The following is a 55,322-nucleotide window of genomic DNA, read 5'->3' on the forward strand; positions in this document are numbered from 1 at the left end:
GCCGCCCGAATGCGCGCCGCTGCCGATGCTGGCGCAGGACAAGGCCGCCGTAGCGGGTACCGACGATGAAAGCGGTAGCCGGCTCATCGTCACGGTCACCCGGCCGGTGCCCTCGGTGCGGGCCAGGGTCACCCAGCTCACCGACTGCCCGTCGTTCACCAGTACCGCGGGTGCAGACGCAGGCGAGGTGTCGGAGGTGACTGTCGATCTGCCGCCGGCTCCGCCGGTGGACGCCGATGACAGCTACGCGGTCGACCAGACCGTCACTGCGGAGTCGGCGGCGGATCCGCACACCAGGACGCTGACCCTGGTCGCCCTCATCGGCGACGTCCGGGTGACAGCGTCGTGGCAGCAGTCCGGGTCGTCTGACGACACACCGGATACCCAGGCGCTGGACACGCTGTTCACCGATGCGGTGCTCAAAGTGCGCCATAAGATCCCGCGGTAGCCGGTTATACCCAGTCGCGAGTTCATCCACAGCGCGATGGCCGCTGTGCGGTTGTAAGGCTTACCGGTCGGCGTGGGCGCCCATCGTCGGGACATGACGACATCGCAATCCGACTTTCAACTCAACCGACCCGGCGCGCTGATCGCGGCGCTGCCCGCCGTTCTTGGCTTCGTTCCCGAAAAGTCCCTCGTCCTGGTGACCATCGATCGAGGAGAATTGGGTTGCGTTATGCGCGTTGATCTTTCGCTCGAGCTGCTCGCCTCCGTCGGCCATCTCGCCCAGGTCGCCGCGGCGGCAAGGCCGGATGCCGCGATCGCGGTCGTTGTCGACGCGCAGGGCGCAGGCTGCCAGTTGTGCAATGACGATTACCGGGCTCTTCACACGGCCTTGGAGGACGACCTTGCCGACCATGCGATCGAGCTGCTCGACTTCCACATCGTTGACACGGTTAGCCGCGACGGGCGGTGGCACTGCCTGGACGGCAGCTGGGGCACGGTCGACGACCCGTCGGCGTCGCCGCTGGCGATGGCCGCGGTACTGGACGGCCGGCGGCTGTACACCCGCCGCGAGGAACTTCAGAAGGTCATAGCGCTCACCGATGCGGCCGCGAGCGACGCGATGGCCGACGTGATCCGCGGCCACGCCGGCGCGGAGGTCGACCCGGCGAACGCCGTCCAGGAAGCCATGACGGCGGCGGCACGGGTGGCGACGGGGCGAGAACTGCCCGAGCCCGTGACTGCCCGGCTGGCGCACGCCCTGACCGACCCACAGGTGCGCGACGTGCTCTACGCACTGGCGGTGGGGGACAAGGCCGCCCAAGCCGAGGCGCTGTGGGCCGGGCTGTCGCGCGCGCTTCCTCCGCCGTGGCGGGTCGAGGCGCTGGTGTTGTTGGCGTTCTCCGCCTACGCCCGCGGGGACGGGCCGTTGGCCGGGGTGTCGCTGGAGGCGGCGCTGCGCTGCGATGCCACGCACCGGATGGCGGGCATGCTCGACACCGCGCTCCAGTCAGGGATGCGGCCCGAGCAGATCCGCGAACTCGCAGCGACGGGCTACCAGCTCGCCAAGCGGCTCGGCCTGAAGTTGCCGAACCGAAGAGAGTTCGGACGGCGGGCGGGCTAGTTCGGTTGTGGCCGAGGCCTTTCGGGGGCCTCTAGACCTTTTCCACCTTCACAGCGTGCGCCATCTCGTGCGGCAGCTCGACCTGTTCGTGGCCAGGGATGACGATCATCACCCCGCCGTTGGGACCGGTTTCGACGGTCACCCGGGCGTTGGGAACCACACCCGCTTCCTTGAGCCGGGCGATCAAGTTGACGTCACCCTGGACGTGTTCGGTCAGCTGACGCACGACGACGGCAACCGGGAAACCGGCGGGCAGCTCGGTCAGCCGCACCAGGTTGCGGTCCTCGGAGCCGGCCCAGTTGCCGATGCCGAGTTCGGACAGGCCGGGGATGGGATTGCCGAACGGGGACACCGTCGGGTTGTCCAGCACCTGGACGAGGCGTCGTTCGACGTCCTCGCTCATCACATGCTCCCAACGGCACGCCTCGGCATGCACTTCCTCCCACGGCAGCCCGATCACGTCGACCAGCAGCCGCTCGGCCAGCCGGTGCTTACGCATCACGGCGACGGCAAGGCCGCGACCCTTGTCGGTCAGCTCCAGGTGCCGGTCGCCTGCGACGTGCAGCAGGCCGTCGCGCTCCATCCGGGAGACTGTCTGGCTGACGGTGGGTCCACTCTGCTCGAGACGCTCGGCGATGCGCGCCCGCAACGGCACTACGCCCTCTTCTTCGAGGTCGTAGATGGTCCGCAGGTACATCTCGGTGGTATCGACCAGATCGTTCATGAGCAACCCTTCGTCACACCCAGAGTCTACCGGCCTAGCTGCGCGAATAGCTGTTCTACATCGTCGGTGTGTAGCAAGATGGCCCGCCGGTTTTCACCGGCGGGCCATCTGCGAAGGGGTCGTTAGCTGGCGTAGGAGCGCAAGCGGTCGGCGCGTTCGCCGTTGCGCAGTTTGGCCATCACCTCACGCTCGATCTGGCGCACTCGTTCCCGGGACAACCCGAAGAGCTTGCCGATTTGGTCGAGGGTGCGGGGCTGGCCGTCGTCGAGGCCGAACCGCAGCCGGATCACCTGCTGCTCACGCTCGTCGAGCGTGGCCAGCACGTGCCGAATGTCGGTGTGCAGAAGTTCGGAGATCACGGCGTTTTCGGCCGACATCGCGTTCTCGTCTTCGATGAAGTCACCCAGCGGAGCTTCTTCGTCGCTGCCGACGGGCATGTCGAGGCTCACCGGGTCGCGGCTGTGCTCGAGCAGGTCGGCGATCTTCTCGGCGGGGATGCCGGATTCCTCGGCCAATTCCTCGTCGGTGGCCTCACGGCCGAGGTTCTGGTGCATCTCCCGCTTGATGCGGGCGAGCTTGTTGACCTGCTCGACGAGATGGACGGGAAGCCGGATGGTGCGGCTCTGGTCGGCCATGCCGCGGGTGATCGCCTGCCGGATCCACCACGTGGCGTACGTGGAGAACTTGAAGCCCTTGGCATAGTCGAACTTCTCCATCGCGCGGATCAAACCGAGGTTGCCTTCCTGGATCAGGTCCAGCAACGGCATGCCACGTCCGGTGTAGCGCTTCGCCAACGAGACGACCAGTCGAAGGTTGGCCTCGAGAAGATGGCTGCGGGCCGCTTCACCGTCGCGCACCACGATCGCGAGATCGCGTTTGCGGCTCTCTCCCAGTCGCTTACGGGTTGCCAGCAGATGCTGTGCATACAGGCCGGCCTCGATGCGCTTTGCGAGTTCAACCTCATCGGCGGCGTTGAGCAATGCCGTCTTGCCGATGCCGTTGAGATACACGCGCACCAGATCAGCGGCTGGACTCTGAGCGTCCAGATCGTGGTCGAAGCGGCTTAGTGTGGCATTAGCCATCGGGGCCTCCTGCTCGGCTCGGACTGTCAAGAAGTTCAACGCCTGATTGGTACGAAGAGTTCCCACGAATCGGCCGATTCACACGTGCTGATCAGCGGTTTTGCCGCGATGACCTGAGAATCGTCTGAGAATACGGCTAGATGCTGCTCAGGAAGGAACGTCGCCGTTGAGATCGCCACCGTCGGGTTGCGGCGCCGATCGTGATCGCTGCTCGATTGCGGGCCGTTCGGCGGTCGGGAACAGCGGTATGCGGCGCGCCTCGTAACGTCGTGGCTCCTCGGCGCGCCGGGGCGGGCGGTCGTTCGCGATCAGAACCGCGATCCAAGGCAGCGGTATCGACGCCACGATGATCGCCAGCGAGACAAGTCCGTTCTCCCATATGCCGTACGCCACCGCCGCCAGGATCAGCGCAGGAATGCGGAACGCCATGATGGTCAGGTACTTGCGCACACGTGCGCGGTGCTGCTCCTCGTAGGCGGGGGCGGCACGGGTGATCAGGACAGGTCGACCGTCGTCGTCGAAACCCAGCTCTTGGCCGTGTTTCATATGACCCACTGTTCCACACCTAGGGGTCGTTAAACCGATCGGTTTCTTACCGATGTATTGCCGGGCACAATGAACGCATGGAAACCCAGACCATCGAACGCACCGACACCGACGAACGCGTCGACGACGGGACTGACAGCGACACCCCGAAGTTCTTCCATTACGTCAAGAAGGAAAAGATCGCCGAAAGCGCCGTCATGGGTACCCACGTCGTCGCGCTGTGCGGCGAGGTGTTTCCGGTTACCAAGGCGGCCAAGCCCGGCTCGCCGGTGTGCCCGGACTGCAAGAGGATCTACGAGCAACTCAAGAAGTAGCGGCGTCGCCTTTGGTGGTCGCGCTCGTGGAGGGTCCTGCGGCCGGTTCCGAATTTCCGTTCAACGACTCGAGGCCCTCGGCTGCCTTCTCCTCCAACCACCCCCTGAACCGCCTGGCGTGGGTGTCGGGCGCGGGCCACTCTTCCTGGATGGCCGCGTTCAATTCGGCCCCGATCATGATCGCGAAGCCGAGGAAGAAGGCGAACAGCAGAAACGCGATCGGGGTCGCGAGCGCCCCGTAGGTGTAACCCGTGCTGGTGATGTACGTCAGGTAGATCCGTAAGCCGACCGTGGTGACCAGGAACACGGCGGTGGCCAACAAAGCACCGAGGACCAGCCGATGTGACGGCAGCGGCTTGGGCAGCGACACCCGGTAGAGGAACGTCACCGACACCACCAGCGCGAGGATGAGCGCCGGGTAGTAGCCGAAGCGCAACACGTTGTCCCAGCTTTCAGGGATGCGCGCACCGATCTTCAGCGGTCCCAGCGCGATGAGCGGAGCAGTTGCGATGGCAACGACCAGCATCACCACGTACAGACCGAGCGCGAAGAAGCGTTGCCGCACAGGATGTCTCAGCGGGGTCTGATCATGGGCCTCGGTGATGGAGTCGACGAAGGCCGAGACGGCCGACGAGCCGGCCCACAATGAGATGACGAACCCGATCGACACCACCTCGCCACGAGCGCCCCTGACGATGTCACGGACGGTCGGCTCGATGATCTCGGTCACCACGTTCTGGGAGAAGAAGTGGCTGGCCGTGTTGATCAACTGCTCCTCGATCACCGGCAGCGTCTCGGGGCCGAACAGCGGCGCGATATAGGCCAGGCTTCCGAGCATTCCCAACAGCAAGGGTGGCAGCGAAAGCGCGCACCAGAATGCCGCCTGCGCAGACTCCGAGAAGATCGAGTCATCCCAGCTCTTCGAAAGCGTCCGCTTCGTGATCTGCCAAATGTGGTGGCGCGAAACGGGGGACTGGTCGGTCATGACCAGTCCAGCATTCCTGAAGAAGTGCCGTCCTGCCCAGAGGGGCAGGCTGGTGGATTAAGCGTCGACGGGTTCGGCAGGGTTGACCTCGAGCACGGCGGCCAGCTCGATCAGCTTGGCCTCATGCTCGTTGGCGTGGTGCTGGCAGAACAACAGCTCTGCGCCCGACGGCAACTTTGCCCGTACGCGAGCAGCGGCGCCGCAGCGGTCGCAGCGATCAGCCCGAGTGAGTTCGGGGCTGGTCAGAGTTGCGTTCATGGCTCCTCCGTCTCTGCTCGTGGTGCGACCGGGTAATACCCGGTTTCACGCAAGTCCACTCTGTCAGACGCTTGGGCTTTCAGCGTTGTTCCCAAGCCGTATGCGGGTGTGTCGTTTTTCACCCTCGGCGAAGTTGCGGGGAGGCCAAGCTGGAGAGATGCTCATGCACATCTGTGCCAAGGCCGATTGGCAGCTCGCCCAGGGTCGCGGCGAGCACCGGCCGGACTCCCTCGACGCGGTCGGTTTCATCCATCTTTCGGCGCCTGAGCAGGTACATCTGCCGGCCAACCGGCTCTATGCGCGACGAATGGACCTGTTGCTTCTGCACATCGATCCCGACCGGTTGACCGCTCCGATTCGCTGGGAACCGGGCGTGCCGACGGATCCAGACTCGATGTTGTTCCCGCATCTGTACGGTCCGCTGCCGATCGGAGCTGTGACGAGTGTCACTCCGTATTCGCCGCAACCTGACGGTTCGTTCCCGCCGCTGAGCCCCTAGCGGTTTACATACACTGACCCACCGTGAGCATTCTGGTGGGCTTCGCGCCGTGGATCGTCTATTGGGTGCTGGTCGGCAATGTGCCGTTCGAGGCCGCAGTGTTGGTGGCTCTTGCCGTGGCCGTGGCGTCGTTCGTCATCGGGCGGGTGAAGGGGACGCCGGGCCGCACGCTCGAAATCGGCGCCATCGGAACCTTTGTCGTGCTGGCGATCTTGACGTTCACGCTGAGCCAGTCGTTCATGGAGCAGTGGATGCAGCCGCTGAGCAATGCCGGAATCTTTCTGGTCGCGCTCAGCAGCGTGCTGCTCGGCAGGCCGTTCGTCCGCGAGTTCGCCGAAGTCGACCAGCCAGAAGAAGTGATCAAGGGTGAAGTGTTCAAACGGATCACCACGTTGTTGACGTGGATCTGGGTCGGTGCGTTCGCCGGCATGACGGTGTCCTCGGCGATCCCGCCGATCGTGTACGGCAACGCCACGATTCTCGATACCAAGACGCCGCTGTCGTTCCTCTGCTACTGGATCATTCCGTTCGCGCTGCTTGGTCTGGCGGCGCTTGCGTCACGGGTGCTGCCCGAGAAGATGACGCCGGGCGACGACGAAGTCCGCAAGACATCCTTCGTCACGTTCGCCGAAGCGGAGATCGACCAGTTGATGTACGCCGCCCAGGAGCACGCCAACCGCGAGGTCGGCGCGGACAAGGAGGCGTTCGACGTCCGCATCGGAAGCAAGGGCATCCCGCTCTCGGGGGACGACACCCGCGAATCATGGCCTGCGACATACAAAGTCCGCGCCAGGAAGCGCTAGCAGGGAGGCGGTGGCGTGACCGCGACGTGGTTCTCGGCAGCTGACCCGCTGGCTTCGTCGCGGTCGTCGCGCGACTGCGTTTTGCAGGGTCGTGCTGGCGAAGAAATAGGGAAACACCTGATGCGCCGTTGATCCGCCGATCCGTAACGTCCACGCTAGCTCGACTGTTGGCTAGCGAAAGGTGACGTCATGTCTCACCGAGAATCTGTGAGTAGAACCTTCATGGCGGTCGCTGCAATCGCCGCCACGACCGTCGGCGGTGTCACGGTGTCCCCACCTGCGGCTCGCGCCGCTTGCCAGTACCAGTTCCCGCCGATTTTCGAGATCGAACAGAACGACCACTGGCATGTGACGTTCCCTGTCTCGGGGGATCCGCGGCGCATCACGGGGCCGGGGCAGGCCAAGTACTGGATGAGCGGCCATCTCGATCCGTCGTTCGGTGATCCCGTCGGCGGAATGAACGAGAACGGTGGCATCGAGATCACGGTGCCGTGGAGCAACAAATCCGTCGGAAAGTTCGTCGGGAACGTGCGACCTGACGGAATGGCCGAAGGTAGGTCGTGGGACGAGACCAATCAGAGGCACCAATTCACATGGATGTCTGTCGAGCCGATGCCGTGCTGGAGCCCACCCGCTGCTCAGGAGGAGCTCAAGAATCAACAGCAACAGATGCAGGACCAGATGCAGAACGAGGCCGAGGTGCAGACCGCGAAGCCATAGCAAAACATGTAGGGGTCTGGCGGTGGAGGGGTAGGGAAACACCTGATGCGCGGTTGATCTCCCGATCCGTAACGTCCGTGGTAGCTGACTGCCTTCGCAGCGACCGAAAGGTGACGGTGATGTGCCACAGAATCTGGATCCGGGCGTCGCGGCTGGCTGCCACAGCCGTGGCGGTCGCCGCGGCCTGCGCTGTCGTACCGTCGCCGGCGGCGCGCGCCGCATGCATGTATCAGTTCCCGCCGGTATTCGAAATCATTCAGAAGGATGGCTGGCACGTGACGTTCCCCGTATCGGGTGACCCGCGGCGGCACGCCGGCCCTGACAACGCCAAGTATTGGATGGATTTCAAACCCGATCCGTCTTACGGTCCGCCCGCCGGCGGGCTCGAGGGCAATGGCCACATTCTGATCACCGTCCCGTGGAGCAACATGTCCGTAGGCCGATTCGAGGGAGACGTCCGTCCCGACGGATTCGCCGAAGGCACCTCATTCGAGGTGAAGCAACACAAGCTGTACACCACATGGACGTCCGCTCAACCCCTGGAATGTGTCAACAGCGCGCCTCCGCCGTCCAACTCCGGCGGGTCCCCGGGACAAGACGTTCTCGATGAGATGATCGAGACGATGCCGAAGCCATAGTGGCCTAGCCCGAAGGAGTTAGCTGGGATAATCGACAACCTCGTAAATTGTTGACGAAGCGGTTCGCTGGTAGTTGGCTGGCTGCATTGTCGGCAAACGGGAGGACGACGATGTCCCATCGCTTTATGGTCCGCTGGGTTTGGCCCGCGCTGCTGTCGGCGGCGATTCTCTCTTCGACGGCGGTGACTGTCAGTCCGTCCGCCGCCGCCAAATGGGCGGGCGCCGAGCCGTGCGTCACGTCGAACGGTTCGACGCTGAAGCAGCAGTACGGATACTCGGTGGCAGTCGTCACCTCCAACTGCACCGAGGTGCCTGCCGGTCAGAGGTGGGCCGCGTCCGTGCCGTGGACCATGAACAGCCGATTCGACGAGAAGCCCTCGGGGTTCGCGACCGACTTCGCCACACCGGTCGACGACTTCCGCGCCAAGATTCAAAGCATCGAGTACGTCGTCGACGCGGGGTCGGCCTACCAGACCAACCGTTCGTTCCCGGGCGACAACAAGATCTGGGCGGGTCAACACCCGAGCGGACCTGACTTGCCCACGGTCAACACCGTTGGTCTCGGTTCGCTGGATCCCCTGCCGGTCGGCACCCACACAGTCGACGTGTCGTGGAACTTGTCCGCGCCGCATTGCGACGGGTTCACAGCCGATCAAGGCACGAGTTGCCTGCCTCAAGGCGAGACGCTGGTGAAGCGGATCACCTTCAAAGTCGTGGACCCGAACTCGGATGAGAGCGCCGAAAGCTAGGGAATCACCCGATATCTTCGCGCTTCCCATGTGGTTACTGTCGCAACATGTTGATGTCGAATAGCAGGAAACTCGTGGGCGGTGCCGCGACATTGGCCGCGATCGGGTTTCTGGTCAGCCCGGCGGCGCCGGCTCAGGCGGATTACGACTGCTACCAACAGGGCGGCTATCAGTTCCCCGGCGGAGAAGTGGTCATCCATTACCCCGAGACCGACGCCGAGACGCGGTTCAGGGTCGTCAAGGGCGAAACGCACGTCAACACCGCTGCGGAGACCTTCTACCAAAACGGCACCAGCTTGCCGGGGCGGATCACCGGAGACATGACCAAGGGGGGAAACGTCATCCACCTCGAGGTGACCAGGGGATCCAAGTATCCGCCGTTGATCCTCGACGGCTCCATCGGACCCGACGGCACGCCCCTGGGGTCCTTCGTGACCGGGAGCCTCGACAGGCAGAATTGGGACTCGCCCACTCAGTTCGCCTGCATACCCGGCTCGCCGCCGCCCATCCCCGACGAATTCCAACGGAAGCAGTCCGCGACGGTGGCCGGCGGCCCTGCGGACGTCTTCAACATCGCGCACAACGATGTTCCCGACCCCGTGAACGGCATCCAGGGCGCCAAGATCGCCACCCTGGCGGATGGCACCCAGGTCAGCCTGGAAGGCCAATGCAAGGACGGCTGGTGCCGAGTCAACGAGGCATCCATCCCACAGGGCTTCGGCTTTGTCGAGCAGGGGCGCCTGACGTTCTGAAGGCTATGTACTAGTCGAGGTAGTCGCGCAGCACCTGAGAACGGCTGGGGTGACGCAACTTCGACATCGTCTTGGACTCGATCTGGCGGATCCGCTCGCGGGTGACGCCGTAGACCTGACCGATCTCGTCGAGTGTGCGCGGCTGCCCGTCGGTCAGGCCGAACCGCAGCCGGACCACGCCTGCCTCACGCTCGGACAGGGTCTCCAGGACCGACTGCAGCTGGTCCTGTAGCAGCGTGAACGACACCGCGTCGACGGCGACGACGGCCTCGCTGTCCTCGATGAAATCGCCCAGCTGCGAATCGCCTTCGTCGCCGATGGTCTGGTCGAGCGAGATCGGCTCACGCGCGTACTGCTGGATCTCAAGCACCTTTTCGGGCGTGATGTCCATTTCCTTGGCCAGCTCTTCCGGTGTGGGCTCGCGACCCAGATCCTGCAAGAGCTCGCGCTGGATGCGGCCGAGCTTGTTGATCACCTCGACCATGTGCACCGGGATACGGATGGTGCGGGCCTGGTCGGCCATCGCGCGGGTGATCGCCTGCCGGATCCACCAGGTGGCATACGTGGAGAACTTGTAACCCTTTGTGTAGTCGAACTTCTCGACCGCACGGATCAGGCCGAGGTTGCCCTCCTGAATGAGATCGAGGAAGGCCATACCGCGACCGGTGTAGCGCTTGGCCAGCGACACCACGAGTCGCAGGTTCGCTTCCAGCAGATGGTTTTTCGCGCGATCGCCGTCGCGGCAGATCCACGCCATGTCGCGCCGCTGAGCGGCGGGCAGCTTCTCGCCCTTGTCGGCGATCTCGGTCATCAGCTGGGTGGCGTAGAGGCCCGCCTCGATCCGCTTGGCCAGCTCGACCTCTTCTTCGGCGTTGAGCAGCGCGACCTTGCCGATCTGCTTGAGGTAGGCGCGTACCGAGTCCGCCGATGCGGTGAGCTCGGCGTCCTTGCGGGCCTGCCTCAGCGCCTCGGATTCCTCCTCGTCCCAGACGAAGTCTCCCGATGCCTTGTCCTTCTCGGTTGGCTCGGTGATCTCATCGTCCTCGGCGGGCGCTGCGTCGGCGACGGCGGGGGCCTTGGCGTCGCCGACGGCCGCCTTGGTGCCTGCGTCGTCTCCGTCGGCAGCATCATCGCCCGCTTCGTCGTCCTCGAGATCGTCGAGCTCCAGATCCTCCTCGACGAGTTCGTCGGGCTCACCGTCGAGTTCGTCGGTGGTCTCGAGCTCGTCCTCGGTACCGTCGGCCGCGGTGGTCGTCGGGTCCGGGGAGGTCGCCTTCTTGGCGCGCCCGCGCGGGGCGGCGTCGGCCTTGGCCTTCGCGGCGGGGGCCTTGGTTGCCGCGGCCTTGGTTGCCGTGCGCGTCTTGGCGACGGGCTGGTCCGTCTTCGTGGCTCGCTTGGCAGCAGCGGACCCGTTCGTGGTCTTGGCTGCCGTCGCCTTCTTCGCGGGAGTCTTGGTAGCGGTGCGCTTCACCGGCTTTGTGGCTGCCGGGCTTGCCTTTGTCGCTGCCACGTCACCCTTTCGGTCATGAGGATTTCGATGATCTGGGGGCATGCACCATCGAAAAGCGTCTGTTATGTCGAATGCGGCGTTGATTATCTGCTGGGATTCTCGCCGCTTTCTCGTTGCGGCCGCCGTTGACCATTGTAACGACAGTGTTGGGGAACGCCGCGCCGAGCGGCAAATTTGACACGCTCGGGCGTGGCTACTTGGCAGTAGCGGTGACGTCGATTTCCGAGGCCATCGCCGCTCCGACGATTCCGGCCGTGTTCAGCAGGGTCGCCGCGACGACCGGGGTGCGGTTCTTCAGCAGCGGAATCCACTTGTCGGCCTTGCGGCTGATGCCGCCGCCCGCGATGAACAGGTCCGGCCAGATCGCGTTCTCGATCGCGACGAGGACGCTGGTGACTTCCTTGGTCCAGCGCTCGTAGCTCCAGCCCTTGTTCTCCTTGACCGATGACGCTGCCCGGTGTTCGGCTTCCTTGCCGCCGACCTCGAGGTGGCCGAACTCGGTGTTGGGCAGGAGTACGCCGTTGTGGATCACGGCCGACCCGATGCCGGTACCGAACGTCAGCAACACGATGACCCCGCTGTTGTCGCGGCCGGCGCCGAACTTCTCCTCGGCAAGGCCTGCGGCGTCGGCGTCGTTGAGCACAGTCACCTGCTGGCCGTCGAGCTCCTTGCCGAAGAACTCGCTGGCGTTGCACCCGATCCAGCCCTTGTCGACGTTGGCGGCTGTGCGCACGATGCCGTCCACCACCACGCCCGGATAGGTCACACCGACCCGCTCGGTCCAGCCAAACTCGCGCACGACGGCGGCGACGGTCTTGCTGACGGCCTCAGGGGTGGCGGGCTGTGGGGTGGCGATCTTGAAGCGCTCACCGATCAGCAGGCCGGTGTCGAGATCGACGATGCCGCCCTTGACGCCACTTCCGCCGACGTCGACGCCGAACCCTTTGCGGTGCGAACCTCCGTTGGTACTGGGATCGGCTGCGGGTGAATCAGCGGCGGTCATGTGCGCCCACATTAGTAGTTCCGCGGTGCTTGCGTAGGAGTGCCGGGCAACCGGTTGGAGACAATTTGTGCTGCGATAAGTCGGTGGACGGACTAGCGCTCGATCCGGCAGAACTCCGTGCGGTTGCCGAGCGGTTGGCGGCCGAGGCGGCGGACTTCGTGCGGCGCCGCCGCGAGGAAGTCTTCAGCGGTGCACCTCAAGGCGATTCGGCCGGTCCGGCGGTGCGCGCCAAGAGCACCCCGACCGATCCCGTGACCATCGTCGACACCGAAACCGAACAGCTGCTTCGTGACCGGCTGGCAGAACTACGCCCCGGCGAGCAGGTGCTCGGCGAGGAGGGTGGCGGCAGGTCGGACGACGCCGCCGGCCGTCCGACCTGGGTCGTCGACCCGATCGACGGCACGGTGAACTTCGTCTACGGGCTACCCGCCTATGTGGTTTCGGTGGCTGTCCAGGTCGACGGGCGGTCGGTGGCAGGTGCGGTCGCCAACGTCGTCGACGGTGCGCTGTACTCCGCAGCGCGCGGCCACGGCGCGCATGTGCGGCGCGGCGCGACCACGTCGCCGCTGCGGTGCAGCCAGGTCGACGACCTGTCAATGTCGTTGGTGGGCACCGGATTCAGCTACGACCCCCAATTGCGTCAACAGCAGGCATCGGTCCTGGCGACGCTGCTTCCGCAGATCCGCGACATCCGGCGGCTCGGTTCGGCGGCCCTCGATCTGTGTCTGGTCGCCGCGGGCCACCTCGACGCGTTCTACGAGGAAAACCTGAACGTGTGGGATTGGGCGGCAGGCGCCCTGGTCGCCGCCGAGGCCGGCGCGATCGTGCGGGTGCCGCCGGTGAGCGGGCCGACGGCCGGCAGCGGTCTGCTCGTCGCGGCCGCGCCGGGCGTGGACGAGGCGTTTACCGACGCGCTGCGGAGGTCGGGCAATCGCTGGCTCGCGAAATAGGATTGGCTGCAAGCGATTTCGGTCAGCACGCCCCGCTGTGGATCTTCGAGATCAATGTCGGATCGGCTGGCGCGGTGGCCTCCGGTCGCAGGCTGGACAACACCGCTTCGACGTCGTCGCTGCGCGCAAGCTCGGTGAAGTCGGTGCCGATCGCGAGGTCCACGGTGTTGTCGGCCCGCTGATCTTGATACAACTCGACGCACGGGGCGACGAGCCAGACCGCCGCCGCGGCCGCGCGGCCACCGGGGCCGAACCGGATCTGGCCCTGGCACGCCAACCGGTTGTTCCCGTAGAGGGGGTCGTTCTCGGCCGTCGGATCGGCGAATCCGAGGTCGCGCAGTTGCCCGGCCACCTCGGCGGCCTGGCCGCCCTGGCCGCTGGCGTTGAGCACCCTGATCTTGGTGTCGGCGAGGTTGGCGGGGCCGACCTCGGTCATCGAGGCACGGGTCACCTGCTCGCCCAGCTTGGACTGGGTGGGGTCGCTTGAGGTGTTGTCCACAGGCGGGTTGCACGCCGCGGCCTCTGTCACGTCGGGCGGGCGATTGAGGGCGACCACCCAGATGATCATGGTCACCACGGCCAGCACGGCGAACATCAGGATCGCGGGCATGAAATTGCGCCGGCGGAATGGCCGCCCGTGCTTGTCGAAGGCCGTGCCCTCGGTGATTTGACTGACCACAAGTGCACTCTAGAACCCGCGCTGCCACCCGCTGGACCGGGACAACGACCTACTGTGATGTAAATCACAGTAGTTGATCGGTGAATCTGGGCACGAATTATTTGGCGGATGCGTTCGACGCTGGTACAAAGCTCTGTCGCATGGTTCACGGAGGGGACACGAGATGGCTACTGACTACGACGCCCCACGGCGCACCGAGACCGATGATGTCTCCGAGGATTCACTGGAGGAACTCAAGGCTCGGCGTAATGAAGCTCAGTCTGCCGTAGTGGACGTTGACGAATCAGATTCCGCCGAAAACTTCGAACTGCCCGGCGCCGACCTATCCGGCGAAGAGCTGTCTGTGCGGGTGATCCCGAAGCAGGCAGACGAGTTCACGTGCTCGAGTTGCTTCCTGGTGCATCACCGCAGCCGGCTGGCCAGCGAGAAGAACGGCGTGATGATCTGCTCCGACTGCGCGGCCTGAGACCGGAGACCGGTCAACTGCGCAGCGCGGACAGCACCCGATCCGGGTGACGACAGCTCACCAGCCAGTACGGCGTCGGGTCATCGGGGTCGTCGAGCACCACCAGCACCATCGGGCCGACCCAGGCCCTGTGCAGGACATACGCTGCCGGATCCAGCTGTCGTCCCAGCGCAGCCGACTTGGCCGACCGGGGCACCTCCGCCGACCGGGAGATGACGCTGACGGGCAGGTGTGCGTCGCCGACCCATAGCTCGGTCTCCCCGGCGGGGTGGCCCGTGCCAGGGCTGATCACCCGCACCTCGGTCTTGCTCAGCCAGATCAGGACCGCCGCTGCGACGGGCAGCAGCACGGCGAACGGCACCCAGTTGGGCAGGGCGCGCACACCCTGATTGACTTCGAGCGCGATCAGAGCCGCGACTGCCAGGCCGGGCGGCCACCACCACCACGGCACCCACAGCCGTTCGGAATAGCGCACGACTTGTGGTGCTGCGCGCGTGTCGGACACGCCGCCAAGGGTAATCTCATGCGTCGTGTCCACCCCTTTGGCAGTCGTCCGCCTAGACCGCGACCTGCCGATGCCCAGCCGGGCTCACGACGGCGATGCTGGCATCGATCTGTTCAGCGCGGTCGACGTCGAGCTGCCGCCCGGCCATCGCGCCCTCGTGCCGACGGGTATTGCGGTGGCCGTTCCGTACGGAATGGTCGGGTTGGTACACCCACGGTCGGGTTTGGCTGCGCGCGTAGGACTTTCGATCGTCAACAGCCCCGGCACGATCGACGCGGGTTACCGCGGCGAGGTCAAGGTGGCGCTGATAAACCTTGACCCCGCCGCGCCGATCGTCGTGCATCGTGGTGATCGGATCGCCCAGCTGCTGGTGCAGCGGGTGGAGTTACCCGAGCTGGTCGAGGTGACCTCGTTCGATGAGGCCGGTTTGGCCGACACTTCCCGTGGCGACGGCGGCCACGGTTCCTCCGGCGGACATGCGAGTTTGTGATGGCTTTTGGTAGACACGCCAGACCCGAAGATGACGGTTTCGACGACGCGACGGTCGGAACGGATTCGGGCGTAGGTGACGACGAGCTGGACGGCCCGTTCGATATCGACGACTTCGACGACCCGGCCGCCGCGGCGCAGGCCCGGCTGGATCTGGGCTCGGTGCTCATCCCGATGCCCGAGGCCGGGCAGGTGCAGGTGGAGCTGACCGAGGGAGGCGTCCCGAGCGCGGTGTGGGTGGTGACGGCCAACGGCCGGTTCACCGTCGCGGCATATGCAGCGCCGAAGAGTTCGGCGCTGTGGCGTGAGGTCGCCTCGGAGCTGTCGGACTCGCTGCGCAAGGACGCCTCGGAGGTGCGGATCGAAGACGGGCCATGGGGTCGGGAAGTGGTCGGCGCGGCGCCTGCAGGTGTCGTCCGGTTTATCGGTGTCGACGGTTACCGGTGGATGATCCGCTGCGTCGTGAACGGGCCGCAGCAGACCATCGACGCGCTGAGCGATGAGGCGCGGCAAGCCTTGGCGGACACCGTCGTTCGTCGCGGCGACACGCCATTGCCGGTGCGCACGCCACTTCCGGTCCAGTTGCCCGAGCCGATGGCCGAGCAGCTCCGGGTCGCCGCCGAGCAACAGGCGGCTGCCGCCCAACAGGCCGCGCAGCAGCAACCGCAGACACCCGAGACGCAGCCCGTGGCACGTCGCAGTGAGCACGGGTCGGCGATGCAACAGCTGCGCACGATCACCGGCGGCTAGCTGGCGTCGAGCAGGGCGGCAAGGCACGCGGCGCCGAGCACCGAAGGGTCGACGCCCATGTCGTCCAGCGTGACGGTGCGCAGGGCCGCGCGAGGAGCAGCGGCAACCCATTCCAACCCGACCTCCAGCGGATGCACGGGGTCGTCGGTGGCCGCGGCGACGCCCATCGGCACCGCCAGCCTCTCCAGCTCTGCGCAGGTCGGTGAGACATATCGGGACGCCGCCTCCATCGCATCGGGCAGCGATGGCCATTGGCCGACCCAGGACCGGGTCAACTCGTCGGCGAGCCACGCCGGGCTCGATGCGCGCATCTGTGCGGTCGCTGACACCAATCCGTCCCTGCGCAGCAGGTCGGCCGAATGCTTGGCGGCCTGCGCGGCGGGTGCGGTCTGCGGCGAGCCCGTCCACGGCGGTAGCGCGGCAAGCACCGCGAGGGCGCGGGCCGGGTGGGCCAACGCCCAATTCACAGCCACCGCGGCGCCGATGGACACCCCGCCCACCGCGATCGCGCCCAGCCGCGCGGCGTTGTCGAGGTCGGCGACATAGCTGTCGATCAGCCTGTCTGGTTGCGGCGGGGGCGTCACGACGACGGCGCCTGCGTCGTGCAGGGCGGCCGCGAACGCCCGGTAGACGTAGTCGTCGTCGGATCCGGTACCCGGCAGCAGAACCGCCGTCACACCGCGTAAATCGACCGCCATGATTCGATCGTGCCGTGTGGCGTAAATCACCGGCGTGGCGGGTATCCCCCAGCGTGGCGCTACGGAACTAACAGGTCTACCGTGGCGTTGGTTGGGGATCCACGGTGGATTCACAGGATGGCAGGAGACGCCATGGCTACGGCCGAAGGGTATCTGCGCCGGCTCACCCGCCGGCTGACGGAGGACCCGGAGCAACTCGATGTCGAAGAGTTGAACGAAGAAGCCGCAAGCACCGGCGCCCAGAAGGCGGTCGATTGCCAGCGCGGCCAGGAAGTGACAATGGTCGGCACCTTGCGCAGCGTCGAGGCGAACGCCAAGGGTTGCGCGGGTGGCATCAAGGCAGAGATGTTCGACGGCACCGAGGCGGTGATGCTGGTGTGGCTTGGACAGCGCCGCATTCCCGGCATCGAATCCGGCCGGACTCTGCGGGTGCACGGCCGGATGGGCAAGCTCGAGAACGGCACGAAGGCGATCTACAACCCGCACTACGAAATTCAGAAGTAGTCGCGGGCACGTACCGTTTAACTCGTGTCCGAAAAGCAAACCGGCGCTCAAGCCATCCTTGAGCAGATGGGCGGCATCAGCGGCCTGATCTATTCGTCGCTGCCCGTTCTGGTGTTCGTCCCCGTCTCCTCGCTATTCGGGCTCGTACCCGCGATCGTCGCGGCGCTGGCTGTCGCCGCCCTCATCCTGATCTGGCGGCTGGCCCGCAAGGAATCCGTGCAGCCGGCGATATCGGGGTTCGTGGGCGTCGGGATCTGCGCGCTGATCGCCTACATCGTCGGCGAGTCCAAGGGCTACTTCCTGTACGGCATCTGGATGTCGCTCTTCTGGGCGGTGGTTTTCCTGGTCTCGGTGCTGATCCGCAGGCCCGTGGTCGGCTACATCTGGAGCTGGGTCAACGGACACGACCGCGCCTGGCGCAATGTGCGCAAGGCGGTCCTGGTATTCGACATGGCGACGATCACCTGGGTGCTGGTGTTCGCGTCGCGGTTCGTCGTCCAGCGCCACCTCTACGACGCTGACGAGACGGGCTGGCTGGCCACGGCGCGCATCGCGATGGGCTGGCCGCTGACCGCGGTGGCGGCCTTGGCCACATATCTGGCGATCCGGTCGGCTCAGCGAGCCCTGCACGCGCACGCCCCGGCCGCCGACCCCGAAGGTGTCGGTTCGGACGCCACCGAGGCCGAGGACGCGGTCCGGGAAACCTAATTGGCACAACCGGGCGAGCGAAGCGATCGACGGCTCGTCGCCGTCGCCATCCTGGCCTCGTTCGTGGCGTTCCTCGACGGCTCGGTGGTCAACCTCGCGCTGCCCGCGATAAGCCGTGACCTCGGCGGCGGGCTGGCGTTGCAGCAGTGGGTGATCGACGGCTATCTGCTCACCCTTGGCGCGCTGATTCTCATCGCAGGCGCGATCTCCGATGCTTTCGGGCGGCTGGCCGTGCTGAGGACGGGGCTGCTCATCTTCGCGGGGTCGTCGCTGCTGTGTGCGGTCGCACCGAGCGGCTGGGTGCTGGTGGCCGCCCGCTGCCTGCAGGGTGTCGGCGCAGCCTTCCTGGTGCCGAGTTCATTGGCCATGATCAACGCCCGGTTCTCGGGTGCCAAGCAGGCCGGCGCGATCGGCACCTGGACCGCTTGGACCGGAACGGCTTTCGTCATCGGCCCGCTGCTCGGCGGCGTCCTCGTCGACGCGCTGAGCTGGCGGTGGATCTTCGGGGTCAACATCGTGCCGTTGGTCGTCACGCTGTATCTGACCACCAAGCTCTCGCAGGAAGAGTTCCGCCCCGACCGGCAGACCAGGGTCGATGTCGTCGGCGCGGTGCTCACCGCCGTCGGCCTGGCGGGGGCGGTGTACGCCCTCATCGAGCAGCAGCGCCTGGGCCTGTCCCATCCCGCGGTGCTCACCAGCCTGGTGGTCGGGGTCGCCTGCCTGATCGCGATCCCATGGTGGGAACGCAGGGCGCCGAACCCGATGATGCCGCCGCAGATCTTCTCGGCGCGCAACTTCGCCGTCGGCAACCTCGCCACAGTGTTCCTCTATGCCGCGGTATCGCTGGGGATGCTGCTGGTGGCCTTGTTCCTGCAGGAGACCGCGGGCTTGTCGGCCACCGAGGCCGGCCTGGCCACGCTCCCGATCCCGGTGTTGTCGTTCTTCCTCGCGCGGCGATTCGGCACCCTGGCGGGCAGGCACGGGCCGCGGCTCTACATGGCTCTTGGCCCACTGGTTGCGGCCGCAGGCTATCTGCTGATGACACGCGTGGCTGAGCCGTTCGACATCTGGACGCAGCTGCTGCCCGGCCTGGTGATGTTCGGGCTTGGGCTGTCGATGACGGTATCGCCGTTGACGTCGGCCATCCTGGCGGCGGTGGTTCCGGCGCAGAGTGGGATCGGCTCGGCGATCAACAACGCGATCTCCCGCATCGCCGGGCTGATCGCGATCGCGTTGGCGGGTGTGATCATCGGCAACTCAATGGATTTCGAGGGATTTCGGCACGGCATGTACACCGCTGCCGTGCTTTTCGCGGTGGCGGGCCTGATCTCGTGGGCGGGCATCCGCAACGACGAAGGCGACTACAGCCGGGTCTCTGCGGAGGCCGCGGCGGGATGCCACGACCGGGCGACGCCGCCGCCTGTGTACTGACGAGGGTGGTCAGCGGTTCTGCGGATGCAGCAGCAGCTCGCGCAGCTCGTCCTCGACCTCGGTGACGGCAACGAAGAGCAGTTCGTCGCCGCCCTCGAGCGGTTCGTCGCCCTCGGGCACGATGACCCGTGAGCCGCGCAGGATCGTCACCAGGGCCGCATCGCGGGGGAGCGCCAGCTTGCGCAGCGGCTTACCGCCCCATGGCGTATCCGCAGGCAGGGTGATCTCGATCAGGTTGGCCTGGCCCGTTCGGAACGCCATCAGGTGCACCAGATCGCCGACCGCGACGGCCTCCTCGACCAGTGAGGCCAGCATCCGCGGGGTGGACACTGCGACGTCGACGCCCCACGCCTCGTCGAAGAGCCACTCGTTGCGGGGATCGTTGGCGCGGGCGACCACGCGCGGCACCGCGAATTCCGTCTTGGCGAGCAGGCTGACCACGACGTTGACCTTGTCGTCACCTGTCGCGGCGATCACGACGTCGAAGTCCTCCAGATGAATGGATTCGAGCAGGGTGAGCTCGCAAGCGTCGCCGAGGCGCCACTGTGCGGCAGGGATGGCGTCGACGTCGATGTGGCCGGGGTTACGTTCGAGCAGCGTGACCTCGTGCCCGTTCTCGATGAGCTCCCGTGCGATGGATCGGCCGACGGCGCCCGCGCCTGCGATCGCGACCTTCATCTACGCGCCCTCGCTGTCTTCGGTCGGCGGCAGGGCGGCGATGGCTAGCGCCTCGGCGATATGGCCTGCGATGGCGGCGACGTACACCTGGTCGCTGGCCTGGATCACCGTCTTCGCATCGGGTAGCAGTCCGGTGCCGAACCGGATGATGAACGCCGCCCGGCCCCCGGTGGCGGCCTCCAGCTCGGTCACCCTGCGGCCCACCCAGCCTTCATGGAGGGCAAGCTCGGCGACGCCGACGTTGCCCGACGGGTCGCGCCACTTGGTGGTCTCGGTCTCCCGGGTGAGCACGTTGAGTAGCCGGTCGGTGGTCCACGGCACGGTGGCCACCGTCGGGATGCCGAGCCGTTCGTAGACCTTGGCGCGTTTGGCGTCGTAGATGCGGGCGACGACCCGTTCGACGCCGAACGTCTCGCGGGCCACCCGCGCCGAGATGATGTTCGAGTTGTCCCCGGAAGACACGGCGGCGAACGCGGAGGCTTCCTCGATGCCCGCCCGCAGCAGCACGTCTCGGTCGAATCCCATCCCCAGCACGCGTTCGCCGGGGAACTCGGGACTGAGCCGGTTGAACGCCGTGCTGTCACGGTCGATGACCGCGACGTCATGCCCGATCCGGGCCAGGCCGTCGGCCAGCGATGCGCCCACCCGGCCGCACCCCATCACCACTACTCGCACTTTTGCGGTCCTTTCGGCTGCTGCCTGAAATTGCCGTCTTCGAATCTGCGCACTCGGAACGCTACCGCCAAACCCGTCTGGGCTTACTCTTGGCACTCGTGTCCAAGCTTTCGACCGCCGCGCGCCGGTTGGTCCTCGGCAGGCCGTTCCGCAGCGACAGGCTCGCCCACACGCTGTTACCCAAGCGGATCGCCCTGCCGGTCTTCGCATCCGACGCGCTGTCGTCGGTCGCCTATGCACCAGAGGAAATCTTTCTGGTGTTGTCGGTGGCCGGCTTGTCCGCGTACTCGATGGCGCCGTGGATCGGGGTCGCCGTCGGGGCGGTGATGCTGATCGTCATCGCCAGCTATCGGCAGAACGTGCACGCGTATCCGTCCGGCGGCGGTGACTACGAGGTGGTGACCACCAACCTCGGCCCAACGGCCGGGCTCACCGTGGCCAGCGCCCTGCTGGTGGACTACGTGCTCACCGTTGCGGTGTCGATGGCGTCGGCGATGTCCAACATCGGGTCGGCGGTGCCGTTCATCAACGAGCACAAGGTGTTAATCGCTGTCCTGGCGATCCTGCTCCTGGCCTCGGCGAACCTGCGGGGCCTTCGCGAGTCCGGCACCGCGTTCGCCATCCCGACCTATGCCTTCATGGTCGGCATGTACATCATGCTGGGCTGGGGCCTGTTTCAGATCTACGTGCTCGGCACGCCGCTGCGCGCCGAGTCGGCGGGCTTCGAGTTGCACTCCGAGCACGGCGATGTCCTGGGCTTCGCCATGGTGTTCCTCGTGGCACGCGCGTTCTCGTCGGGCTGTGCGGCGCTCACGGGCGTTGAGGCGATCAGCAACGGGGTGCCCGCATTCCGGAAACCCAAGTCCCGCAATGCCGCATCGACACTGCTGCTGCTGGGCGGCATCGCGGTAAGCTTGTTCCTGGGCATCATCCTGCTGGCCAAGGAGACCGGCGTGAAGATGGCCGAGCGGCCGCACGAACAGTTGGTCGGCGCGCCTGCCGACTACCAACAGAAGACGATGATCGCGCAGCTCGCCGACGCGGTCTTCCACGATTTTCCGATCGGGCTGTACCTGATTGCCGGTGTCACCGCCCTCATCCTGGTGCTCGCGGCAAACACCGCGTTCAACGGCTTCCCTGTGTTGGGCTCGATTCTCGCCCAAGATCGCTACCTGCCCCGTCAGCTGCACACCCGGGGCGACCGGCTGGCCTTCTCGAACGGCATCCTGTTCCTCGCCTTCGCGGCTATCGCGTTCATCGTCGCGTTCCAGGCTCAGGTCACGGCGCTGATCCAGCTCTACATCGTCGGCGTGTTCGTGTCGTTCACGCTCAGCCAGATCGGCATGGTGCGGCACTGGACACGGTTGCTGACGGTGGAGAACAATCCCGACGCGCGCGCGAAGATGAAACGCTCGCGCGTGATCAACACGATCGGATTCATCTGCACCGGCACCGTGTTGATCATCGTCGTGGTGACGAAGTTCATGGCGGGGGCGTGGATCGCGATCCTGGCGATGGGTGGCCTGTTCATGCTGATGAAGGCGATCCGCAAGCACTACGACACTGTCGCGCGCGAACTGGAGGAGCAGCAGGCCGCCGAGGAGGGCGGGATCGTGCTGCCCAGCCGCAATCACGCCATCGTGCTGGTGTCCAAGCTGCATCTGCCGACGATGCGCGCCCTGGCCTACGCGCGCGCGACCCGGCCCGACGAACTGGAAGCCATCACCGTCAGCGTCGACGACAGCGAGACCCGGCAGCTGGTGCACAAATGGGAAGACAGCGATATCTCGGTGCCGCTCAAGGTGATCGCCTCGCCCTACCGGGAGATCACCCGCCCGGTGCTGGAATACGTCAGACGGATCAGCAAGGAGTCACCGCGCACCGTCGTCACGGTCTTCATCCCCGAATACGTCGTCGGCCACTGGTGGGAGCAGGTGCTGCACAACCAGAGCGCACTGCGGCTCAAGGGCCGGCTGCTTTTCATGCCGAATGTGATGGTGACTTCCGTTCCCTGGCAGCTGAATTCGTCGGAACGGCTCAAGAAGCTGCAACCGCATGTGGCGCCAGGTGACGCCCGTCGAGGCTTCCTGGATTGATCGACGAACTCACGCTGGCCACCGGACCGCCGGCAAACGGGGGGAGTTGCGTCGCGCGGCACGAAGGCCGGGTGGTGTTCGTCCGCTATGCGCTGCCGGGGGAGCAGGTCCGTGTCCGGGTGGTGGCCGATCACGGATCCTATTGGCACGCAGACGTTGTCGAGGTGCTCGAAGCCTCGCCCGATCGGATCGACTCGTTGTGCCCGATTGCGGGTGTGGACGGGGCCGGCTGCTGTGATCTGGCATTCGCCGCGCCAGAGGCGGCCCGCAGGCTGAAAGGCGCGGTGGTGGCCAACCAGCTGGCCAAGCTGGGCGGGTATCACTGGTGCGAGGAGGCGGATGCGTCCGCCGAACCGGTCGGTGCCGGCGAAGCAACGGGCTGGCGCACCAGGGTTCGGCTGGACGTCTCCGATGGCGGACGCGCAGGCTTTCACCGCTACCACAGCGCGGAGCTGGTCTCCGACCTGCGGTGCGGGCAGTTGCCGCAGGCGGCGCTCGACGGCATCGGTGATCGCGCCTGGCCTGCTGGCGCACACGTGCACGTCGCCCTGGATGACGACGGTGCGCGCCACGTCGTGCAGTCCGGCCCGCGTATCGGCAGGCGCACCGCCACCCGTGTCGTAGAGGGCGGCTACGAGGCGACCCAACGAGTCGGTGACCGGGTGTGGCGGGTGCCGGTGACAGCGTTCTGGCAGGCCCACCGTGACGCCGCGCGGGTGTACAGCGAGCTGGTTGGCGGATGGGCACAGCTGGGCGACGGAATGGTGGCGTGGGACCTCTACGGCGGTGCGGGGATCTTCGCCGCGGTGCTCGGTGAGGCCGTCGGCGACGCCGGGCACGTGCTGACGGTAGACACGTCGCGCGGCGCCTCGCGTGCGGCGCGGGCCGCACTGGCCGATCTGGGCAGTGTCTCGGTGGTGACCGACTCCGTGCGTCGCGCGATTTCGGCACAGTCGCGACGTGCCGACGTGGCGGTTCTCGATCCGCCTCGGTCGGGTGCGGGGCGTGAGGTGATCGACCTGCTCGCGGCGGCTGCCGTGCCGCGGATCGTTCACATCGGTTGTGAGGCAGCGTCATTCGCCCGCGACATCGGTTTGTATCTGGGACACGGCTACCGGGTGGAGGATCTGCGGGTGTTCGACTCGTTCCCGTTGACCCACCACATCGAGAGTGTCGCGGTGCTGACGCGATAGGTGGGCAATCAGCGAAGATGCCGATTCTGCGGGACGAAGTGGCGATGATGAACAATGTGATGTCGAGGCGTCGGGTGATCGCCATTGCCGTCGCGCTGGCGACGCCGGTGGCCGGGTTTGCGCTGCTGCTGTCCCGACCGTCGATCGATGGGCACTGGAACCACCATCCGTCGCATTTCTGGGTCGTGCTGGGCGCGGCCATCATCGCTGCCCCTCTCGGCTGGTCGATCGGAACGTCGGCGAAGCGACGAGCCGACGCTCGCCTTGCGCTGGTTTCCCTGTCGTTCCTGGCATCCGCGGCATTTCTCGGACTGCACGCGCTCGCCACGCCCCGCGTGGTGATCTCACATGCCAACGCCGGCTTCCTCGTCGCTGTCCCAATCGGCCTCGCGGTGGCCGCCGTATTCGCCCTCTGGTCGGCCATCCCGCTGGAGGGCGCACGAGCCCAGTGGGTCGCGGGCCACTTCGACACCATGCGATTCGGCCTGATGGCGACCGTGGCGGCGTGGGCGGCGTTGTCGATCCTCGAAACACCACCGCTGGACGATCCGATGCCGGTCGAGTCAGGCTCGGCGTTCATGATCATGCTGGGCGTCCCGACCGCTGTGGCATTCGCTGTGGCCGCCACGCGCTACCTCGTCATTGCACGCAACCGCGGCGCCGGTCTGCTGGCGGCCATATCGGCTGCCTGGGTGTTGCTGGGTGAGACGGCGCTAGCGGTCTCGATCACCCAAAGCTGGCGCGCTTCCTGGTGGCTGTGGCACGTGTTGATGATCGCGGCGTTCGCCGCGATTGCGACAGCGTCGGCGCGGATGCCGTCTGACGAACGCTTCAGCGACCTGTACCTCGATGACGTGGCCGCAGGAACCCGTGATGTCACAGTGTTGTTCGCCGATCTCAAGGGCTTCAGTAAGTTCTCCGAAGAGAATCCGCCAGACGTCGTGCACACGATGCTGAACACCTATTTCGAGGCTGTCCTGCCAGGGATACGGGCAGCAGGTGGACGCGTGGACCAGTTCATCGGCGACGCGGTGATGGTGACCTTCAACGTCTCCGTCGACCAGCCCGACCACGTCGCGAGAGCCGCGCGGGCCGCCGTGGACTTTCAGGCCGCAGCGCAGCGCGTCGCCGAACAGCATTTGGGATGGCCGAGGTTCCGAGCCGGGATCAATACCGGTTCCGCCAGTGTCGGCGTGGTCGGCGACGGCAGGCAGCGGGCCTACACGGTGCTAGGGGACACTGTGAACATCGCTGCCCACATCGAAGCGGCGGCACCCGTGGGGGCGATTGCGATCAGCGATGCGACCTATCGGCAGCTGACCGACGCCAATGTCACATCGCTCGGCGCGGTCACCATGAAGACGCGGACCGAACCGGTACAGATCTGGCGGCTTGACGGCCTGAGCTAGCTAGTGTGCTGAGTCGTTAATTATGCTGCAGCACACAGTCATCGGTGACCTGCGTCGCGAGTTCTGCATAGTGGTCGCGATCTTGAGCGGTGCCAGTGCCCTGGTGCAGAAATCGGTGAACCACCATGTCCTGTGACCAGTCGGGAGTCGCTCCCGACAACGTCTGAACCTGCGACTCAGGACACCAGAGAGTGTCGCGGTGCTGACGCGTTAGCGCTCGCACCGCGACACCCCCCTTCTCAGTGTGTGGTCGCCGCCTCCGCGGTGTGCGGCCCGATTTCGTTGGCGATGACGGTGACGCTGTTGGCCGGAAATCCGCCGCGGCGGGCGTGCTCGCGGATGGCGTCCTCGTCGTCCGCCTCGTGCACGCAGTAGATCTTGTCGCCCGCGACGTAGCTGGTGATCCAGCGGTACGGCACGCCGAGCGATTCGACGACATCGTTGGATTTGCCTGCGATTGCCGCCAACTCGTCATGGCCGAGGTCACTTGCACCGGGGATCTCCCGTTCGATGACATAGCGCTTCATGGCTTTTTGCTCCTGTGTGTTGTCTGCCGCGACCGTGTGTCGGGCATGACCAACATTCGGCGATCAGGACGTCGAGCACATGGGGAGAACCTCCCCATATTCGATGTCGGCTCTATTTCTGCTGCTCGCAGCGGTGCACGCCACTATCATCAGGCTTCGTGAAGCTCGCTGACAGGGACGACGAGCTCGGCGAGATCATCGCCAGGGCAGATGACGCGCGGGCGGGCCGCGGCGGAATGGTGTTTGTCTCGGGGGAGTCTGGCGCGGGCAAAACATCGTTCGTCGAGACGTTCGTGGACCGATGGGTCTCTGGCGAGCGGTTGCTATGGGGTGCGTGCGACCCGCTGCCAACACCGCGACCGTTGGGGCCCGTTCACGACGTCGCCCACCGGCTCGCACCCGCTACGCAGACGTCGTTGGCCGAAAGTGGGCAGCCCTATGACATCTTCGAAGCCGTCTACGAAGACTTGAAGACGGCGCCGTCGGTGCTCGTCCTCGACGATCTGCACTGGGCCGACCAAGGCACCATCGACCTCTTGAGGTTCGTGTTGCGCCGGATCGCGCAGACGCGGTCGCTGGCCGTCGGCATCATGCGAGACGACGAGGTCGGTGTGCGGCATCCCCTGCGCGCGTTGCTCGGTGATGTGGCACGCTCGCCGCGCGCCAGCTCGCTGCCGCTGCCGCCGCTGAGCCTGAACGCCGTCGAGGCGCTTACCGGTGAGAGTCCGGTCGATGCGGCCTGGCTGCACCGCATCACCGGGGGCAACGCGTTCTTCGTATGCGAGATGCTCGAGCATCAACGCGACTCCGACGTCGACCTCCCGACGACGGTTCGGGACGCGGTGCTGGCGCGCACGTCCGATCTCGACTCGTCCGCCTGGGATGCGCTCAACCTTTTGAGCTGCTCACCCGGGGCTGTCCCGGACCGCCTGCTGACGGACCTCGGGGTGACGCTGCCCGCACTGCGGGCGCTTTCCGACGCGGGACTCATCCGCAGGAGCCCGCGCGGTGTCGCGTTCCGGCACGACCTGTGCCGGATGGCGATCAGCAGCGTCATCCCGCCGGGTGCGGGCGCCGGCCTGCACCGACGGCTGCTCGACGCATATGAGGCGACGTCGGATGTCGATCCTGCGGTGCTGACTCACCACGCGATCGGCGCCCAAGACGTCGAACGGATCCGGCGAGCCGCCTACGACGCGGGCGTCGCGGCCGCCCGGTCTGGCGCTCACACCCAGGCCGCCGAGTTCTTCACGATCGCGCTCGATCACGGCGGCGGGTCGGAACCGCACGACGAGGCGGAGCTGCTCGAGCTGCTGGCGTGGGAGTTCTACCTGATCGACAAGCTGCCCGATGCGATCACCGCGTGCCGACACGCGATGCGCATCAGGCAGGAGCTCGGTGAGTCGACGGCCGTCAGCGCAAACCATCATTCGTTGTCGGTGTATCAGTGGTACAGCGCGAACCGGGACCTCGCCGAGGGGCATGCGGTGGAGGCGATGGACGTGCTCGATGTCGACACCGACGACGCGGATCAACTCGTGCAGCTCGGTCAGGCGTTCGCCATGCAGGCATATCTCGCCGTGCAGGCCAGTGATCTCGACCGGGCTGCGACGCTGATCGGTAGGGCTCGCGAAATCGCCGACGAGACAGGCGATTCGGCGTTGACCATCAGGGTGAGGCTGATCGAGAGCTACGGAGCCGTGCTCAACGGCGACGAGTCGGGGCGAGACGAGATTCTCGCCATCCTGAACTCGGGGCCGAGGCACATCGACGAGCTGTACTCGGGCGGATGGAGCAACATCACGTACTTCGACGTGGAGCAGCGCCGGTTGGATGTGGCGGCCGAGCTGCTCGACGTCAGCATTCCGCTCATGCTGGAACACGATCTGCCGATCTGCCGGGTGTGGCAGATCGGTTCGCGGGCAAGGCTCGAGCTGATGGTCGGCGAGTGGGACGACGCGACAGCGGATGCCGATCGGGTGCTCGACGGGCCAAGCGCGCCGTTGGCCCGAACCTGGCCCTCCCTCATTCGTGCTCTGGTGGCGCTGCGTCGGCGCGGCGCCGGGGTTGACTCGCTCGATGACGCCTGGCGACTCGCGTGCCGGTTCGGCGAACCGATCCGCATGTTGCCCGTCGCAGCCGCAATCGCCGAATTTGCTTGGCTGACAGGCACATCTGACGAACGACTGAACCGGTGTCGCGAACTGCTGAAAGACGGCCCGACCGAAGGGTTGGAATGGTCGCGGGGTGAGTTGGCCGCCTGGCTTCGCCGACTCGGCGACACCGTCGGCACGGCGGGTGTCGCCGAGCCCTACCGCCTGCTTCTCGACGGCGCATTTGAGGCGGCGGCCGACGAGTTCCATCGGCTGTCAATGCCCTATGACGGTGCGCTCGCGCTGGTCGACTCCGGCGAGCCTGCGCTCTCGGCGCGTGCGCTCGACATCCTCGACCGGCTGGGTGCCGACGCCGTCGCCGCGAAGGTGCGACGAGATCTGCGCTCACAAGGGATGGCGGTGGTGCCTGCGCGCAGACGCGCGGCGACCCTGGCGAACCCGGCGGGACTGACGGCTCGTCAGGTGGAGGTGCTACGCCTGCTGGACGACGGCCTCACCAACGCCGAACTCGCCGAGCGGTTGTACCTGTCGGTAAAGACGGTCGATCATCACGTGTCGGCGATCCTGGCCAAGCTCGACGTGAACAAGCGACGCGATGCGGTCCGAAAGGCAAGGGAGCTGGGACTTCTGGCGGATTCAGCGTCCGCCGAAGTGGCGCCGTAGCCGTCGCTGCCGGTGGGCGAACAGCGCACCGATGCCCGCCGCGACGATCGGTGTCAGCGCCCGCAATGGCGCCCGCAGCTCGAAGGTGAGGCGATCGCGGACGACGGTTCTCGCGTCGCCGTCGGGTTCAAGGGTGCGCTCGTGGCGCCAGAGCCGCATGGACAGCATCGTCGACTCTTCGTGGAAGCCGCGGCCAGGCCACAGTTGGGCGATCGTCAAGTCGTCGTAGTCGAAGGGCAGGACGCCGAACAGCCGCATCCAACAGCGGCCAACAGGAGTGCCGACCGCAACGTTGTCGACGGTCAACGACTCCTTGCCGCGCGGCATCGACATCGTCATCCACGGCCGCAGTTCGTCGTTGATGCCCTCGGGCGTCACGACGCGCGCCCACACCCGCTCCGGTGGGGCGTCGACGATGTTCTGCCGTTCGACGATCATTGCTTGAACTTAATCGGGTGAGCCGTCGGTTGGAGCCCTACGTCTCACCGTCGGAGCGCTGACGCCACCGGTCGAGCAGCGGGGGGATCTCGCCCAGCAGAAAGTCGTAGAAGTCGTTCATCTGCGTGAGACGGCGTCGCGCCAGGCTCTTGCGCTCAGTCGCCGCGATCCCCGCCTGGGCCGCCTTCTTCATTGCCGCGAGTACTTCGTTCTGATTGGTGTAGAGGACCGCCCAGGCGTCGTCTCGGAGCCGGAAGTGGTCTCGTCGGCTGGCGGGCGCAGGCACCCGCTCGACAAGGCCGACCGAGGTCAGCATTTTGACTGCTCCTGAAACCGAACCCGCACTGGCGTGCAGCCGGTCGGCGAGCTCTCCCGCGGTAATCGTCTGCTGCTCGGTGAACAGCAGAGTGGCCAGTACCCGAGCTGTCATGCGCTGAAGCCCATGGTTGGTCAGGACGAGCGCGAGCTGCTCGGCCGCGTGCTGGTGATTTGCGTCGGCCACAGGAGTCCTTCTCGGCTCTTCAGTAATCTCTGAAATTTCAGTATAGTCGGTGCTGGTGCTCCGGGAAGTCTGGTCGGAACTCGAGATCCGTTTGTCGGAAGGAGTCCACCGGCTATGTCTACCGCCGCGACCGAGGTAATTCGGGTGAGCGGACTCACCTTCACCTACCCGAAGGCAGCCGAGCCGGCCGTGCGCGGCATGGATTTTTCGGTCAGCAGTGGTGAGATCTTCGGCTTTCTCGGGCCCAGCGGAGCCGGAAAGTCAACGACCCAGAAACTCCTGATCGGCCTGCTGCGCGGTCATGGCGGGGAGGTCGCGGTATGGGGAAGGAGTCCGCTGGCCTGGGGATCGGACTACTACCAGCGGATTGGTGTCTCGTTCGAGTTGCCCAACCACTACCAAAAGCTCACTGGCCTGGAGAATCTGCAGTTCTTCGCGTCGCTCTACTCGGGCGAGACAGCGGACCCGCTGGCGCTGCTTGAGGCGGTCGGCCTGACCGACGACGCCGACACGCGAGTCGGCAAGTATTCCAAGGGCATGCAGATGCGGTTGACCTTCGCGCGGTCCCTGATCAACAACCCAGAGCTGCTGTTCCTCGACGAACCGACCTCGGGCCTGGATCCGGTCAATGCCCGCAAGGTCAAAGACATTATCTTGAGTCTGAAAGCACGTGGCAGCACAATCTTTCTAACGACCCACGACATGGCCACCGCCGACGAACTGTGCGATCGGGTGGCGTTCGTGATCGACGGGCGTATTGAGGCGATGGACAGTCCCGCCGAGTTGAAGGTCGCGCGCGGCCAGCGGCTAGTGCGCGTCGAATATCGCGGTGAGAAGCCCGGTTTCGAGACCGCCGAGTTCGACATGGACAGTCTGGCCGACGACAGCGCATTTCATACGCTGCTGCGCACCCACCACGTGGAGACAATCCACAGCCGGGAAGCCAGCCTCGATGATGTGTTCGTCGAGATCACCGGTCGGCGGTTGCGATGACGCGGTTTGCGAACGCGCTTCGGTTGGAGTTCACGCTCCAGATTCGGCAGGGCTTTCTCTATGCGGCAATATTCTCCGGACTGATTTGGCTGTCGGTGCTGCTGCCGATGTCGGGTCGCCTGCGCGCGATCGCCGAGCCGTACATCCTTTTGGGCGACACGTGCATCATCGGGTTTTTCTTCGTCGCGGGCACGGTTTTCTTCGAGAAGCAGGAGCGCACCCTGAGCGCAGTCATCTCCACCCCTCTGCGGTTCTGGGAATACCTGGGCGCGAAGCTGACGCTGCTTGTATTGGTCTCCCTACTGGTGGCGCTCACGGTTCCGACGATGAGTCACGGATTCAATTACCGCCCATTACCTTTGGTAGTTGCGGTCGTGCTGGGGACGCTACTGATGCTGCTCGTCGGATTCACCACGTCACTGCCGTTCGCCTCGATCAGCGACTGGTTCCTGGCGGCGACGATCCCTCTCGCCGTGATGACGGTCCCACCCGTCCTGTACTACTCCGGGCTGTGGCCGAGTCCGCTGGCATACCTGATCCCCACCACCGGGCCGCTGCTGCTATTCGGAGTGGCCTTCGACCAGATCAGCCTCGCGCCGTGGCAGGCCGGGTATGCGCTGGCGTACCCGATGCTGTGCATCGCAGGTATGTGGTGGATGGCGAAAGTCCTTTTTGTGCGCCACGTCGTCACACGATCAGGAGGGCAGTGATGAGTGGCGCGAGAGCACTGGTTGCGTTTGGCCGCAACGATATTCGCGGCACCTACCGTGACCCCTTACTTGTCATGATCGTGCTTGCTCCCGTCATCTGGACCACCGGGGTGGCATTCCTCACCCCGCTGTTCACCGAGATGCTGGCGAGGCGCTACGACTTCGACCTCGTTCCCTACTACCCCCTGGTACTCACCGCGTTCTTGCTCCTCACCAGCATCATCATAGTCGGCGGGTTAGGTGCCTTCCTTGTCCTCGACGAGGTCGACGCCGGCACGCTGACGGCGCTGCGGGTCACCCCGCTCCCGCTGCGCGATTTCCTGGGCTATCGGGCAACCACGGTCATCGTGGTGACCACGGTATATGTGATCGCGACGACCTCCCTGAGCGGGATTCTGGCGCCCGGCATGCTTCCGGCGCTGATCCCGATCGGGTTGCTTTCGGGCTTGTCTGCGGTCGTGTGCCTGCTGCTGATCGTCGCGGTGGCGAGCAACAAGATCCAGGGTCTGGCAATGGTGCGGGCACTGGGGATGCTGATCGCAGGACTGCCCTGCCTGCCGTGGTTCATCGGTTCGGCGTGGCACCTCGCGTTCGGTGTGTTGCCGCCGTATTGGGCGGCCAAGGCGTTCTGGGTCGCAAGCGACCACGGCACCTGGTGGCCGTATGTGGTTGCGGGCGGCGTCTATAACGTGGCGATCGGTTGGTTCCTGCTGCGGCGCTTCCTGGCCAAGAACAACTGAGGCGGAAACTAATCGACGAGCGCGACGATGAGCTCGTAGAGAGCCCAGCCGAAAAGGGCGGTCATCAGAACGATCTCGCGCCATGCCAGCGCGGGACGTGCCTGGATCGCGTAGGACATGACCTTCCGCGGCGCCGCGTCGGCTTCGGGCGCCTGTCCTTCGGTGAGCGGTTCGTCGAACCGGTGGAAGAAGATCTGGATGATGAGCATCCCGGCGACCAGGCCGGTGATGAAGCTGACCGGTTGCATTTCAGTGAGGAACAGAAGTGCCACCAACGCCACGATGATGATCAGCGTGACGCTGTCGTAGATGCTGATGATTCGACCGTCGCGGCGATAGTACGCCGCGATCCGGCCGATCCGCGTGCGGTACGGCACCGCGAAGCCGACGGCAAACTTGACCAGCCCCTGTAAGCAGAACGCGATCAAGAGAATGGTCAGGGCGATCAGCATGGAATCTCAGCCCCAAACGAAGTAGCGCAACCACAAGTAAATCGCCGAGAGGGCTATCGACATCACCGTCACCACAAAACCCTTGCGGGTGAACTCCCAAAATGAGATCGGATGCTCGGCGCGGCGGGCGATTCCGAGCATTACGACGTTCGCGCTGGCTCCCACGGCAGTCAGGTTGCCGCCGAAGTCGGCGCCCAATGCGAGCGCCCACCACAGGGCATCGGGGTGGGCGAAATCCGGCATGCTGTTCGCCAGTTCGGCGACGATCGGCGTCATGGTCGCGGTGTAGGGGATGTTGTCGATGATTCCCGACACGGGCGCAGAGACGCCGAGGATCAACATGACGGTGAGCAAGGCGTTCCCGTTGGTGAATTCGATGGCTGACCGGGCCAACGTCTCCACCACGCCGGTCTTCACCAGCGCCCCCACCATGATGAACAGCCCGGCGAAGAACAACAGCGTGTCCCATTCGACACTGGCGAGATAGTCGCGTTGCTCCAGCCGGGCGATCAGGATCAAGACTCCGCCCCCGACCAGCGCGACGACGGAGGGATCGATGTGCAGAATCGAATGCAGAATGAACGCGGCGAACACCGCGACGAGCACGATCGCACACTTGACCAGAAGCGCCGGATCGCGAATCGCCTCGCGCTCGTTCAGTGACATCACATCGGCAACGCGCTCGGGATCGACATCGAATGACCCACGGAACAACAACGGCACCATCGCGATGAAAACGATCATGACGATGATGACGATCGGCATCATGTGAATGAGGAAGTCATTGAAGCTCAGGCCCGCCCGGCTGGCGATGATGATGTTGGGTGGGTCGCCAACCAACGTTGATGCACCGCCGACGTTCGAGGCGAACACCTCGGCGATGAGAAACGGCACCGGGTTGATCTGGAGCCGTTCGCACACCAGCAACGTCACCGGCGCGATAAGCAGCACCGTAGTGACGTTGTCCAGCATCGCCGAGGCTACCGCCGTCACGAGGACCAGCAAGATCATGATCCGCAGCGGAGAACCGTTGGCGCGCTTGGCCGACCAGATCGCGATGTACTCGAAGACGCCGGTCTGTCGCAGCACACCGACGATGATCATCATCCCGAACAGCAGGAAGATGACGTTCCAATCGATGCCGGTTTCCTGGGAGAAGAACGCGTCGTCTGCCCCCACGACTCCAACGACAAGCACGATCCCGCCGCCACACAGGGCGACAAGAGTCTTGCTGATGCGATCGCTTGCGATGAGGACGTAGGCGATCACGAAAACGGTGATCGCGATTGTGGCTGCCAACTGATTAATGCCTCAACGCAGCCTCGAGCAACCGCGAAGCGGTAATCACACCGTGCAATTTCCCGTCCTTCATCACGGCGATCAGCGGGGTTCGGTAGCGTGCCATCAATGCCGCCACTTCGATGATGGTGTCATCCGCGTTGGCTGGCGGCACGTCGGTGAGGTGTTCCGGCAGCACCTGACGGACCGTCTTGTTGCCGAGTTTGTCCGCCGCGTGATCGGCCATCGACTCGTTCAGGACGCCGGCGAGAGAGGGATCATCCTGGACGTAGGTGGGCACGATGAACCGCACCACCTGAGAAGCCGGCAAGACCGCGAACGGTTTGCCGTCCTCATCGGTCACCAGGACGCCGGGCAGTCGGTGCTCGGCAAGCGTTCGCGCGGCGTCCAGCGCATTGGAGTCCACGGTGATCACGGGAAATTCCTCAGCCATCTCTTCGGCGTGCATGTCAGCACCCTACGACCGTGCGGACCATCGTCTGCTCCCTTCATGTGGTCAGATCGCGATGTGAGTAGCCGGCGACGCCGACCGCCACCGCGATCGCGCCGATCGTCATGAACGCTGCGATACCCGCCCGGTCCGGTGGCGCATTGGGCACGGCACCGAGGTGGGCGAACGGCGACAGCGTCATCACCCACTCCGGCGCGTGAACGCTCTGGCTGACAACGTTTATCAGGAACCCGCCAGCCACCGGCAATGCGCCGATCGCGACGACACCTGACGGCAACCACCCGATTGCGAGCGCGGCGGACCCGACCGCAAGCCAGGCGATCGGCGCCGAATTCAGGGCCCCGCCCAGCGCCGCACCGAGAGTGAACGGGGCATCTGTGATCATCGCGCCGACCCAGATGGCCAACCCGGCGACCACATGCAACGCAACGACGCCCGTTGTGACCACCGCGACTTCTGTGCCCGCCAGACGTACGCGCGAAGCGGGACAGGACAAGAGCTGTGTCCACCGACGGGCCCGTTCGTCGGCGACCATGGCGGCGAGCCGAGTAGCCGCGTACAAGCCCGTGGGGATGGCCAGCAAGCTGAAAAGCGCGGCAGCGAATCCATTCGCCGAATTGAGGCCGCCGAAACCGGCGGAAGAGGCGAGATCGGCGAAGCGCTGGTTGCCGTCGAAGAACTCGAGAATCGACGCGATGAGAGCTCCGAGGAGCAGGTAGTACGCCCCGATGCCGACCACCCATCCGACCGTCGGCCGGATTGCGCGGCGAATCGCGAAGCCCTCAACGGACTTCAACAGCTCGGTCCGTGGCGAACGCCGAGTCGGCATCGCGACCAGTCCGGCGCCCACGTCACGCCGGCCGGCCGCAATCAAGGCGGCCGCTGCCAACCCGACAGCCAGACCGGTCAGAACGAGGAGCGGGGCGACCCGGTTGTCGGCGTAGGGCGCGGCCAATGCGGCGAGCCCGAACGGGGTTGTCCACGCCAACCATGCAAGTTGCGCAACGCCATCCGCGAGCATCCGCACCGCGAGGCAGGCGCCGAGCAAGCCGACGGTGATGCCGACCGCGGCCGATCTCGTCGGCATCACCTGCGCGGCGAATATGGCAGCTGTCGCAAAGGTGGAAGTGACGCCCACAATCGCACCGGCATAGACCACCGCGCCGGTGGTTTCGGTCCCCGCGGCGGCCAACGCTGCGCCCACGGCAATCCCGATGAGAACCGAAGCCATGACAACCGCTGCCATCGCAGGCAGCACAATGTCGGCGACGCGTAGCCGTCCGGCAAGCACCAGATCGGCTCGGCCGGCGTCCTCTTCGCCGCGGGTGATGCGAGTGGCCGCAAGCAACACCCAGACACTGCAAAGTAAAAGCACGGGTAGCCCGGTGCGCCACACGGTGAATCCGCCTGGGTCATCGAGCGCCAAAGGCTGACCGAAAAGGATTCTTACAGCTGGATTTTCGGCCAGCGATCGCAATCCAGCCGCGTCGATGGAGCCTTCAAACGTCGTCTGAAACTGATAGGCGACCAATGCAGACATAATGGCGCACACGGTGGTGACGATCAGCGCGCCGCGGTGGACCTGCCGTACTGCCAGCCAAGCAACTGTCCGAACCGGCGCTGTTGCGGAAGTCATGGCGCTGTCACGCCGTAATAGTCGAGGAAAATCTCCTCAAGCGTCGGTTCGTGTACCGCGAGCGCGGTCACATCTGCCGCCGCCAGCGCCCGCAGCGCCGGCGCGACAGGTCCGGAAAGGTTGAACTGCAACCGATCACCATCTAGGTACTCGATATCCGTCAATCCAACGATGTTGTCCAGCAGAGGCTTTGCACCGACAAAGCTGACTTCGACTAGAGTGCGGCGGAGCCGACGCAGATTGGCGACGGTGGCTATTTCGACCAGCCGACCGGCCCTCAGGATTGCCACCTTGTCACAAACCGCTTCGACCTCTGACAGCTGGTGGCTGCTGAGGAAGACGGTCTGGCCGCGTTCGCGGGCCTGCGCGACGCAGCGGCGAAATTCCCTTTCCATCAAGGGGTCTAGGCCGCTGGTCGGCTCGTCGAGAACCAGTACGGGCGCGCGGGTGGCGAAGGCGGCGACTATCGAGACTTTCTGCCGGTTTCCCGTGGAGTATGTCTTTCCGGGTCTGTCCAAGTCGAGCTCGAAGCGGTCGACGAGCTCGGTGCGGTAATCGGTGTCGACGCCCGGTCCTAAGTTCCCGAGCAGTTCCAGGATTTCGGCACCGGTCAACGTCGGCCACAGCGCGACGTCGGCGGGCACGTAGGCCAGGTGGCGATGAGCCTGCCGGACGTGACCGGCCGGGATGCCGAAGACTTCTGCGCCCCCCGCGCTCGGACGCAGGAGACCGAGTAGGACCCGAATCGTTGTCGATTTGCCGGCTCCATTGGGGCCGAGAAAGCCGAATACCTCACCCGAGTCGACCCTCAGGCTCAGCTCGTCGACGGCGACGATATCGCCGAAACGTTTGGTCATTCCGCTGATGCGGATTGCGGGGTGCTGATTGGTGCGGCCACGCACCGCCGATTGAGCGTGCACCGAAGGCCTTTCACGGGTCGGGTCAGTTACTGCCGACCCGACTTCCCGGCGCACCATGTTGGAATCTACGCTCACAGGCCAATTCCCACCAGTGCTTTAAGATCGGGCCGATGCCAACGGGTTTGCGACTGCTCACGCGCGGCTCGTGGCCGGAGTCGCAGCGCTTCGCCGAGATTCTCCGCAGGGAGACGGTTGGTGGTGTGCTGCTGTTGATCACCGCAGGGGCGGCTCTGATTTGGGCGAATTCGCCGTGGTCGGCCGCCTATCGGGCGGTTTCTGATTTCGCCGTCGGTCCCGAGTCGCTGCACTTGAACCTGACGGTGTCGGCGTGGGCTGCCGACGGACTGCTGGCGATCTTCTTCTTCGTCGTCGGCTTGGAGCTCAAGCGCGAGTTCGTCGCAGGCGACCTTCGCGACCCCGCGCGCGCCGCGCTGCCCATCGCCGCGGCGATCGGGGGGATGATCGTTCCGGCTGCTGTCTACATTGCGATCAACTTGGCCGCCGGGCACCCCGAGCACCTCGACGGCTGGGCCGTACCGATCGCAACCGACATCGCGTTCGCTCTGGCGGTGCTCGCAGTCTTGTCCACGCACCTGCCGACGGCCTTGCGCACCTTCCTGCTGACCCTGGCCGTGGTCGACGACTTGATCGCGATCACAGTGATCGCCGTCTTCTTCACCGACCACTTGTCCCTTGGGCCGCTGGCGCTGTCGCTGATCCCGATCGGGTTGTTCGCAGCGGTGGTTCAGCGCGGCTGGCATCACTGGTGGTTGTTGACTCCGCTTGCCGTGATCGCCTGGGCGCTCGTGCACGCCAGTGGCGTGCACGCCACGGTGGCAGGCGTTGTCCTTGGATTCGCGGTGCCGGTGCTCGGCAGGCACGGTAAGCCAACCGCAGAGCTTTTCGAGCACACGATGCGGCCGTTGTCGGCGGGCTTCGCGGTACCGGTTTTCGCCTTCTTCGCCGCAGGCGTGACGGTGGGCGGGTGGTCTGGACTAGGCGCCTCCTTGCTGCACCCGGTCACCGACGGGGTGATCGCCGGACTCGTCATCGGCAAACCCTTGGGAGTCTTCGCGACAGCGTTTCTGCTCGCCAGGTTCACTCACGCCAGCCTCGACGACGACCTCGCATGGCGCGACGTATTCGGTGTCTCATTGCTGGCTGGGATCGGGTTCACAGTTTCGTTATTGATCGGCGAGCTGGCCTTCAGTCACGGCACCGACGCGGGCGCCGACGTCAAGATCGGTGTGCTGGTCGGCTCTGTTGTCGCAGCTCTGCTGGCCGCAGTCGTTTTGCTGAGTCGCAACGCCGCCTACCGCCGCATTCACGTCATCGAGACGACCGACGCCGACCACGACGGTGTGCCCGACGTCTACGACACTCGGCAGGACTGACGCAGGCATCGGTGCGTAGACTGACGTGATGCTTGAACAGATCCGCGGTCCCGCTGATCTGCAGCACCTGACCCAGCCTCAGCTAACTGATCTCGCAGACGAGATCCGACAGTTCCTGATCCATAAGGTCGCTGCAACCGGCGGACATCTCGGCCCCAACCTCGGTGTCGTCGAGCTGACGCTTGCGCTGCACCGGGTGTTCGACTCGCCGCACGACCCGATCATCTTCGACACCGGTCATCAGGCCTACGTGCACAAGATGCTGACCGGTCGGTGCCTCGAGTTCGACACGCTGCGCAAGAAGGACGGCCTTTCGGGCTACCCGTCGCGCGCCGAGAGCGACCATGACTGGGTCGAGTCCAGCCACGCCAGCTCCGCGTTGTCCTACGCCGACGGGCTCGCCAAGGCGTTCGAGTTGACCGGTCACCGCAACCGGCACGTGGTCGCGGTCGTCGGAGACGGTGCGCTCACCGGTGGCATGTGCTGGGAGGCGCTGAACAACATCGCCGCGGCCCGCCGCCCCGTCGTGATCGTCGTCAACGACAACGGTCGCAGCTACGCTCCCACCATCGGCGGGTTCGCCGATCACCTCGCGACGCTGCGTCTGCAGCCCGGCTACGAGAAGCTGTTGGAGAAGGGGCGCAGCGCGGTGCGTGGCATGCCGGTCATCGGCGAGCTCTGCTACCAGTGCATGCACAGTGTGAAGGCCGGCCTGAAGGACGCGCTTTCCCCGCAGGTGATGTTCACCGATCTGGGGCTGAAGTATGTCGGGCCGATCGACGGGCACGACGAGCACGCCGTCGAGGTGGCGCTGCGCAACGCGCGCGGCTACAACGCGCCGGTGATCGTGCACGTCGTCACGCGCAAGGGCATGGGCTACGGGCCCGCCGAGAACGACGAGGCCGAGCAGATGCACTCCACGGGCGTCATCGACCCGCATACCGGGCTGGCCACCAACGTGCCGGGACCGGGCTGGACGTCGACGTTCTCCGAGGCGCTGATCTCCTACGCCGCCAAACGCCGCGACATCGTTGCCATCACCGCCGCCATGCCCGGCCCGACGGGCTTGACCGCATTCGGCGACAAGTTCCCCGATCGGTTGTTCGACGTCGGCATCGCCGAGCAGCACGCGATGACGTCGGCCGCCGGCCTGGCGATGGGCGGCCTGCATCCGGTGGTCGCGATCTATTCGACGTTCCTGAACCGGGCGTTCGACCAGATCATGATGGACGTCGCTCTTCACAAGCTGCCGGTGACGCTGGTGCTCGACCGGTCCGGCGTTACCGGGCCCGACGGTGCCAGCCACAACGGCATGTGGGACCTTTCGATGCTCAACATCGTGCCAGGCATGCGGGTGGCCGCACCGCGTGACGCCGCTCGGCTGTATGAGGTACTCGGCGAGGCGTTGGAGGTCGCAGACGGGCCGACCGCATTGCGCTTCCCCAAAGGCGATGTCGGCGAAGACATTCCGGCCCTCGAACGGCGAGACGGCATCGACCTGATCGCCGTCCCGGCCGACGGCTTTTCCGATGATGTGCTGCTGATCGCGGTCGGACCGTTCGCGTCGATGGCGAAATCGGTCGCCGAACGGCTGCGTAACCAGGGCATCGGCGTGACGGTGATCGACCCGCGCTGGGTGCTGCCCGTGCCCGAGGCGATTGGCGGGCTCGCGAAGGCGCACAAGCTGGTGGTCACGTTGGAGGACAACGGCGTTCGCGGTGGCGTCGGCTCGGCCGTTTCGGCCGCGCTGCGGCGTGCCGAAATCGATGTGCCGTGCCGCGACGTCGGGCTGCCGCAGGAATTCTTCGCACACGCATCCCGCGGTGAGCTGCTCGCCGACGTCGGCCTGACTGACCAGGTCATCGCACGCCAGGTGACGGGCTGGGTGGCCGCGCTGGGCAGCCCGGTCTCCGAGCATGAGGTCAGCCAGCAGTTCGACTGAGCGAAACCCGGCCCGCCTCCTGCAGCGTCGTCGATTTGTGCGGCTGCTCGAAGAACACCTCCGCGCTGCGGTGGTTGATCTCGACGGTGGCGATCGTGTTCCCGAACAGCGGACCGCAGACGTCGGTCCAGGTCATCGGCGGCGACAGCACTCCGCTGCGGCGCACCCACCAGCGGATGACGGCGGCCGCAGGTCTCGTCCATCCGAGCCTAAACGCCGGCTTGACGAACATCGGAACGTAGTTGTGCACCGGCGAGCACACCAGCTGATGCACGGCGGCCCCATCGGCTGACACGCCGTCGAAGTCCGCGCGGGCGGCGTAACTATGGTGCACGTCGCCGGACAGCACGTTGATCGTCGACGGGCCGTCGGGGTGGTTCGCGATTCGCGCGATCATCTCGCCGAGCCGTACGAAGGATTTGTAGAACGCCGGCCAGTGTTCGAAATCGCCTGCCTGCCGGACCTTTTCGCCGAGCGCGCCGCGCCAGCCGGGGCGGTCGGCGGCCCGTTCGTTCAGCGCCTCCAAATCACCGATGGCGGGCGGCATCAACCACGGCACCGATGAGGCGAGCAGCAGGTGGTCAAGCGTCTCCGGCTGCTCCTCGGCCTTGGACTCCAGCCAGCGGAACTCATTCTCGCCGATCATCATCCGCTCGCCGGACTCCAGGATCCGACCGTTGCGGGAGTCGACCATGATCAGCCGGCTGCGCCCGAGATCCCACCGGTAGCTGAACCGGATGCCCTTGCCGCAGTCGACCTCGCGGTCGGCGCGATCGGCCAGCTCGGCGAGATACGGCCAGGCGTCACCCTCGGTGGCGACGAGACGCTGATAGTCCGCGTTGTCGGCCAACTCGGCCGGGCTCAGGTTTCCCAGGTGCTGATACACCCAGTAGGACGCCAGGCCGGCGCGGATCCGGTCGCGCCACCACGGGGTTTTCGCCATCTCCGACCGCCAGGACGCCGAGGTGTTCCAGTCGTCGCGGATGTCGTGGTCGTCGAAGATCATCGCCGTCGGGACGGTGGACATCAGCCACCGGATCTCGGGATCGCCCCAGGAATGCCGGTAGAGCCGTTCGTATTCTGCGAAGCTGACGACCTCGTCGGGTGGGCGGTCGCCGTGCCTGTTGTGCCGTCGCCTGCTCACTCGGCGCTGCTCGTCGGGTGGCAGCTCGTCGGCGTAGAGCTGGTCGCCGAGCAGGATGAGCGCATCGGGCCAGTCGTCGATCGGGCGGCCGGCCATCCTGGTCGCATACGAGTCCAGCGCGTCGTGCTTGAGCTTCTTCTCGATCTTGCGGACTTCGGTCTTCGGGTAGCGGCACGACCCGAAGATGGCGCGCAGTCGGTGCGCGCTCGCGGGGCCCCTGGTGCGGATCACGCTGGGCGGGAACTTGGCGAACGCCTCGTCGTCGATGGGCCACTGCGTCGCGCCGTCAATGCCGACCTGGTACTCGGTCACGCTGTCGGGCATCAGCCCGGTCACCAGGACGAGGGCGAAATGGTAGCCCTGCACCTCGAAGGTGCGTGCCGAGCACCCGAGAATCTCGACGGTGCAGGCATTTTCGGTTTGCACCCACACCAGCGCGGTGGTGTCGGAGACGTGCCGCAGCGCCGGGCCGAGGAGCAATCCCATCGAATTGAGCCTAGGGGAGGGCTGACCCGTCGTGGAAGAGTGCCCATATCGACCGTGTCATGGCGCAGGGGTAGCAGCCAGCGCCGCGGCGAGAACCGGTACGACGAGTTCGCGTTGCCACTGACGGGCCTGCGCATCGCGCAGAAAGTCCTCGACCGCGGCTTCGGTGTCGTCGGCAGGCTGCCAGTCCCAGCACAGCCGGCGCACCACCTCGGGTGTGAGCAGGTTCTCGGTGGGCACCAACACCCGCTGCGACAGTTCGATGAGGCCGGCGCGGGCCGCTTCCAGCCGTGCGGCCGCCTCGGGTTTGCGACGCGCCCATCGCGACGCAGGCGGCGGACCGCTCTGCGGTTCCGACACCTCAGGCTGCTCGTCGCTGTCGCGGGCGCGGCTCAGCGCGTCCAGCCAGACCTGCGCGGAGCGCCGCTGTTTGGATCCGCCGAACACGGGCAGCGCAATGAGGTCCTCGAGGGTTTTCGGGTCGGCGGTGGCGGCGCTGATGATCGCGGCGTCGGGCAGGATGCGCCCAGGCGCGATGTCACGCCTGCGGGCGATGTGGTCGCGGGTCGTCCACAGCTCGCGCACGGCGGCCATGGTGCGGCGGTCACGCACCTTGTGGATGCCCGATGTGCGACGCCACCTGTCCCGTCGCGTCGGTGCGCCTTCGAAGGTGCGCAGATACTCGAACTCCTGGGCGGCCCAATCGGACTTCCCCTGTTCGGCGAGCACCGCAGCGATGGCGTTCCGCAGTTCGACCAGCACTTCCACGTCAAGGGCGGCGTAGTTCAGCCACTCGGGCGGCAGGGGGCGCTTGGACCAGTCGGCGGCACCGTGGCCCTTCTTCAGGCCGAGGCCAAGCAGCCGCTGCACCATCGTCGCCAGGTTCACCCGGTCGTAGCCGGCGAGTCGGCCAGCCAACTCGGTGTCATAGAGCGTCGTCGGTGTCATGCCGATTTCGCCGAGGCACGGCAGGTCCTGGTCGGCGGCGTGCAGTACCCACTCATCGGTGCGCAGCACCTCGGCGACCGGCGCGAGTGTGGTGAGCGTGTCGGCGCCGTGGTTGACCGGATCGATCAGCACGGTGCCCGCGCCCGCGCGCCGGATCTGCACCAGGTACGCCCGGTTCGAATAGCGAAAGCCCGATGCTCGTTCGGCATCGACCGCGAACGGGCCGTGTCCGGCCGCTAAAAGTGTTGCGGCATCGCCAATTTCGTATTTTGTGACGGCCAGCGGCGGCACACCGTCGGCAGGCGCCAGTAGTGGCGTGGCTTCGGGTTCTGCGGTGTCCGCTGGCTCGGCTCCGCCGGAGTCGGCGTCGGTCATCTCAAGCGCGGGTGCGTGACTTCAGATCGGTCACCCCGGCGGGCGGCAGGCCCGCGGCGTGCTCGAGCACTGAGCAGAATGCAGCCACGTGCGGGCCCAGTTCCAGCGTCGTCGCGGTCCAGGATGCGCGCAGCTCCAGCTGATGGGCCCGCGGCGGCCCGGAGATGTCGCCGTAGCGCACGGACGTGGTGGCGGTGACGGTTCCGCCGAGGGCGGTGACGTGCTCGGTGTTCGCCTCCAACGCGTCGACCAGCCAGCTCCAGGCCACTTCGGGCAGCAGCGGATCGACGGCCTCGCTGGAGTCGAGATCGGCCTGCACGTAGGCGACCAGGCGCATTGTGCCGTCCCATGCCTCTGCGCCCTCGGGGTCGTGCAGCAGGATCAATCGACCGAACGCATCGCCATCGGACTGCTCGGGCACGATGGCGGACTCGGGATGGCGCACTTCGGCGCCGAGGGCGTAGCTGAACGGCGCCAGGCGTTGCGGCGGCCGGATCGGGCCGAGCTCGATCTCCGGTCGCACGGTGGTGGCATTCATCGCAGCGACCGCTTCCCGGAACTGAGCCGGTTCGGCGGTGGTCACCGCCCTGACGGTAGACCATCTGGCCAGGTCTGTGCGCAGGCGCGCCGTATCTGTCGCAGGTGGACGCCAAAGCACCCACGGTCGGCGGCCATGGCAGCATTGATGCCGATGAATACGCGTCGTGAGCTGCCGGAGTCGCCGTATCTGGCCGCCGCAGGAGGCCGGAAGCCGAGCCGGGTCCCTGTCTGGTTCATGCGGCAGGCGGGGCGTTCGCTGCCCGAGTACCGGGCGCTGCGCGCGAAGAACACGATGATGCAGGCCTGCTTCGACGCCGACCTGATCACCGAGATCACGCTGCAGCCGGTGCGCAGGCACGGCGTCGACGCCGCCATCCTGTTCTCCGACATCGTCGTGCCGCTGCGGGCGTCGGGCATCGACCTGGACATCGTGCCCGACGTCGGGCCGGTGATCGAGCACCCGATCCGCACTGCCGCAGATGTCGCCGAGATGAAACCCCTTGAGCCCGAGGGTGTTGCGCCCGTCGCCGAGGCCGTTTCGCACCTCGTAGCCGCGCTGGGCGACGTTCCCCTCATCGGGTTCGCCGGCGCCCCGTTCACGCTGGCGTCCTACCTGATCGAGGGCGGACCGAGCCGCAACCACGAGCGCACCAAGGCGATGATGCTCGGTGAGACCGGCACCTGGCACGCGCTGATGACGGCCCTGTCCGATATCACCACCGCGTTCCTGAAAGTTCAGGTCGACGCCGGTGTCGATGCTATCCAGATGTTCGATTCGTGGGCAGGCACGCTGTCGCTGGCCGACTACAGCACCTACGTGCTACCGCACAGCACGCGGGTGTTCGAGGCGTTGGCCGCCGACGGGGTGCCGATGACGCACTTCGGTGTCGGCACCGCGGAGTTGCTCGGCGCGATGTCAGATGCGGTGGCGGCCGCGGCCCACCCCGTCGTCGGCGTGGACTGGCGCACGTCGCTGACCGACGCCGCGGCCAGGGTGACGCCCGGCACCGCACTGCAGGGCAACCTCGACCCGGTGGTGCTGCTGGCAGGCCTGCCGGTGGCCGAGCGTGCGGCCCGTGCGGTGGTCGAGGACGGGCGTCGCGCGGTCGACGCGGGCGCGGCCGGCCACGTTTTCAACCTGGGACACGGCGTGCTGCCACCGACCGATCCCGGCGTCATCACAGAGGTGGTCGCACTGGTGCATTCGCTGTGACCCCGTCCTATTGTGTTGTCGGAGGGGGTATTGCGGGCCTCGTCGCCGCATACCGGCTTCGGGTCACGCTCGGGGACGACGCCCATATCACCCTGTTCGATCCGGCTGACCGGCTTGGCGGTGCGCTTCGCACCGAACAGCTCGGCGGTCAGCCGATCGATATCGGCGCCGAGGCGTTCGTCGCACGGCGCCCCGAAGTGCCTACGCTGCTGGCCGAGCTGGGGCTTGCCGACAGGCAGATCGGTACGACGGGCGTGCGGCCGCTGATCTACAGCCAGGGACGGCTGCACGAGCTGCCGCGCGACACGCTCAACGGCATCCCGACCGACCCGTCATCGATGACCGGTCTCGTCGACGACGCCACGATCCGGCGGATGTTGTCTGAACCCGCCCGCCCGTTGACCTGGCGGCCCGGTGCAGATCCCGCGGTCGCAGAGCTGGTCGGCGATCGGTTCGGCGACCAGGTGGTGACGCGATCCGTCGACCCGCTTCTGGCGGGCGTGTACGCGGGCTCGGCCGCCACGATCGGGCTGCGGTCGGCCGTTCCGACGTTGGCCGCGGTGCTCGATCGCGGCGCACGCAACCTCACCGAGGCGGTGCGCGCGGCCTTGCCGCCTGCCACGGGCGGATCGGTGTTCGGGGCGATCGACGGCGGCTACGCGGTATTGCTTGACGAACTGATCCGGCGTGCTGACTTCCACTGGGCTCAGGTGGGCGTCGAGCGGCTGGTGCGCCACGGCGGTGGATGGCAACTAGTCGACGACGAGGGCGGTGACTGGCGCGCCGATGGAGTCCTGCTCGCCGTGCCTGCTCCTCGGTTGGCCACGATCGTCGCGGGCGTGGCACCGTCGGCTGCAGCCGCCGCGCGACAGATCAAGGTGGCGTCGACGGCGTTGGTTGCGTTGGCGATGCCGGGCGGGACTCCGGTGCCCGATCGTTCGGGCGTGCTGGTGGCGGCCTCGGAACGCTTGCACGCCAAGGCGATCACGCTTTCGTCGCGCAAATGGGGGTCGCGTGGAAATGTGGAGCTGGTTCGGCTGTCGTTCGGCCGGTATGGCGACGACCTTGCACACCGCGTCGGCGACGACGACCTGCTGTCCTGGGCGGCAGAGGACCTCGCGGCGGTTTTCGGCGTCACCGACGAACCGTTCGACTGCCTGGTGCACCGGTGGATCGACGCCATGCCGCAGTACGGGCCCGGGCACGGCGGCCTGATCGCCGAACTGCGTGCCAGCCTTCCGCCGTCGCTCGCGGTGGCGGGCGCCTACCTGGACGGCATCGGGGTGCCCGCCTGCATCGCGGCGGCCACCAGGGCGGCGGCGTCGCTGGTCACACCGCGCGTGGCACGATAGGACACATGTCTCGGCTGGATTATGACGCCCTCAATTCGACGGTGCGCTACCTGATGTTCTCGGTCTTCGCGGTGCGCCAGGGCGCTCTGGGCGACGAGCGGGAGTCGATCCTCGACGACACCGCGACGTTCCTCAAGCAGCAGGAAGACAACGGCGTCGTGGTCCGCGGCCTCTACGACGTCGCGGGGTTGCGCGCGGACGCCGATTTCATGATCTGGACCCACGCCGAGCGGGTGGAGGCGCTGCAGGCCACCTACTCCGACTTCCGCAGGACCACGACGCTTGGCCGGGCCAGCACCCCGGTGTGGAGCGTGGTTGCGCTGCACCGGCCCGCGGAGTTCAACAAGAGCCACATCCCGGCCTTTCTTGCGGGTGAAGAGCCCGGCGCCTACATCTGCGTGTACCCGTTCGTCCGATCCCTTGACTGGTATCTGCTTCCCGACGATGAGCGACGCCGCATGCTCGCCGAACACGGTATGGCGGCGCGTGGATACAAGGACGTCCGGGCCAATACCGTGCCCGCGTTCGCCCTGGGGGACTACGAGTGGATCCTGGCGTTCGAGGCGCCCGAACTGCACCGCATCGTCGACCTGATGCGTGACTTGCGCGCCACCGACGCCCGCAGGCACGTCCGCGAGGAGACGCCGTTCTTCACCGGCCCCCGCGTCGGTGTTGAGGAACTGATCGCCAAGCTCCCCTGATCGACTCCAGATTGCGTTTGCTGGCGTGGGTCGGAGAGGTTTGAATCCGAAACATCCGTCGATGTCGGTAACAGCCTTGCCGGTGCACGGCGTGTTCACGGCCGTACAAAGGCCGCAACAACAGCCAGTCGGCAAATACCCCTGATTGTTTGCTGTACAGCTTTCGCCTGTGCCAATTTATTGCTAGCGTGGGACCTATGTCCAGAACAGCGTGGGTGGGGGTTGGCGCTGTCACCGCATGCGTTGCCTTCGCTGGGACCCTGATCGGGCAGTGGGGCGGCTATCCCTTCGCCAAAGCCGTTGCCGATTACGGCCTGTTTGCGTTCGCTGTTTTCGCGGCAGGGTGCAGCGCGCTGGCTGCCTCGTCGGTCGACGGGCGGCAGCGGCGCGCATGGATCTGCCTGACGGTCGGCCTGTCTGGTTGGGCCGGGGGCGAGGCGCTCTGGATCCTCTACGAGCAGGTGCTGCATCGGTCTCCGTTCCCGTCGCTTGCCGATGCCGGCTATCTGCTGTTCCCCATCGGCGCAGGCGTCGCGATCGCGCTTTTCCCCGCTGGGTACTCGGGGCACTCACGGGTCCGTCTCATGTTCGACGGGGCCATCGTCGCGATCGCGCTGTTCGAGATCTCGTGGGTGCTCGTGATGCGCGGGGTCTACGACGCAGGCCATGCGAGCACACTCGCGTTGGGGCTTTCACTGACCTACCCGGTCGCCGATATCGCGATCCTGACCGTCGCATTCCTGGTGCTCGCGCGAGCCCGTACGGGCCGGCGCATGGCGCTGGCGATGCTCGCCGCCGGTGTCCTAGGGATGGCGTTGTCGGACAGCGCATTCGCCTATCTCACCGCCCACGGTCAGTACTACAGCGGCCACGTCATCGACATCGGCTGGGCGGCGGCACTTCTCACCTTCGGCATGGCGGCGCTGGTCAGTCGCCGTGTTCGCGAGCCCGAGGTGGTCGTGTCGCAGGTGACATCCGATATCTCGATGTGGCTGCCGTACATACCGGTCGCGTTCGCGGCCCTGGTGTGCATCCCCGCCTACTTCCCGGCGCCCGGCCTCGGCCCGATCCTCGTCTCGTCGACACTGCTGATGGGGGCGGTGATGGCGAGGCAGTACGTGGTGGTGCGGCAAAACCGGCGACTGCTGAAGTTGGTGGCCGACCAGGCATTGCGCGACACGCTCACCGGGCTGGCCAACCGCGACCTGTTCAACGACCGGCTGATGCACGCGGTGCAGTTGCACGAGAACGACAGCCAGTCGGTGGCCGTGCTGTCGATGGACCTCGATGATTTCAAGCTGGTCAACGACAGCCTGGGGCATCCCGCGGGCGACGCCCTGCTGATGCAGGCCGCGGAGAGACTGCTCGGCTGCGTGCGGACCTCCGACACCGTGGCACGGGTGGGCGGCGACGAGTTCGCGGTGTTGATGGAAGGTCTGCCAGAGCTGTCGCGGCTGGTCGCACATCGCGTGGTCGGCGCGTTCGAGGAACCCTTCGTCATCGACGGGCAACAGCTGCTGATGCGGCCAAGCGTCGGGCTCGCGGTGGCGTCGTCGGCCAACCCCGATCTGTCGGCGGACATGCTGCTCAAGCAGGCGGACGTGGCGATGTATTCGGCCAAGCGCTCGAAGTCCGGCGGTCTGCACACCTTCACGCCGGATATGGCGCTGGCCGATCTCAACGAGGTCGAGCTGCCGACCGACGTCAGCGAGACCACGGAACGCGGTGCGGCAGTGCGGCTTCTCGGCGAGCTCCGGCACGCGATCGACCACGGCGACCTGACCGTGTTCTACCAACCGAAGTTCGACCTGCGCACCGGTGATGTCGTCGGCGTCGAAGCCCTCGTTCGGTGGCCGCACCCGAAGCGCGGGCTGCTCGGCCCTGCCCATTTTCTGCCGCTGGTTCGCAAACGCGGCCTGATGCGGGCGGTCACCGACATCGTGCTCAACCAGGCCCTCGACGATGCCGCCGAATGGCAAGCGCTGGGCATCGGCGTACCGATTGCGGTGAACGTGTTCGCCCCGTCCCTCGGTGATCTCGATCTGCCCACCCACATCGCCTCCGCGCTCGCCATCCGCAACCTGAACCCGAAAGACTTGACGATCGAGATCACCGAAGACTTCCTTCTTGACAACATCGAACGGACGCGCTCGGTGCTGGAACGGTTGCGGCAGCGGGGAATTCGCATCGCCATTGATGATTTCGGCAGTGGTTATTCGGCCCTGTGGTATCTGCGGGAACTGGCCATTGACGAAGTGAAACTCGACAGGCATTTCATCGCACCCATCCGCGTCGACGCGCGGGCTGCCGCAGTCGTGCGCGGTGTCGTCGACCTCGCGCACGTCCTCGGCGTCACGACCGTCGCCGAGGGGGTGGAAAACGCCGAGACCGCAGAGCGGCTGCGGGAGTTCGGTTGCGAGGTGGCGCAGGGGTACTACTACAGCCCGCCGGTGAGCGCCGCAGCGATGATGAACTTGCTTGCCGCCGGCCAGCCGAAGGGCGTGGCACGGGCCGAGTTCGAGAAGCTGGGAGCTACGAGCCTGCCGGGACCAGCCGCAACGAAATCGAGTTGATGCAGTACCGCTGATCGGTTGGCGTCGGGTAGCCCTCGCCCTCGAACACATGGCCGAGATGGCTGTGGCAGTTGGCGCACACCACCTCGATGCGGGTCATGCCCATCGAGTCGTCGCGTCGCAGGATGACCGCGTCAGAATTCGCCGGGTCGAAGAACGACGGCCAGCCGCAATGCGATTCGAACTTCTCGGTGCTGCGAAAAAGTTCGGCTCCGCAGGCCCGGCACTCATACACACCTTCGGTCTCTGTGTCGGTGTATTCGCCGACGAAGGGCCGCTCGGTGCCTGCTTCGCGCAGCACTGCGAATTCGGCCGGGGTCAGCTTCTGACGCCACTCGTCGTCGGTGAGTTCCACCTTGGGCCGTGGGGAGGTCATACGTCGACGCTAGCGCGGCTCTTCTTGGCCATCCAGAGCGGGTCGATGCCGTCGTCGAGCCTGCCGTCGTCCTTGGCGTCGAGATAGCGGAAGTAGAGGACGCAGAACACCACGATCAGCATCAGGGACCAGCCGTAGGTCACGCGCAGGTACTCCAGCGCGCGGCCCGTCGTCGGCCAGTGACCGAGTAGCCACCGATCGGCGCTCATGAACCCGTAGACGGCTAGCCAGGCGACCCAGTTGCGGATCACCGAGTTGGGCAGCACGACCGTCATCAGGAACGGGAACAACATCATCGAGTAGTAGCCCTGGCCGAGCGACAGCACAAGCCAGGACGCGATCAACAGCACCCCCGATGTCGTGGCCATCCAGAACAGCGGATCGCGCTTGCGGTAGTACTTGTACAACAGCCACACGCTCACCGCGGCGAGCAACGCAAAGCTGATGCGCAGCAACCAGATCAGCCACATGGGCAGGCCGTAGTAGACGCCGTTGCCCTGGATCGAGCTGTTGAAGTAGTCACGGATCGAGAAGATGTAGGGCAGGGTGCGGGTGAAGAAGTTCATCGGGTCCTGCACCTGGAACCGGGTGATCGGGCTGAAGACGGCCGCGACGTTGAACACGATCGGTACGGCGAACGCCGTGACCAGCGCGCGCCACTGCCGGTTGAGCAGCGGCAGCAGCAACAACGGGGCCAGAAGCGGTTTCACCACAAGCGTCAGCCCGATCGCGACGCCTGCCCACCACTGATGGCCCACCTTGCCGTCCAGCAGCCATCGGAAGAACAGCAGCTCGAGCAGCAGGATGCAGCCGTTGATGTTGCCGAAAACCAGTGTGTTGATCACGCTTTCGGTGCAGAACATCGCGACCAGCAGGGCGGGGAACGCAACCGATGTTGCGGTGTAGTCGAACAGCCGCACCAGTAGGTACGCCGCGATGATGATCGCTATCGCGTTGATCGTGATGAACCAGTACCGCGACGCGTCGACCGGCAGGTAGCCGAACGGTGCCATCAGCAGGGTGCCGCCGGGTGGATACAGATAGTGCGGATCGACGTAGTTGAAGTGCTCGTTGTAGATGTCCCAGCCCATCTTCAAGTTCACGACGGCTCGATACACCGGGCCGTAGTCGTCGGTGATGTAGCCGTTGGTGGCCAGGACGTAGCTGCGATGGATGATCATCAGGATCGCCAGCGGCCACAGGATCGACCGCAGCACCGTCGCCACTCCGGGCGGGGACGTGGGGGGCCGGAAGAGGTTCAGCAGGGTGGAGGGCTGAAGCCAAGCGACCCGGGAATGTGCAGGGGTACGGATGGAGTCTGGTGCCGCCACCAGCGAACCGTACTACGACGGCAGTGCCTGCAGGACTAGGCGGGGCAGTAAGTGTCGGTCGGCGGCAGGTCGCCGCTGTCCAGGTAGCCGGTGACCGGTGCCAGCGCGCATTCGGAGTAGATGCTCGCGCCGTGCCCGATGCCCTGCCAGATCACCCGCTTGCTTGAAGCGCCCGCGTTGATGATGGTGGCGGCGACCTGGGCGACGCCGTCGTTGCCGACGATCGGGTCGTTCTGCACGCCCAGCAACAGCACCGGGATTTTGAGGTTTTTCGGGTCCTCCGGCGCCGATCCGCTCGGCCAGTTCAGGCACTTGACCATGCTGAGCGCGCCGACGGCGCCGAACTGCGGATAGAGCTTGGGCCAGGCGACGACGAGTTCGCGGACGCGATCCGGGGTCGGCCGGTTCAAGGCGTCGCTGCACGAGTTGACGAATTGGCCGTCGGTTTGGCGGAGGCTGTCGGCCTGGTTGATCAGGTTGTTCATCTGGTTCGCATCGCCGGAACGTGCCGTTGCCACCGCCGAGGCCAGGCTGTTGGTCGCCGTCGTGCGATCACCGCGCGGGTAGGCCAATGCGGTGCTGATCGCGTCGGCGACCATGGAGACCGACGCGCCGTTGGGTCCGTCGCCTGCACGCGCCGCCGCGAACAGCGAGTCGACGGCGTCCTTGGGATCCGGGCCCAGCGGGCAGTTGGTGGCCGCGCATTGCGTGGCGAACGCGTCCAGCGCGGTCTGCTCACCCTTGACACGCTGTTCGGTCGCGGCCTCGGCGGCGATTCCGAGCGGCAGCGGCGAGTCGAGCACCAGCCGCGCCACCTTGCCCGGATGCGAGCCGGCATAGGCCAGCGCCACCTGGGCACCGTTTCCGATTCCCAGCAGCGCGATCGACGGCACGTCCCACGTGCTGCGCAACCGTTCGATGTCCTCCGCGGCGTGCGCGTTGTCGTAGGCCGAGTCGCCGGGGGCGATGGTATCGGTGCAGCTGGTGGTGGCGGTCATGGTGATCGCGCCGAGGTTGGCGACGGGGTCGTCGCCGGACTGGAACTGCGCCTGGTCGATCATCTCCTGGCGGTCGAACAGGTCACGGCAGTCGATGGCGCTCGACATGCCCATGCCGCGCCGGTCGACCGCAACGATCGGATGGGTCTTGAGCACATCGGTGCCTGCGCGTGACAGCCAGACCGGCAGCTGCACTGAGGTCGGCAGGTCCGAGCCGGTCGTCATGACGAGCGGTCCGGCGTCGTCCGGGGTCTGTACGGAACGGGCGCGCACCACGCCGATGCTCACCGAACCGGTGGCGCCGTTGATCGAGTCGAGGTCGGCGTCGTAGCTCGCGCAGTCCAGGGTGACACCGGGCAGCGGCTGGATCGCGGAGTCGCTGAACACCTGCGAGGTGCAGTTGTGCCAGGACAGGTCGTTCTTGGGTGCCTCGATTGCGGGTGGGCCGCCGGCCTTCTTCTGTGTGGGCGGCTGCCCCTGAGGGCGCGCCCCGGAGTCGGTGGCGTAGCGCGGATCGGCGGCCAGCACGGGCGCACATCCGGCCAGCAAAGCCGACACAACGACGGTCGATGTGCTCAGGGCACGGACCAGGCGACGCCGACGCATGGAAACTACATTACTGATCAGGGCAGCGAGGCCTCTCTGATGTAGCGCGCGTAGAGATAGCCCGCGTCGTCGGCGAGCAGGTGGCTGCGCCGAAGCGGGGTGTGCACCTGGCCGGGTCCGCCTGCGATGCGTGGGGCGGCGCCGCCGACCAGTAGCGGCGCGATCGTCAGGCACAGCTCGTCGAGCAGATCGTGTTCCATCAGCGTGCCGAGGATCTGCGGGCCGCCCTCGGCGAGCACCCGGAACAGTCCGCGGCCGGCCAGGATCCCCAGGACCGCGGCGGTATCGACCCGGTCGGGGTTAGGGCCGGACGCGTCGATGACCTCGGCCACCGATCCGAGCCTGTCGCCGGTGTCGGCCACCGCGTTGGCCGAGGTGAGGATCAGCGGCGGCACCTCCGTGCTGGTGAAGATCTTGGCGTCGCGGTCGAGCGTGCCGCGATTCGTCACGACGGCGACGGGCGGCACCTCGGCCTGGCCGCGGCGCCGGCGGGCCTGCCGCTGCGCGGGGCGCGACTGGGCGCCGGAGTAGTTCTCGGCCCGGACGGTGCCCGCACCGACCAGGATGACGTCGGCGAGTTGGCGCACCTGCGTGAAGATCGCGCGATCGCCGGGCCCGCCAAGGCTGCCCGACGTACCGCCGTCGGTCGCGCCACCGTCGACGCTGGCGATCATGTTGCCGCGCACCCAGCATGCCCGCAGATCGTCGGGATAGGCGTAGAAGTCCGCCAGCCGGTTCTCGTCGGGTGACTCTGGGCTGTTTGAGGGATCCAGCACCGTGAATCGCACGGCTGCACTGTCGTCGGACATGGGGACGATTGCAGCACGCCGTTACAGTTCGTGCATGCAGTCCGCCGCGCACGGGAGCAGCAGTCCTGCCCATGTCGGCCACCTCGTCGATCGGCACCCGAGCGTCACCCCGGAGCGGTTGATCGCCCAGCTTCACCCGCCCCCGACGTTCGCCGATGTCAGCTTCGAGAGCTATCAGCCGGATCCAGCCGAGCCGTCACAGTCCGCTGCCGTGCAGTCCTGCCAGCGGTTCTGCGATGACGCGGCGGCGCGGCGGGTGGGCAAAAAGAAGCTGTTCGGCAAGCGGGAGTCGCTGCCGGGCGTCGGGATCTATCTCGACGGCGGCTTCGGTGTGGGCAAGACGCACCTGCTTGCGTCGAGTTACTACCGGATCTCGGCGTCGTCACCGGCACCGACGGCGTTCGCGACGTTCGGTGAACTGACGCAGCTCGCTAGCGTTTTCGGGTTCGTCGAGTGCATCGACCTGTTGGCCGACTATGCGGTGGTGTGCATCGACGAGTTCGAACTCGACGACCCGGGCAACACCACGTTGATCTCGCGGCTGCTTTCGCAACTGGTCGAACGCGGTGTTTCAATCGCAGCCACGTCGAATACGTTGCCCGAACAGTTGGGGGAGGGCCGGTTCGCAGCGCAGGACTTCCTACGCGAAATCCACACGCTCGCAGCCATTTTCGACACGGTGCGAATCGAGGGGCCGGACTACCGTCACCGTGACCTGCCGCCCGCCCCGGAACCGTTGTCCGACAAGGAAGTCAGCGCGCGTGCCTCGGGGGTGCCGGGTGCCACGCTCGACGACTTCGACGCCCTGTGCGCCCACCTGGCGACGATGCACCCGTCGCGCTACCTGACCCTGATCGAGGATGTCTCGGCGGTGTTCATCACCGGCGTGCATCCGATCGAGGACCAGAACGTCGCGCTGCGGCTGGTCTCGCTCACCGACCGCCTGTACGACGCGGGTGTTCCGGTGGTGGCGTCGGGATCCAAGCTCGACACCGTTTTCAGCGAGGAGATGCTGGCAGGCGGGTTCCGCAAGAAGTATCTGCGCGCCACCTCGCGGCTGCTGGCGTTGACGACTGCCGGTCAGACCGGCCGCACCATCACGTAGTCGTTTTCAATGCGGGTGCCGAGCCGAAATGTCTTGGTCCCGTTGACGGTGAAGCCGTGCTTGGCGTAAAAGTGTTGCGCCCGTTCATTGTGCTGGTTCACTCCGAGCCATACGCATTGGGCGTCGAGTTCCTTCGCATGTTTGAGCGCCTCGGTCATCAGCGCCGCGGAACCACCCGCTCCATGGCTGTCGGGCAGCACGTACATCTTGGAGAGCTCGACCGCTGGGCGCACGGAAACCGCTCTTTGGACGTCGTCGTCGTCGGGAACCCCGCGAATCAACATGGCGTAACCGATCATTCGATCGTCCTGCCGGGCGACGAGGACCAGTCGGCCGGGATCGTCCAGATAGCTGGCGAAATGGGACTGTGTCAGGTTCTCGTCGATGAACGCCGCCACGTTCTCCTGCGACACCGACGGAGGGCACGCCAGCGGAAAGGTTTCAGCGGCGACGTCGGCGAGCTCTGCCAGATCTGCAAGGGTGGCGGTGGTGACCGCTGGAGTCACACGTTCCACTGCGCGAGGTGGAAGCCGGTCTTCTTGTCGACCAGCACCACGTTGGACACCAGGTCGCGGTAGCAGTCCCACCACACGCCGCCATTGG

The 55,322-nt window shown here is 66.0% G+C and carries 59 protein-coding genes (2 of these 59 running past the window's edge); 30 read left to right on the forward strand and 29 right to left on the reverse strand.

All coding sequences use genetic code 11. The annotated features are described in order from the left end of the window. Positions 1 to 448, forward strand: the 3' portion of a protein-coding gene (locus D6M19_RS15990; RefSeq protein ID WP_234834883.1) for a DUF5642 family protein. Its footprint begins 287 nt before the window's first position; the window shows 448 of its 735 coding nt (coding positions 288–735); its start codon lies off the left edge, out of view; its stop codon occupies positions 446 to 448. Positions 449 to 541: 93 nt separating this feature from the next. Beyond that, entirely contained in the window at positions 542 to 1,567 is a 1,026-nt protein-coding gene (locus D6M19_RS15995; protein WP_123026211.1) for a DUF4192 domain-containing protein, read from the forward strand. A 31-nt stretch (positions 1,568 to 1,598) separates the two neighbouring features. Here D6M19_RS15995 and D6M19_RS16000 read toward each other — a convergent pair whose 3' ends face one another. The 3 genes from D6M19_RS16000 to D6M19_RS16010 form a co-directional block, all read right to left on the reverse strand. Beyond that, positions 1,599 to 2,291, reverse strand: a complete 693-nt coding sequence (locus tag D6M19_RS16000) for an iron-dependent transcriptional repressor DtxR (protein ID WP_123026212.1) — start codon at positions 2,289 to 2,291, stop codon at positions 1,599 to 1,601. Between the two features lie 122 nt (positions 2,292 to 2,413). After that, positions 2,414 to 3,403, reverse strand: coding sequence for a sigma-70 family RNA polymerase sigma factor (locus tag D6M19_RS16005; RefSeq protein ID WP_268812318.1), 990 nt, complete (start codon positions 3,401 to 3,403; stop codon positions 2,414 to 2,416). A gap of 117 nt (positions 3,404 to 3,520) precedes the next feature. Further along, the gene (locus D6M19_RS16010) at positions 3,521 to 3,919 is read right to left on the reverse strand and encodes a DUF3099 domain-containing protein (protein WP_123026213.1); all 399 of its coding nucleotides are present in this window, start codon (positions 3,917 to 3,919) and stop codon (positions 3,521 to 3,523) included. 77 nt (positions 3,920 to 3,996) lie between these two features. Between D6M19_RS16010 and D6M19_RS16015 the strand changes: the two genes are divergently transcribed. After that, positions 3,997 to 4,233 carry a DUF3039 domain-containing protein gene (locus D6M19_RS16015; protein ID WP_123026214.1) on the forward strand — a complete coding sequence of 79 codons (237 nt, stop codon included), beginning with the start codon at positions 3,997 to 3,999 and terminating at the stop codon, positions 4,231 to 4,233. Here D6M19_RS16015 and D6M19_RS16020 read toward each other — a convergent pair. Together D6M19_RS16020 and D6M19_RS16025 are read right to left on the reverse strand one after the other, a co-directional pair. Beyond that, positions 4,223 to 5,218: a YihY/virulence factor BrkB family protein gene (locus tag D6M19_RS16020; protein ID WP_123026215.1), complete on the reverse strand. Its 996-nt coding sequence runs from the start codon at positions 5,216 to 5,218 to the stop codon at positions 4,223 to 4,225. The genes D6M19_RS16015 and D6M19_RS16020 overlap by 11 nt on opposite strands. A 57-nt stretch (positions 5,219 to 5,275) precedes the next feature. Next, on the reverse strand, positions 5,276 to 5,476 hold the full coding sequence (locus tag D6M19_RS16025) for a DUF7455 domain-containing protein (protein WP_123026216.1): 201 nt from the start codon (positions 5,474 to 5,476) through the stop codon (positions 5,276 to 5,278). Between the two features lie 157 nt (positions 5,477 to 5,633). On the opposite strand from D6M19_RS16025, the gene D6M19_RS16030 reads away from it, so the two are divergent. The 6 genes from D6M19_RS16030 to D6M19_RS16055 all read left to right on the forward strand — a co-directional run bounded on the left by D6M19_RS16030 (position 5,634) and on the right by D6M19_RS16055 (position 9,637). Next, entirely contained in the window at positions 5,634 to 5,975 is a 342-nt protein-coding gene (locus tag D6M19_RS16030; protein ID WP_123026217.1) for a DUF952 domain-containing protein, read from the forward strand. Positions 5,976 to 5,998: 23 nt separating this feature from the next. Next, positions 5,999 to 6,778 (forward strand): hypothetical protein, encoded by a 780-nt coding sequence (locus D6M19_RS16035; protein ID WP_123026218.1) that lies wholly within the window; start codon positions 5,999 to 6,001, stop codon positions 6,776 to 6,778. Between the two features lie 222 nt (positions 6,779 to 7,000). Beyond that, positions 7,001 to 7,498 carry a hypothetical protein gene (locus tag D6M19_RS16040; RefSeq protein ID WP_123026219.1) on the forward strand — a complete coding sequence of 166 codons (498 nt, stop codon included), beginning with the start codon at positions 7,001 to 7,003 and terminating at the stop codon, positions 7,496 to 7,498. A gap of 119 nt (positions 7,499 to 7,617) precedes the next feature. Continuing rightward, positions 7,618 to 8,136 carry a hypothetical protein gene (locus D6M19_RS16045; RefSeq protein ID WP_164478512.1) on the forward strand — a complete coding sequence of 173 codons (519 nt, stop codon included), beginning with the start codon at positions 7,618 to 7,620 and terminating at the stop codon, positions 8,134 to 8,136. A 110-nt stretch (positions 8,137 to 8,246) separates the two neighbouring features. Continuing rightward, entirely contained in the window at positions 8,247 to 8,885 is a 639-nt protein-coding gene (locus D6M19_RS16050) for a hypothetical protein (RefSeq protein ID WP_164478513.1), read from the forward strand. A 47-nt stretch (positions 8,886 to 8,932) separates the two neighbouring features. Further along, entirely contained in the window at positions 8,933 to 9,637 is a 705-nt protein-coding gene (locus D6M19_RS16055; RefSeq protein WP_164478514.1) for an SH3 domain-containing protein, read from the forward strand. A 10-nt stretch (positions 9,638 to 9,647) separates the two neighbouring features. Here the strand turns inward: D6M19_RS16055 and D6M19_RS16060 are convergent, their stop codons facing one another. Together D6M19_RS16060 and ppgK are read right to left on the reverse strand one after the other, a co-directional pair. Then, the gene (locus D6M19_RS16060) at positions 9,648 to 11,147 is read right to left on the reverse strand and encodes an RNA polymerase sigma factor (RefSeq protein ID WP_206428538.1); all 1,500 of its coding nucleotides are present in this window, start codon (positions 11,145 to 11,147) and stop codon (positions 9,648 to 9,650) included. 193 nt (positions 11,148 to 11,340) lie between these two features. Next, positions 11,341 to 12,150: a polyphosphate--glucose phosphotransferase gene (gene ppgK / locus D6M19_RS16065; protein WP_123026295.1), complete on the reverse strand. Its 810-nt coding sequence runs from the start codon at positions 12,148 to 12,150 to the stop codon at positions 11,341 to 11,343. Positions 12,151 to 12,233: 83 nt separating this feature from the next. Here ppgK and D6M19_RS16070 point away from each other — a divergent pair, with 83 nt between their 5' ends. Then, positions 12,234 to 13,100, forward strand: a complete 867-nt coding sequence (locus D6M19_RS16070) for an inositol monophosphatase family protein (protein WP_123026224.1) — start codon at positions 12,234 to 12,236, stop codon at positions 13,098 to 13,100. A 22-nt stretch (positions 13,101 to 13,122) separates the two neighbouring features. Here D6M19_RS16070 and cei read toward each other — a convergent pair whose 3' ends face one another. Next, positions 13,123 to 13,779, reverse strand: a complete 657-nt coding sequence (cei, locus tag D6M19_RS16075; protein ID WP_123026225.1) for an envelope integrity protein Cei — start codon at positions 13,777 to 13,779, stop codon at positions 13,123 to 13,125. 163 nt (positions 13,780 to 13,942) lie between these two features. On the opposite strand from cei, the gene D6M19_RS16080 reads away from it, so the two are divergent. After that, positions 13,943 to 14,245, forward strand: coding sequence for a DUF4193 domain-containing protein (locus D6M19_RS16080; RefSeq protein ID WP_114739827.1), 303 nt, complete (start codon positions 13,943 to 13,945; stop codon positions 14,243 to 14,245). Between the two features lie 13 nt (positions 14,246 to 14,258). On the opposite strand, the gene D6M19_RS16085 is transcribed toward D6M19_RS16080, so the two are convergent. Next, the gene (locus D6M19_RS16085; RefSeq protein WP_123026226.1) at positions 14,259 to 14,750 is read right to left on the reverse strand and encodes a DUF3093 domain-containing protein; all 492 of its coding nucleotides are present in this window, start codon (positions 14,748 to 14,750) and stop codon (positions 14,259 to 14,261) included. A 25-nt stretch (positions 14,751 to 14,775) separates the two neighbouring features. Between D6M19_RS16085 and dut the strand changes: the two genes are divergently transcribed. Both dut and D6M19_RS16095 read left to right on the forward strand, forming a co-directional pair. Continuing rightward, positions 14,776 to 15,240: a dUTP diphosphatase gene (gene dut / locus D6M19_RS16090; RefSeq protein ID WP_123026227.1), complete on the forward strand. Its 465-nt coding sequence runs from the start codon at positions 14,776 to 14,778 to the stop codon at positions 15,238 to 15,240. Continuing rightward, positions 15,240 to 15,989 carry a DUF3710 domain-containing protein gene (locus tag D6M19_RS16095; protein ID WP_123026228.1) on the forward strand — a complete coding sequence of 250 codons (750 nt, stop codon included), beginning with the start codon at positions 15,240 to 15,242 and terminating at the stop codon, positions 15,987 to 15,989. The genes dut and D6M19_RS16095 overlap by 1 nt, the downstream gene beginning before the upstream one ends. Here D6M19_RS16095 and D6M19_RS16100 read toward each other — a convergent pair. Next, positions 15,986 to 16,687 (reverse strand): alpha/beta fold hydrolase, encoded by a 702-nt coding sequence (locus tag D6M19_RS16100; RefSeq protein ID WP_123026229.1) that lies wholly within the window; start codon positions 16,685 to 16,687, stop codon positions 15,986 to 15,988. The two genes, D6M19_RS16095 and D6M19_RS16100, sit on opposite strands and share 4 nt — an antisense overlap. A gap of 132 nt (positions 16,688 to 16,819) precedes the next feature. On the opposite strand from D6M19_RS16100, the gene D6M19_RS16105 reads away from it, so the two are divergent. The 3 genes from D6M19_RS16105 to D6M19_RS16115 all read left to right on the forward strand — a co-directional run bounded on the left by D6M19_RS16105 (position 16,820) and on the right by D6M19_RS16115 (position 19,330). Continuing rightward, complete coding sequence (locus D6M19_RS16105; protein WP_123026296.1) at positions 16,820 to 17,191, forward strand: OB-fold nucleic acid binding domain-containing protein; 372 nt, start codon at positions 16,820 to 16,822, stop codon at positions 17,189 to 17,191. A gap of 66 nt (positions 17,192 to 17,257) precedes the next feature. Then, positions 17,258 to 17,899, forward strand: coding sequence for a DUF3159 domain-containing protein (locus D6M19_RS16110; protein ID WP_123026297.1), 642 nt, complete (start codon positions 17,258 to 17,260; stop codon positions 17,897 to 17,899). Next, on the forward strand, positions 17,900 to 19,330 hold the full coding sequence (locus tag D6M19_RS16115) for an MFS transporter (protein WP_123026230.1): 1,431 nt from the start codon (positions 17,900 to 17,902) through the stop codon (positions 19,328 to 19,330). It abuts the gene before it with no gap. Positions 19,331 to 19,339: 9 nt separating this feature from the next. Here the strand turns inward: D6M19_RS16115 and D6M19_RS16120 are convergent, their stop codons facing one another. Both D6M19_RS16120 and D6M19_RS16125 read right to left on the reverse strand, forming a co-directional pair. Next, the gene (locus D6M19_RS16120) at positions 19,340 to 20,008 is read right to left on the reverse strand and encodes a potassium channel family protein (RefSeq protein WP_123026231.1); all 669 of its coding nucleotides are present in this window, start codon (positions 20,006 to 20,008) and stop codon (positions 19,340 to 19,342) included. Beyond that, on the reverse strand, positions 20,009 to 20,683 hold the full coding sequence (locus tag D6M19_RS16125) for a potassium channel family protein (protein ID WP_123026232.1): 675 nt from the start codon (positions 20,681 to 20,683) through the stop codon (positions 20,009 to 20,011). A gap of 89 nt (positions 20,684 to 20,772) precedes the next feature. Here D6M19_RS16125 and D6M19_RS16130 point away from each other — a divergent pair, with 89 nt between their 5' ends. The 3 genes from D6M19_RS16130 to D6M19_RS16140 are packed head-to-tail and all read left to right on the forward strand — an operon-like array spanning position 20,773 to position 25,381. Continuing rightward, positions 20,773 to 22,779 carry an APC family permease gene (locus D6M19_RS16130; RefSeq protein WP_206428539.1) on the forward strand — a complete coding sequence of 669 codons (2,007 nt, stop codon included), beginning with the start codon at positions 20,773 to 20,775 and terminating at the stop codon, positions 22,777 to 22,779. Next, positions 22,779 to 23,972: a class I SAM-dependent RNA methyltransferase gene (locus D6M19_RS16135; protein WP_123026299.1), complete on the forward strand. Its 1,194-nt coding sequence runs from the start codon at positions 22,779 to 22,781 to the stop codon at positions 23,970 to 23,972. The genes D6M19_RS16130 and D6M19_RS16135 overlap by 1 nt, the downstream gene beginning before the upstream one ends. Before the next feature lie 17 nt (positions 23,973 to 23,989). Then, positions 23,990 to 25,381, forward strand: coding sequence for an adenylate/guanylate cyclase domain-containing protein (locus D6M19_RS16140; protein ID WP_123026233.1), 1,392 nt, complete (start codon positions 23,990 to 23,992; stop codon positions 25,379 to 25,381). A 239-nt stretch (positions 25,382 to 25,620) separates the two neighbouring features. On the opposite strand, the gene D6M19_RS16145 is transcribed toward D6M19_RS16140, so the two are convergent. Beyond that, positions 25,621 to 25,908 (reverse strand): DUF4242 domain-containing protein, encoded by a 288-nt coding sequence (locus tag D6M19_RS16145; protein ID WP_123026234.1) that lies wholly within the window; start codon positions 25,906 to 25,908, stop codon positions 25,621 to 25,623. Between the two features lie 158 nt (positions 25,909 to 26,066). Here D6M19_RS16145 and D6M19_RS16150 point away from each other — a divergent pair, with 158 nt between their 5' ends. Then, on the forward strand, positions 26,067 to 28,685 hold the full coding sequence (locus D6M19_RS16150; protein ID WP_123026235.1) for an ATP-binding protein: 2,619 nt from the start codon (positions 26,067 to 26,069) through the stop codon (positions 28,683 to 28,685). Here D6M19_RS16150 and D6M19_RS16155 read toward each other — a convergent pair. Both D6M19_RS16155 and D6M19_RS16160 read right to left on the reverse strand, forming a co-directional pair. Then, positions 28,659 to 29,123, reverse strand: a complete 465-nt coding sequence (locus D6M19_RS16155) for an Rv1443c family protein (RefSeq protein WP_123026236.1) — start codon at positions 29,121 to 29,123, stop codon at positions 28,659 to 28,661. The two genes, D6M19_RS16150 and D6M19_RS16155, sit on opposite strands and share 27 nt — an antisense overlap. 37 nt (positions 29,124 to 29,160) lie before the next feature. Beyond that, on the reverse strand, positions 29,161 to 29,625 hold the full coding sequence (locus D6M19_RS16160; RefSeq protein WP_164478515.1) for a GbsR/MarR family transcriptional regulator: 465 nt from the start codon (positions 29,623 to 29,625) through the stop codon (positions 29,161 to 29,163). Between the two features lie 114 nt (positions 29,626 to 29,739). Between D6M19_RS16160 and D6M19_RS16165 the strand changes: the two genes are divergently transcribed. From D6M19_RS16165 to D6M19_RS16175, 3 genes are read left to right on the forward strand one after another with little or no spacing between them, the layout of a single operon-like run. Then, complete coding sequence (locus D6M19_RS16165; protein WP_123026237.1) at positions 29,740 to 30,618, forward strand: ABC transporter ATP-binding protein; 879 nt, start codon at positions 29,740 to 29,742, stop codon at positions 30,616 to 30,618. Further along, complete coding sequence (locus tag D6M19_RS16170; RefSeq protein WP_123026238.1) at positions 30,615 to 31,328, forward strand: fluoroquinolone export ABC transporter permease subunit; 714 nt, start codon at positions 30,615 to 30,617, stop codon at positions 31,326 to 31,328. Before D6M19_RS16165 ends, D6M19_RS16170 begins: the two co-directional genes overlap by 4 nt. Then, positions 31,328 to 32,068, forward strand: coding sequence for an Rv2686c family ABC transporter permease subunit (locus D6M19_RS16175; RefSeq protein WP_123026239.1), 741 nt, complete (start codon positions 31,328 to 31,330; stop codon positions 32,066 to 32,068). The genes D6M19_RS16170 and D6M19_RS16175 overlap by 1 nt, the downstream gene beginning before the upstream one ends. A gap of 8 nt (positions 32,069 to 32,076) precedes the next feature. Here the strand turns inward: D6M19_RS16175 and D6M19_RS16180 are convergent, their stop codons facing one another. From D6M19_RS16180 to D6M19_RS16200, 5 genes are all read right to left on the reverse strand, one after another. Then, positions 32,077 to 32,520, reverse strand: a complete 444-nt coding sequence (locus tag D6M19_RS16180; RefSeq protein ID WP_123026240.1) for a hypothetical protein — start codon at positions 32,518 to 32,520, stop codon at positions 32,077 to 32,079. 6 nt (positions 32,521 to 32,526) lie between these two features. Then, positions 32,527 to 33,819, reverse strand: coding sequence for an ArsB/NhaD family transporter (locus tag D6M19_RS16185; protein WP_123026241.1), 1,293 nt, complete (start codon positions 33,817 to 33,819; stop codon positions 32,527 to 32,529). A gap of 4 nt (positions 33,820 to 33,823) precedes the next feature. Beyond that, positions 33,824 to 34,267, reverse strand: coding sequence for a CBS domain-containing protein (locus D6M19_RS16190; protein ID WP_123026242.1), 444 nt, complete (start codon positions 34,265 to 34,267; stop codon positions 33,824 to 33,826). Positions 34,268 to 34,307: 40 nt separating this feature from the next. Further along, positions 34,308 to 35,810, reverse strand: a complete 1,503-nt coding sequence (locus D6M19_RS16195; RefSeq protein ID WP_234834884.1) for an efflux permease Rv1217c-related protein — start codon at positions 35,808 to 35,810, stop codon at positions 34,308 to 34,310. Between the two features lie 92 nt (positions 35,811 to 35,902). Continuing rightward, the gene (locus D6M19_RS16200; protein WP_123026244.1) at positions 35,903 to 36,763 is read right to left on the reverse strand and encodes an ABC transporter ATP-binding protein; all 861 of its coding nucleotides are present in this window, start codon (positions 36,761 to 36,763) and stop codon (positions 35,903 to 35,905) included. Positions 36,764 to 36,936: 173 nt separating this feature from the next. Here D6M19_RS16200 and nhaA point away from each other — a divergent pair, with 173 nt between their 5' ends. Further along, positions 36,937 to 38,220 (forward strand): Na+/H+ antiporter NhaA, encoded by a 1,284-nt coding sequence (gene nhaA, locus D6M19_RS16205; protein ID WP_206428540.1) that lies wholly within the window; start codon positions 36,937 to 36,939, stop codon positions 38,218 to 38,220. 28 nt (positions 38,221 to 38,248) lie between these two features. Beyond that, complete coding sequence (dxs, locus tag D6M19_RS16210) at positions 38,249 to 40,162, forward strand: 1-deoxy-D-xylulose-5-phosphate synthase (RefSeq protein ID WP_123026245.1); 1,914 nt, start codon at positions 38,249 to 38,251, stop codon at positions 40,160 to 40,162. Here dxs and D6M19_RS16215 read toward each other — a convergent pair. Genes D6M19_RS16215 through D6M19_RS16225 form a run of 3 tightly spaced genes read right to left on the reverse strand, consistent with a single transcriptional unit; the run spans position 40,143 to position 43,737 of the window. After that, positions 40,143 to 41,792 (reverse strand): alkaline phosphatase D family protein, encoded by a 1,650-nt coding sequence (locus tag D6M19_RS16215; protein WP_123026246.1) that lies wholly within the window; start codon positions 41,790 to 41,792, stop codon positions 40,143 to 40,145. The two genes, dxs and D6M19_RS16215, sit on opposite strands and share 20 nt — an antisense overlap. Positions 41,793 to 41,849: 57 nt before the next feature. Beyond that, positions 41,850 to 43,115 carry a ribonuclease D gene (locus tag D6M19_RS16220; RefSeq protein ID WP_123026247.1) on the reverse strand — a complete coding sequence of 422 codons (1,266 nt, stop codon included), beginning with the start codon at positions 43,113 to 43,115 and terminating at the stop codon, positions 41,850 to 41,852. Between the two features lies 1 nt (position 43,116). Then, a complete protein-coding gene (locus D6M19_RS16225) occupies positions 43,117 to 43,737 on the reverse strand; it encodes a DUF3000 domain-containing protein (RefSeq protein ID WP_407665354.1) in 621 nt (206 codons plus the stop codon). A gap of 69 nt (positions 43,738 to 43,806) precedes the next feature. Here D6M19_RS16225 and hemE point away from each other — a divergent pair, with 69 nt between their 5' ends. The 4 genes from hemE to D6M19_RS16245 all read left to right on the forward strand — a co-directional run bounded on the left by hemE (position 43,807) and on the right by D6M19_RS16245 (position 49,494). Then, positions 43,807 to 44,868 (forward strand): uroporphyrinogen decarboxylase, encoded by a 1,062-nt coding sequence (gene hemE, locus D6M19_RS16230; RefSeq protein WP_123026302.1) that lies wholly within the window; start codon positions 43,807 to 43,809, stop codon positions 44,866 to 44,868. Beyond that, the gene (locus D6M19_RS16235) at positions 44,865 to 46,220 is read left to right on the forward strand and encodes a protoporphyrinogen oxidase (RefSeq protein ID WP_123026249.1); all 1,356 of its coding nucleotides are present in this window, start codon (positions 44,865 to 44,867) and stop codon (positions 46,218 to 46,220) included. Before hemE ends, D6M19_RS16235 begins: the two co-directional genes overlap by 4 nt. A gap of 5 nt (positions 46,221 to 46,225) precedes the next feature. After that, a complete protein-coding gene (gene hemQ, locus D6M19_RS16240) occupies positions 46,226 to 46,921 on the forward strand; it encodes a hydrogen peroxide-dependent heme synthase (RefSeq protein ID WP_123026250.1) in 696 nt (231 codons plus the stop codon). A 197-nt stretch (positions 46,922 to 47,118) separates the two neighbouring features. After that, a complete protein-coding gene (locus D6M19_RS16245; RefSeq protein WP_123026251.1) occupies positions 47,119 to 49,494 on the forward strand; it encodes a putative bifunctional diguanylate cyclase/phosphodiesterase in 2,376 nt (791 codons plus the stop codon). Here D6M19_RS16245 and msrB read toward each other — a convergent pair. Genes msrB through D6M19_RS16265 form a run of 4 tightly spaced genes read right to left on the reverse strand, consistent with a single transcriptional unit; the run spans position 49,454 to position 53,614 of the window. Beyond that, the gene (gene msrB / locus D6M19_RS16250; RefSeq protein WP_123026252.1) at positions 49,454 to 49,870 is read right to left on the reverse strand and encodes a peptide-methionine (R)-S-oxide reductase MsrB; all 417 of its coding nucleotides are present in this window, start codon (positions 49,868 to 49,870) and stop codon (positions 49,454 to 49,456) included. The two genes, D6M19_RS16245 and msrB, sit on opposite strands and share 41 nt — an antisense overlap. Continuing rightward, a complete protein-coding gene (aftC, locus tag D6M19_RS16255; protein ID WP_407665355.1) occupies positions 49,867 to 51,204 on the reverse strand; it encodes an arabinofuranan 3-O-arabinosyltransferase in 1,338 nt (445 codons plus the stop codon). The genes msrB and aftC overlap by 4 nt, the downstream gene beginning before the upstream one ends. A gap of 32 nt (positions 51,205 to 51,236) precedes the next feature. Continuing rightward, positions 51,237 to 52,805 (reverse strand): alpha/beta fold hydrolase, encoded by a 1,569-nt coding sequence (locus tag D6M19_RS16260; protein WP_123026254.1) that lies wholly within the window; start codon positions 52,803 to 52,805, stop codon positions 51,237 to 51,239. 17 nt (positions 52,806 to 52,822) lie between these two features. Next, complete coding sequence (locus D6M19_RS16265; protein WP_123026255.1) at positions 52,823 to 53,614, reverse strand: pyrimidine reductase family protein; 792 nt, start codon at positions 53,612 to 53,614, stop codon at positions 52,823 to 52,825. Between D6M19_RS16265 and zapE the strand changes: the two genes are divergently transcribed. Next, positions 53,613 to 54,719, forward strand: a complete 1,107-nt coding sequence (gene zapE, locus D6M19_RS16270; protein ID WP_123026256.1) for a cell division protein ZapE — start codon at positions 53,613 to 53,615, stop codon at positions 54,717 to 54,719. The genes D6M19_RS16265 and zapE overlap by 2 nt on opposite strands. Here zapE and D6M19_RS16275 read toward each other — a convergent pair. Both D6M19_RS16275 and D6M19_RS16280 read right to left on the reverse strand, forming a co-directional pair. Further along, positions 54,695 to 55,225, reverse strand: coding sequence for a GNAT family N-acetyltransferase (locus D6M19_RS16275; RefSeq protein ID WP_407665353.1), 531 nt, complete (start codon positions 55,223 to 55,225; stop codon positions 54,695 to 54,697). The genes zapE and D6M19_RS16275 overlap by 25 nt on opposite strands. Next, positions 55,222 to 55,322 carry the 3' end of a hypothetical protein gene (locus D6M19_RS16280; RefSeq protein ID WP_123026258.1) on the reverse strand. It continues 391 nt past the right edge of the window, so only the last 101 of its 492 coding nucleotides appear in the window; its start codon lies off the right edge, out of view — the gene reads right to left on this strand; its stop codon occupies positions 55,222 to 55,224. Before D6M19_RS16280 ends, D6M19_RS16275 begins: the two co-directional genes overlap by 4 nt.

It is taken from the genome of Mycolicibacterium stellerae, from assembly GCF_003719305.1.
GTDB classification, from domain to species: domain Bacteria; phylum Actinomycetota; class Actinomycetes; order Mycobacteriales; family Mycobacteriaceae; genus Mycobacterium; species Mycobacterium stellerae.

Bases quoted from the DNA above. Each gene is read 5' to 3' on its own strand.
- D6M19_RS16000 (WP_123026212.1), bottom strand. From the start codon at position 2,291: ATGAACGATCTGGTCGATACCACCGAGATGTACCTGCGGACCATCTAC.
- D6M19_RS16170 (WP_123026238.1), top strand. From the start codon at position 30,615: ATGACGCGGTTTGCGAACGCGCTTCGGTTGGAGTTCACGCTCCAGATT.
- D6M19_RS16040 (WP_123026219.1), top strand. From the start codon at position 7,001: ATGGCGGTCGCTGCAATCGCCGCCACGACCGTCGGCGGTGTCACGGTG.
- D6M19_RS16105 (WP_123026296.1), top strand. From the start codon at position 16,820: ATGGCTACGGCCGAAGGGTATCTGCGCCGGCTCACCCGCCGGCTGACG.
- nhaA (WP_206428540.1), top strand. From the start codon at position 36,937: ATGCCAACGGGTTTGCGACTGCTCACGCGCGGCTCGTGGCCGGAGTCG.
- D6M19_RS16265 (WP_123026255.1), bottom strand. From the start codon at position 53,614: ATGTCCGACGACAGTGCAGCCGTGCGATTCACGGTGCTGGATCCCTCA.
- zapE (WP_123026256.1), top strand. From the start codon at position 53,613: ATGGGGACGATTGCAGCACGCCGTTACAGTTCGTGCATGCAGTCCGCC.
- D6M19_RS16030 (WP_123026217.1), top strand. From the start codon at position 5,634: ATGCTCATGCACATCTGTGCCAAGGCCGATTGGCAGCTCGCCCAGGGT.
- msrB (WP_123026252.1), bottom strand. From the start codon at position 49,870: ATGACCTCCCCACGGCCCAAGGTGGAACTCACCGACGACGAGTGGCGT.
- D6M19_RS16020 (WP_123026215.1), bottom strand. From the start codon at position 5,218: ATGACCGACCAGTCCCCCGTTTCGCGCCACCACATTTGGCAGATCACG.
- D6M19_RS16080 (WP_114739827.1), top strand. From the start codon at position 13,943: ATGGCTACTGACTACGACGCCCCACGGCGCACCGAGACCGATGATGTC.
- D6M19_RS16145 (WP_123026234.1), bottom strand. From the start codon at position 25,908: ATGAAGCGCTATGTCATCGAACGGGAGATCCCCGGTGCAAGTGACCTC.
- D6M19_RS16095 (WP_123026228.1), top strand. From the start codon at position 15,240: ATGGCTTTTGGTAGACACGCCAGACCCGAAGATGACGGTTTCGACGAC.
- dxs (WP_123026245.1), top strand. From the start codon at position 38,249: ATGCTTGAACAGATCCGCGGTCCCGCTGATCTGCAGCACCTGACCCAG.
- hemQ (WP_123026250.1), top strand. From the start codon at position 46,226: ATGTCTCGGCTGGATTATGACGCCCTCAATTCGACGGTGCGCTACCTG.
- D6M19_RS16155 (WP_123026236.1), bottom strand. From the start codon at position 29,123: ATGATCGTCGAACGGCAGAACATCGTCGACGCCCCACCGGAGCGGGTG.
- D6M19_RS16015 (WP_123026214.1), top strand. From the start codon at position 3,997: ATGGAAACCCAGACCATCGAACGCACCGACACCGACGAACGCGTCGAC.
- D6M19_RS16180 (WP_123026240.1), bottom strand. From the start codon at position 32,520: ATGCTGATCGCCCTGACCATTCTCTTGATCGCGTTCTGCTTACAGGGG.
- D6M19_RS16055 (WP_164478514.1), top strand. From the start codon at position 8,933: ATGTTGATGTCGAATAGCAGGAAACTCGTGGGCGGTGCCGCGACATTG.
- D6M19_RS16165 (WP_123026237.1), top strand. From the start codon at position 29,740: ATGTCTACCGCCGCGACCGAGGTAATTCGGGTGAGCGGACTCACCTTC.
- hemE (WP_123026302.1), top strand. From the start codon at position 43,807: ATGAATACGCGTCGTGAGCTGCCGGAGTCGCCGTATCTGGCCGCCGCA.
- D6M19_RS16050 (WP_164478513.1), top strand. From the start codon at position 8,247: ATGTCCCATCGCTTTATGGTCCGCTGGGTTTGGCCCGCGCTGCTGTCG.
- D6M19_RS16190 (WP_123026242.1), bottom strand. From the start codon at position 34,267: ATGCACGCCGAAGAGATGGCTGAGGAATTTCCCGTGATCACCGTGGAC.
- D6M19_RS16195 (WP_234834884.1), bottom strand. From the start codon at position 35,810: ATGTCTGCATTGGTCGCCTATCAGTTTCAGACGACGTTTGAAGGCTCC.
- D6M19_RS16100 (WP_123026229.1), bottom strand. From the start codon at position 16,687: ATGGCGGTCGATTTACGCGGTGTGACGGCGGTTCTGCTGCCGGGTACC.
- D6M19_RS16245 (WP_123026251.1), top strand. From the start codon at position 47,119: ATGTCCAGAACAGCGTGGGTGGGGGTTGGCGCTGTCACCGCATGCGTT.
- D6M19_RS16120 (WP_123026231.1), bottom strand. From the start codon at position 20,008: ATGAAGGTCGCGATCGCAGGCGCGGGCGCCGTCGGCCGATCCATCGCA.
- D6M19_RS16010 (WP_123026213.1), bottom strand. From the start codon at position 3,919: ATGAAACACGGCCAAGAGCTGGGTTTCGACGACGACGGTCGACCTGTC.
- D6M19_RS16140 (WP_123026233.1), top strand. From the start codon at position 23,990: ATGCCGATTCTGCGGGACGAAGTGGCGATGATGAACAATGTGATGTCG.
- ppgK (WP_123026295.1), bottom strand. From the start codon at position 12,150: ATGACCGCCGCTGATTCACCCGCAGCCGATCCCAGTACCAACGGAGGT.
- D6M19_RS16215 (WP_123026246.1), bottom strand. From the start codon at position 41,792: ATGGGATTGCTCCTCGGCCCGGCGCTGCGGCACGTCTCCGACACCACC.
- D6M19_RS16220 (WP_123026247.1), bottom strand. From the start codon at position 43,115: ATGACCGACGCCGACTCCGGCGGAGCCGAGCCAGCGGACACCGCAGAA.
- D6M19_RS16260 (WP_123026254.1), bottom strand. From the start codon at position 52,805: ATGCGTCGGCGTCGCCTGGTCCGTGCCCTGAGCACATCGACCGTCGTT.
- D6M19_RS16175 (WP_123026239.1), top strand. From the start codon at position 31,328: ATGAGTGGCGCGAGAGCACTGGTTGCGTTTGGCCGCAACGATATTCGC.
- D6M19_RS16045 (WP_164478512.1), top strand. From the start codon at position 7,618: ATGTGCCACAGAATCTGGATCCGGGCGTCGCGGCTGGCTGCCACAGCC.
- D6M19_RS15995 (WP_123026211.1), top strand. From the start codon at position 542: ATGACGACATCGCAATCCGACTTTCAACTCAACCGACCCGGCGCGCTG.
- D6M19_RS16025 (WP_123026216.1), bottom strand. From the start codon at position 5,476: ATGAACGCAACTCTGACCAGCCCCGAACTCACTCGGGCTGATCGCTGC.
- D6M19_RS16110 (WP_123026297.1), top strand. From the start codon at position 17,258: ATGGGCGGCATCAGCGGCCTGATCTATTCGTCGCTGCCCGTTCTGGTG.
- D6M19_RS16200 (WP_123026244.1), bottom strand. From the start codon at position 36,763: ATGACCAAACGTTTCGGCGATATCGTCGCCGTCGACGAGCTGAGCCTG.